Annotated in this window: 50 protein-coding genes, 2 tRNA genes and 1 riboswitch (2 of these 53 running past the window's edge); of the genes, 23 read left to right on the top strand and 29 right to left on the bottom strand. The window is 60.4% G+C overall.

The window, feature by feature from the left end:
- Both LKE90_RS03265 and LKE90_RS03260 read right to left on the bottom strand, forming a co-directional pair.
- Positions 1–312, bottom strand: the 5' end (the start) of a protein-coding gene (locus LKE90_RS03265; RefSeq protein ID WP_291490846.1) for a hypothetical protein. It extends 477 nt beyond the left edge of the window; the window shows 312 of its 789 coding nt (coding positions 1–312); its start codon is at positions 310–312; the stop codon falls past the left edge of the window.
- A 187-nt stretch (positions 313–499) separates the two neighbouring features.
- Complete coding sequence (locus LKE90_RS03260) at positions 500–709, bottom strand: entericidin A/B family lipoprotein (protein ID WP_291490845.1); 210 nt, start codon at positions 707–709, stop codon at positions 500–502.
- A 266-nt stretch (positions 710–975) separates the two neighbouring features.
- On the opposite strand from LKE90_RS03260, the gene LKE90_RS03255 reads away from it, so the two are divergent.
- From LKE90_RS03255 to LKE90_RS03235, 5 genes are all read left to right on the top strand, one after another.
- Positions 976–1,278: a hypothetical protein gene (locus LKE90_RS03255; protein WP_291490843.1), complete on the top strand. Its 303-nt coding sequence runs from the start codon at positions 976–978 to the stop codon at positions 1,276–1,278.
- The gene (gene dcd, locus LKE90_RS03250; RefSeq protein WP_291490842.1) at positions 1,278–1,832 is read left to right on the top strand and encodes a dCTP deaminase; all 555 of its coding nucleotides are present in this window, start codon (positions 1,278–1,280) and stop codon (positions 1,830–1,832) included. The genes LKE90_RS03255 and dcd overlap by 1 nt, the downstream gene beginning before the upstream one ends.
- A gap of 3 nt (positions 1,833–1,835) precedes the next feature.
- Positions 1,836–3,098 carry a UDP-N-acetylglucosamine 1-carboxyvinyltransferase gene (gene murA / locus LKE90_RS03245; protein ID WP_291490841.1) on the top strand — a complete coding sequence of 421 codons (1,263 nt, stop codon included), beginning with the start codon at positions 1,836–1,838 and terminating at the stop codon, positions 3,096–3,098.
- 31 nt (positions 3,099–3,129) lie between these two features.
- Positions 3,130–4,098 (top strand): alpha/beta hydrolase, encoded by a 969-nt coding sequence (locus LKE90_RS03240; protein ID WP_291490840.1) that lies wholly within the window; start codon positions 3,130–3,132, stop codon positions 4,096–4,098.
- Between the two features lie 82 nt (positions 4,099–4,180).
- Positions 4,181–5,605 carry an aspartyl protease family protein gene (locus LKE90_RS03235; RefSeq protein WP_291490839.1) on the top strand — a complete coding sequence of 475 codons (1,425 nt, stop codon included), beginning with the start codon at positions 4,181–4,183 and terminating at the stop codon, positions 5,603–5,605.
- Positions 5,606–5,688: 83 nt separating this feature from the next.
- On the opposite strand, the gene LKE90_RS03230 is transcribed toward LKE90_RS03235, so the two are convergent.
- Positions 5,689–6,411 carry a hypothetical protein gene (locus LKE90_RS03230; protein ID WP_291490838.1) on the bottom strand — a complete coding sequence of 241 codons (723 nt, stop codon included), beginning with the start codon at positions 6,409–6,411 and terminating at the stop codon, positions 5,689–5,691.
- Between the two features lie 53 nt (positions 6,412–6,464).
- On the opposite strand from LKE90_RS03230, the gene LKE90_RS03225 reads away from it, so the two are divergent.
- Positions 6,465–6,713: a DUF1653 domain-containing protein gene (locus LKE90_RS03225; RefSeq protein WP_291490836.1), complete on the top strand. Its 249-nt coding sequence runs from the start codon at positions 6,465–6,467 to the stop codon at positions 6,711–6,713.
- 168 nt (positions 6,714–6,881) lie between these two features.
- On the opposite strand, the gene LKE90_RS03220 is transcribed toward LKE90_RS03225, so the two are convergent.
- The 5 genes from LKE90_RS03220 to LKE90_RS03200 form a co-directional block, all read right to left on the bottom strand.
- Positions 6,882–7,295: an alcohol dehydrogenase gene (locus LKE90_RS03220; protein WP_291490835.1), complete on the bottom strand. Its 414-nt coding sequence runs from the start codon at positions 7,293–7,295 to the stop codon at positions 6,882–6,884.
- A 145-nt stretch (positions 7,296–7,440) separates the two neighbouring features.
- Positions 7,441–7,514, bottom strand: a tRNA-Gly gene (locus LKE90_RS03215).
- Between the two features lie 67 nt (positions 7,515–7,581).
- Positions 7,582–9,084, bottom strand: coding sequence for an efflux transporter outer membrane subunit (locus LKE90_RS03210; protein ID WP_291490987.1), 1,503 nt, complete (start codon positions 9,082–9,084; stop codon positions 7,582–7,584).
- Complete coding sequence (locus LKE90_RS03205) at positions 9,084–12,236, bottom strand: efflux RND transporter permease subunit (RefSeq protein ID WP_291490834.1); 3,153 nt, start codon at positions 12,234–12,236, stop codon at positions 9,084–9,086. The genes LKE90_RS03210 and LKE90_RS03205 overlap by 1 nt, the downstream gene beginning before the upstream one ends.
- A gap of 5 nt (positions 12,237–12,241) precedes the next feature.
- Complete coding sequence (locus tag LKE90_RS03200; RefSeq protein ID WP_291490833.1) at positions 12,242–13,432, bottom strand: efflux RND transporter periplasmic adaptor subunit; 1,191 nt, start codon at positions 13,430–13,432, stop codon at positions 12,242–12,244.
- A 256-nt stretch (positions 13,433–13,688) separates the two neighbouring features.
- On the opposite strand from LKE90_RS03200, the gene LKE90_RS03195 reads away from it, so the two are divergent.
- From LKE90_RS03195 to LKE90_RS03170, 6 genes are all read left to right on the top strand, one after another.
- Entirely contained in the window at positions 13,689–14,300 is a 612-nt protein-coding gene (locus LKE90_RS03195; RefSeq protein WP_291500989.1) for a TetR/AcrR family transcriptional regulator, read from the top strand.
- Positions 14,301–14,394: 94 nt separating this feature from the next.
- The gene (locus LKE90_RS03190; RefSeq protein WP_291490831.1) at positions 14,395–16,281 is read left to right on the top strand and encodes an AsmA family protein; all 1,887 of its coding nucleotides are present in this window, start codon (positions 14,395–14,397) and stop codon (positions 16,279–16,281) included.
- 66 nt (positions 16,282–16,347) lie between these two features.
- A riboswitch (SAM riboswitch) is annotated at positions 16,348–16,427 on the top strand.
- A 97-nt stretch (positions 16,428–16,524) separates the two neighbouring features.
- Entirely contained in the window at positions 16,525–17,760 is a 1,236-nt protein-coding gene (gene metZ / locus LKE90_RS03185) for an O-succinylhomoserine sulfhydrylase (protein ID WP_291490830.1), read from the top strand.
- Between the two features lie 18 nt (positions 17,761–17,778).
- Entirely contained in the window at positions 17,779–18,255 is a 477-nt protein-coding gene (apaG, locus tag LKE90_RS03180; RefSeq protein ID WP_291490829.1) for a Co2+/Mg2+ efflux protein ApaG, read from the top strand.
- 82 nt (positions 18,256–18,337) lie between these two features.
- Positions 18,338–18,949, top strand: a complete 612-nt coding sequence (folE, locus tag LKE90_RS03175; RefSeq protein ID WP_291490828.1) for a GTP cyclohydrolase I FolE — start codon at positions 18,338–18,340, stop codon at positions 18,947–18,949.
- A gap of 71 nt (positions 18,950–19,020) precedes the next feature.
- Complete coding sequence (locus LKE90_RS03170) at positions 19,021–20,466, top strand: tetratricopeptide repeat-containing glycosyltransferase family protein (RefSeq protein ID WP_291490827.1); 1,446 nt, start codon at positions 19,021–19,023, stop codon at positions 20,464–20,466.
- A 48-nt stretch (positions 20,467–20,514) separates the two neighbouring features.
- Here the strand turns inward: LKE90_RS03170 and parE are convergent, their stop codons facing one another.
- Together parE and LKE90_RS03160 are read right to left on the bottom strand one after the other, a co-directional pair.
- The gene (parE, locus tag LKE90_RS03165) at positions 20,515–22,539 is read right to left on the bottom strand and encodes a DNA topoisomerase IV subunit B (protein ID WP_291490826.1); all 2,025 of its coding nucleotides are present in this window, start codon (positions 22,537–22,539) and stop codon (positions 20,515–20,517) included.
- A gap of 53 nt (positions 22,540–22,592) precedes the next feature.
- Positions 22,593–23,126, bottom strand: a complete 534-nt coding sequence (locus LKE90_RS03160) for a hypothetical protein (protein ID WP_291490825.1) — start codon at positions 23,124–23,126, stop codon at positions 22,593–22,595.
- 347 nt (positions 23,127–23,473) lie between these two features.
- On the opposite strand from LKE90_RS03160, the gene LKE90_RS03155 reads away from it, so the two are divergent.
- Positions 23,474–24,019: a hypothetical protein gene (locus LKE90_RS03155; protein WP_291490824.1), complete on the top strand. Its 546-nt coding sequence runs from the start codon at positions 23,474–23,476 to the stop codon at positions 24,017–24,019.
- Positions 24,020–24,076: 57 nt separating this feature from the next.
- Here LKE90_RS03155 and LKE90_RS03150 read toward each other — a convergent pair whose 3' ends face one another.
- Positions 24,077–24,526 (bottom strand): Rrf2 family transcriptional regulator, encoded by a 450-nt coding sequence (locus tag LKE90_RS03150; protein ID WP_291490823.1) that lies wholly within the window; start codon positions 24,524–24,526, stop codon positions 24,077–24,079.
- A gap of 255 nt (positions 24,527–24,781) precedes the next feature.
- Here LKE90_RS03150 and cysK point away from each other — a divergent pair, with 255 nt between their 5' ends.
- On the top strand, positions 24,782–25,771 hold the full coding sequence (cysK, locus tag LKE90_RS03145; protein WP_291490986.1) for a cysteine synthase A: 990 nt from the start codon (positions 24,782–24,784) through the stop codon (positions 25,769–25,771).
- 85 nt (positions 25,772–25,856) lie between these two features.
- Here the strand turns inward: cysK and LKE90_RS03140 are convergent, their stop codons facing one another.
- The 14 genes from LKE90_RS03140 to LKE90_RS03075 all read right to left on the bottom strand — a co-directional run bounded on the left by LKE90_RS03140 (position 25,857) and on the right by LKE90_RS03075 (position 44,446).
- On the bottom strand, positions 25,857–26,996 hold the full coding sequence (locus tag LKE90_RS03140) for an OmpA family protein (RefSeq protein WP_291490985.1): 1,140 nt from the start codon (positions 26,994–26,996) through the stop codon (positions 25,857–25,859).
- A 270-nt stretch (positions 26,997–27,266) separates the two neighbouring features.
- Positions 27,267–27,608, bottom strand: a complete 342-nt coding sequence (locus LKE90_RS03135) for a DUF1491 family protein (protein ID WP_291490822.1) — start codon at positions 27,606–27,608, stop codon at positions 27,267–27,269.
- Positions 27,605–29,398, bottom strand: coding sequence for a S41 family peptidase (locus tag LKE90_RS03130; RefSeq protein ID WP_291490821.1), 1,794 nt, complete (start codon positions 29,396–29,398; stop codon positions 27,605–27,607). The genes LKE90_RS03135 and LKE90_RS03130 overlap by 4 nt, the downstream gene beginning before the upstream one ends.
- Positions 29,395–31,440, bottom strand: coding sequence for an RNB domain-containing ribonuclease (locus LKE90_RS03125; RefSeq protein ID WP_291490820.1), 2,046 nt, complete (start codon positions 31,438–31,440; stop codon positions 29,395–29,397). Before LKE90_RS03125 ends, LKE90_RS03130 begins: the two co-directional genes overlap by 4 nt.
- Positions 31,437–34,145, bottom strand: coding sequence for a type I DNA topoisomerase (topA, locus tag LKE90_RS03120; protein ID WP_291490819.1), 2,709 nt, complete (start codon positions 34,143–34,145; stop codon positions 31,437–31,439). The genes LKE90_RS03125 and topA overlap by 4 nt, the downstream gene beginning before the upstream one ends.
- Before the next feature lie 34 nt (positions 34,146–34,179).
- Complete coding sequence (dprA, locus tag LKE90_RS03115) at positions 34,180–35,346, bottom strand: DNA-processing protein DprA (RefSeq protein WP_291490818.1); 1,167 nt, start codon at positions 35,344–35,346, stop codon at positions 34,180–34,182.
- The gene (plsY, locus tag LKE90_RS03110; protein WP_291490817.1) at positions 35,343–35,996 is read right to left on the bottom strand and encodes a glycerol-3-phosphate 1-O-acyltransferase PlsY; all 654 of its coding nucleotides are present in this window, start codon (positions 35,994–35,996) and stop codon (positions 35,343–35,345) included. Before plsY ends, dprA begins: the two co-directional genes overlap by 4 nt.
- Positions 35,993–37,315 carry a dihydroorotase gene (locus tag LKE90_RS03105; protein WP_291490815.1) on the bottom strand — a complete coding sequence of 441 codons (1,323 nt, stop codon included), beginning with the start codon at positions 37,313–37,315 and terminating at the stop codon, positions 35,993–35,995. The genes plsY and LKE90_RS03105 overlap by 4 nt, the downstream gene beginning before the upstream one ends.
- On the bottom strand, positions 37,312–38,271 hold the full coding sequence (locus LKE90_RS03100) for an aspartate carbamoyltransferase catalytic subunit (RefSeq protein ID WP_291490814.1): 960 nt from the start codon (positions 38,269–38,271) through the stop codon (positions 37,312–37,314). The genes LKE90_RS03105 and LKE90_RS03100 overlap by 4 nt, the downstream gene beginning before the upstream one ends.
- Complete coding sequence (gltX, locus tag LKE90_RS03095; RefSeq protein ID WP_291490813.1) at positions 38,264–39,667, bottom strand: glutamate--tRNA ligase; 1,404 nt, start codon at positions 39,665–39,667, stop codon at positions 38,264–38,266. The genes LKE90_RS03100 and gltX overlap by 8 nt, the downstream gene beginning before the upstream one ends.
- Before the next feature lie 33 nt (positions 39,668–39,700).
- Positions 39,701–41,539: an FUSC family protein gene (locus LKE90_RS03090; protein ID WP_291490812.1), complete on the bottom strand. Its 1,839-nt coding sequence runs from the start codon at positions 41,537–41,539 to the stop codon at positions 39,701–39,703.
- A gap of 115 nt (positions 41,540–41,654) precedes the next feature.
- Positions 41,655–42,560 carry a LysR family transcriptional regulator gene (locus LKE90_RS03085; RefSeq protein ID WP_291490811.1) on the bottom strand — a complete coding sequence of 302 codons (906 nt, stop codon included), beginning with the start codon at positions 42,558–42,560 and terminating at the stop codon, positions 41,655–41,657.
- A gap of 201 nt (positions 42,561–42,761) precedes the next feature.
- Positions 42,762–44,270 (bottom strand): sodium:solute symporter family protein, encoded by a 1,509-nt coding sequence (locus LKE90_RS03080; protein WP_291490810.1) that lies wholly within the window; start codon positions 44,268–44,270, stop codon positions 42,762–42,764.
- Positions 44,267–44,446 (bottom strand): DUF3311 domain-containing protein, encoded by a 180-nt coding sequence (locus tag LKE90_RS03075; protein ID WP_291490809.1) that lies wholly within the window; start codon positions 44,444–44,446, stop codon positions 44,267–44,269. Before LKE90_RS03075 ends, LKE90_RS03080 begins: the two co-directional genes overlap by 4 nt.
- A gap of 104 nt (positions 44,447–44,550) precedes the next feature.
- On the opposite strand from LKE90_RS03075, the gene LKE90_RS03070 reads away from it, so the two are divergent.
- From LKE90_RS03070 to LKE90_RS03060, 3 genes are all read left to right on the top strand, one after another.
- A complete protein-coding gene (locus LKE90_RS03070) occupies positions 44,551–45,978 on the top strand; it encodes a protein adenylyltransferase SelO family protein (protein WP_291490808.1) in 1,428 nt (475 codons plus the stop codon).
- 117 nt (positions 45,979–46,095) lie between these two features.
- The gene (locus LKE90_RS03065; protein ID WP_407066025.1) at positions 46,096–49,011 is read left to right on the top strand and encodes an FtsK/SpoIIIE family DNA translocase; all 2,916 of its coding nucleotides are present in this window, start codon (positions 46,096–46,098) and stop codon (positions 49,009–49,011) included.
- 135 nt (positions 49,012–49,146) lie between these two features.
- On the top strand, positions 49,147–49,830 hold the full coding sequence (locus tag LKE90_RS03060) for an RluA family pseudouridine synthase (protein WP_291490805.1): 684 nt from the start codon (positions 49,147–49,149) through the stop codon (positions 49,828–49,830).
- 21 nt (positions 49,831–49,851) lie between these two features.
- Here LKE90_RS03060 and LKE90_RS03055 read toward each other — a convergent pair whose 3' ends face one another.
- Positions 49,852–50,991, bottom strand: a complete 1,140-nt coding sequence (locus tag LKE90_RS03055) for a hypothetical protein (RefSeq protein ID WP_291490804.1) — start codon at positions 50,989–50,991, stop codon at positions 49,852–49,854.
- Between the two features lie 254 nt (positions 50,992–51,245).
- Here LKE90_RS03055 and thiO point away from each other — a divergent pair, with 254 nt between their 5' ends.
- The 5 genes from thiO to LKE90_RS03030 all read left to right on the top strand — a co-directional run bounded on the left by thiO (position 51,246) and on the right by LKE90_RS03030 (position 54,540).
- The gene (gene thiO / locus LKE90_RS03050) at positions 51,246–52,217 is read left to right on the top strand and encodes a glycine oxidase ThiO (protein ID WP_291490803.1); all 972 of its coding nucleotides are present in this window, start codon (positions 51,246–51,248) and stop codon (positions 52,215–52,217) included.
- A gap of 97 nt (positions 52,218–52,314) precedes the next feature.
- The gene (gene thiS, locus LKE90_RS03045) at positions 52,315–52,512 is read left to right on the top strand and encodes a sulfur carrier protein ThiS (protein WP_291490802.1); all 198 of its coding nucleotides are present in this window, start codon (positions 52,315–52,317) and stop codon (positions 52,510–52,512) included.
- Positions 52,513–52,516: 4 nt separating this feature from the next.
- The gene (locus LKE90_RS03040) at positions 52,517–53,287 is read left to right on the top strand and encodes a thiazole synthase (protein WP_291490801.1); all 771 of its coding nucleotides are present in this window, start codon (positions 52,517–52,519) and stop codon (positions 53,285–53,287) included.
- Complete coding sequence (locus tag LKE90_RS03035; RefSeq protein WP_291490799.1) at positions 53,284–53,907, top strand: thiamine phosphate synthase; 624 nt, start codon at positions 53,284–53,286, stop codon at positions 53,905–53,907. The genes LKE90_RS03040 and LKE90_RS03035 overlap by 4 nt, the downstream gene beginning before the upstream one ends.
- A gap of 162 nt (positions 53,908–54,069) precedes the next feature.
- The gene (locus LKE90_RS03030) at positions 54,070–54,540 is read left to right on the top strand and encodes a hypothetical protein (RefSeq protein ID WP_291490798.1); all 471 of its coding nucleotides are present in this window, start codon (positions 54,070–54,072) and stop codon (positions 54,538–54,540) included.
- On the opposite strand, the gene LKE90_RS03025 is transcribed toward LKE90_RS03030, so the two are convergent.
- Entirely contained in the window at positions 54,541–55,452 is a 912-nt protein-coding gene (locus LKE90_RS03025; protein ID WP_291490797.1) for an N-formylglutamate amidohydrolase, read from the bottom strand.
- Positions 55,453–55,564: 112 nt separating this feature from the next.
- Between LKE90_RS03025 and LKE90_RS03020 the strand changes: the two genes are divergently transcribed.
- A tRNA-Val gene (locus LKE90_RS03020) sits at positions 55,565–55,639 on the top strand.
- A 569-nt stretch (positions 55,640–56,208) separates the two neighbouring features.
- On the opposite strand, the gene LKE90_RS03015 is transcribed toward LKE90_RS03020, so the two are convergent.
- Positions 56,209–56,850 carry a LolA family protein gene (locus LKE90_RS03015; protein WP_291500988.1) on the bottom strand — a complete coding sequence of 214 codons (642 nt, stop codon included), beginning with the start codon at positions 56,848–56,850 and terminating at the stop codon, positions 56,209–56,211.
- 33 nt (positions 56,851–56,883) lie between these two features.
- Positions 56,884–57,671: the 3' portion of an NAD(P)H-dependent flavin oxidoreductase gene (locus tag LKE90_RS03010; protein ID WP_291490795.1), read on the bottom strand. 631 nt of this gene lie beyond the right edge of the window; 788 of the gene's 1,419 nt are visible here — the last part of the coding sequence; its start codon lies off the right edge, out of view; the stop codon is at positions 56,884–56,886.

Raw genomic sequence — 57,671 nt, 5'->3', positions numbered from 1 at the left:
AATTTCAGCATCACCCGCAGCGTCACTTTCAACCGCGCCATTCTGTCCCAGCTTCACCGGCTGGGCCTGAGGCACAGGCTGCCCCGGGTAGTAGACAGGCCCCCGATAGGAGGAAGCAAGCTGGGCGTCGTTCAACCGATCAACCGCGGCATCGTCAGCCTCGCTTTTCATTGCGGAAGCGCTGGCCTTTACATGAGAAACTTTCGACGATGGATGCTGAGGCGACTGCTGCGCCTTTACGGACCCTGACAGCACAGACCCGACCGAGGCACATCCCAAGAACAGCAGGGCCAGTCCCGTATTTTTCCGCATAGTTTCCGCTCTCTCTTCCCGTATCGTCCGAACACCGGTCATGCCGCATACAATCGTTTACGGCACGCTTCATGGACCGATCGTTCTTTCCACCACGGGAAGCAACCGGCCTGAAAACCTGAAAACAGGCCAGACCGAAAACTTCGGCTGGCCTGCCTCCACATCATTACACCTTAACCGGTTCCGGTTAGTGCGTAGACGCGCCCGTCGCGTTGCTGATGCCCTGCTGGGCGGCGCTGGCGCCACGGGACACGTCATGCCCCACCGCACTCACATCCTTGCCCGCGCCGTGAACGGTGTTACACGCCGCAAGGCTCAGCATGAAAGCCGCCGCTCCCGCAAAACGGGCGATGCGACCACCTGTTGTTTTGACCTTGATCATTGTGACACTTGGCATTCTGTTTCAGCTCCCAGATAGAGTGATCTCCTGAGAACGCCTGTTGTTACGGAAGGTTGCGCGACTCTACTCTTCATAAGTGAACAAACAATGAGACGCTGCCAGCGCCACGCCGCCAGCACTGTGCGTCACGGCACGGTCGGTCATGGCCGGTTACCGTGATGCAGGCATGGAGATGCAACATCCGATAACGAGTGGATTGCAGAAAAATTCATGATCTGGCTTCTTTATGGTGTCGCCCACAGAGAACAGGCAGAAAATCCAGAATGTCAGCGTCAGGTGATGACAGCACCAATACTGTCGGTCCATCTTCGTTCAGGCCGGAACCTTCCCCAGCCGGAAACGCTGGGAAGACCTCCTCTCCGCAGACGGCCCATCTTACACCGGCGGCGGAAGCAGCGCGTCAGAAACGCCTTGCGGATGAGGCCGAGGCCTTGCGCGCCAACCTCAGGCGGCGTAAGGCGCAGGCACGTGCGCGGACCGCGATGGAAACATCACCAGACCGCCAGGATTTACCAGAAAGCGGCGATGCCTCGTGCGCTTCCCCCACCCTTCCGGAGACACCCTGATGCCGATCATGCCTGACACCTGGATCCGAGACCGGGCGCTCAATGCCGGCATGATCGAGCCTTTCGTGGAAAACCAGAAGCGTGAGGGCGTTATCTCCTACGGCCTGTCTTCCTATGGTTATGACGCCCGCGTCGCGGACGACTTCAAGATTTTCACCGATGTAAACAACGCCATCGTCGATCCGAAATCCTTCAGCGAGGAAAGCTTCGTCTCGCGCAAGGCCGATGTCTGCATCATCCCGCCGAACAGCTTCGTTCTGGCGCATACAATCGAGTATTTCCGCATTCCGCGCGATACACTGGTGGTCTGCCTTGGCAAATCCACTTACGCCCGCTGCGGCATCATCGTGAACGTCACACCGCTGGAGCCTGAATGGGAGGGACAGGTGACGATCGAAATCAGCAACACCACTCCGCTGCCCGCCCGGATCTATGCGAACGAAGGCATCTGCCAGTTCCTGTTCTTTCAGGGCGCGTCTCCCTGCGAGACCAGCTATGCCGACCGTGCGGGAAAATACATGCACCAGCGCGGCGTCGCGACACCGAGGCTCTGAGATATGGATCGTTTCATCATCCGGGGCGGAAGACCCCTTCGTGGCGAGATCACCATCGGTGGCGCAAAGAACGCCGGCCTGAAACTCATGGTCGCCGGTCTTCTGACGGCCGAGCGTCTGGTTCTGACCAATGTGCCGCGCATTGCCGACATCGCCACCATGCGTGACCTGCTGGTCCAGCATGGCGTCGCCGTTGAAGACGTCAGGGGCGATGGCTCGTCCTATTCCATCGGCGGCGAGATCACGAACACGGAAGCACCCTACGACATCGTGTCGAAGATGCGCGCCTCCATACTCGTGCTCGGCCCATTGCTTGCCCGCTGTGGCAAGGCCCGTGTCTCGCTCCCCGGCGGTTGCGCCATCGGCACCCGTCCGGTGGACATGCATCTCAAGGGTCTGGAGACGCTTGGCGCGGAAACCCGGCTTGAGGGCGGTTATATCAACGCCACGGCTCCGAACGGCCTTGTCGGCGACCGGGTCATCCTGCCGTTCGCCTCGGTCGGCGCGACTGAAAACCTGCTGATGGCCGCGACGCTGGCCAAGGGACGCACTGAAATCGTCAATGCGGCCCGTGAGCCGGAAATCGGCGATCTGGTCGCCTGCCTCAACGCAATGGGCGCGAAGATTACCGGTTCGGGCAGCGGCACGCTCATTATTGAAGGTGTGGACGCCCTGCATGGCGCGGAACACAGCATCATGCCGGACCGTATCGAATGCGGCACCTACGCCTGCGCCGCCGCCATCACCGGCGGTGACCTGAAACTGCTCGGCGGACGCGTGGACGATCTCGGCGCGGTTGTCCGGGCGCTGGAAGAAACCGGCGTCGAGGTGACGCAGGAAAGCTACGGCATGCGGGTGCGGCGCACCGGTGCGCTGCGTGGCATCGACATCATGACCGAGCCCTATCCCGGTTTCCCGACGGACATGCAGGCCCAGTTCATGGCGATGCTGGCGGTCGCCGAAGGTGCGTCGATGATCACCGAGACGATCTTCGAGAACCGCTTCATGCATGTGCCGGAGCTCAACCGGATGGGCGCGCGCATCAACGTGCACGGTTCGTCCGCAATCATCCGCGGCGTGCATGCGCTCTCCGGTGCGCCGGTCATGGCGACGGACCTGCGGGCCTCGTTCTCGCTGATCCTCGCCGGTCTCGCGGCGCATGGCGAGACGACGCTGAGCCGGGTCTATCATCTGGATCGCGGCTATGAAGCGGTTGAGAAGAAGCTGGCGGCCTGTGGCGCGAACATCGAACGCGTGAAAGGCTGATAAGCGCTGAGGCAGGCGGAAGGAGACGCTGATGACTGAAGCCGATTTTCGTCGGTTCGTTGATCCGGAGTTGCGTCCCCTTCTTGACCGCCTTGGTCCACCATCACTGGATCTCGCATCCCTGCCTGAAGCCCGGGCAAAGCGGCAGCCTCCTCCGGGCATGAAGGATACTCTTCCAGTCCTGACAGCCGCGCGACTGATCCCCGGAATGCCGGATGATCCGGATGTGCGCGTGCTGGTGGTTGAACCCGCAGCGGCTTCCGATACGCCCCGTCCCGCCATGCTGCATATTCACGGCGGCGGTTTCGTCATGGGCACGCCTGACGCCATGAGCCCGATGCTCCGCCGCTGGGCGCTGGAACTGGACTGCGTCATCGTCTCGGTGGAGTACCGTCTTGCCCCCGAGCACCCTTTTCCCGCGCCGCTGGAAGACTGTTACGCAGCCCTGATCTGGATGGCTGAAAATGCCGCTTTTCTTCGTATTGACCCGACCCGGATTGGCGTAGCCGGCGAGAGCGCCGGGGGCGGACTGGCCGCAGGTCTCGCCCTGCTCTGCCGACAGCGTGGCGGCCCGGCGCTCGCGTTCCAGAATCTGCAATATCCCATGCTGGATGATCGCACCGTCCTCGCGAAACCCACTATTCCCGGGGGTGGCGCTTTTCTCTGGACACCTGAGATGAATGTGGTCGGCTGGGAATGCTATCTCGGGATCAGGCCCGGCGGCGAAGGCATTTCTCCGTTCGCCGCGCCTGCCCGTGCTGCATCGCTTGAGAGTCTGCCTCCCGCCTATATCGGCGTCGGTTCGATCGACCTCTTCCTGCGTGAAGACCTCGACTATGCGACACGCCTCATGCAGGCGGGTGTTTCTGTCGAACTGGAAGTCTTTCCCGGTGCTTTCCACGCATTCGAACTGGAACCACGTGCGGGTGTCTCGATCCGCTCATCCACAAGGCGACTGGACGCCATGCGGCGGGCGATGCGGCTGCATCGCCCGGACTGACGATCAACGCTCCCGGCAAGACTTGACCTTCCCGCTGATGCGTAACAGGCTGTTACAATTACTGTCTGGCACGGAACGTCTCATGCGCTCGTCTTTTCTTCGTCGTGGCATTCACTTCACTCTGGCTGCTTTCCTGCTGGCTGCGACATCGGCAATTCCTCAGGCGCGGGCACAATCCGGAAGAGTTTTCGGTTTTGACAAAGACCTGATCCATCAGGACCCCGATGGCTCTTTCTATCTCTCCGATGTCGATCGCCTCAGAGTCCTTGAGATAATGGAAGAGGCAGATGTTCTCAGTCTGGGGAAAATTCTTCAGCAGTTGAAGCAGAGCACAACCGATACTCCGCTCACGAAAGTGTTTGAAGCGCGGCTTGCCCGGGCTGCTCTCATGCGCATCTCGGGAGATTTCAAGGGTTCAAACGAAGAGCTGGACAAGCTGACAGCCGCTCTCGGCATGATAAAGGGCGCGCAGGGCCTGATCACGCCGCTTGGTCTGATCGTCGCGATCATGCGCACGGGCAATCTCTATCTCGACGGCGATATCCACGCATGGGCTGTCGCGCTGGATGACATGCACAGGCAGTATTTCGAACCGGTCCGGGCTTCTTACCATATGCCGGACCTTGCATTCCGGAACATGTCCCAGCTTGAACTCGCGGTCGCACCGGATTCCATACCGGAGCAGAGCGTGGAACTGTCTGCCGAGGAGACCATCCCCTTCTGGCAAAGCACGAGGATGCTTAACGGCCGTCAGCAGATTGACACAAAAGGGCGCGTCACGGCTGATGGAGAGAAGACGGACGCCGTGTTCGATACGGCAGCTATCGAAATGGCCGTTTCCGTCAGCTTTGCCAGAAGGCACAATCTGCGCACCATCGCGAAAACCGAACAGCTCCGCGACAGTGAAAACCGGTCTCCATTCGCAACGACGGACTATGTGATGGTTCCGTCACTGCACATTGGAGACACAGTCTTCCACAACCAGATCGCGTCCATCAGCCGGTCCAACACGCCTGTCATCATCGGTCTTCAGCAACTGCTGAAGCTTCCCAACGTGACGTTCAGCAAAACCGGCATGACGTTCGGGTTCGCAAGGTCCCTCAATTGCCATGGTCCCATGGTGATTGCCGCCCTGAGAAGCGGGCAGCAGGCGTGGCTTCTGGGAATTGTTACGCTGAATGGCAGTCAGGATTTCGCCATCATGAACACTGGCAACAATGCGACCGAAATCATGACCATCAATACGCCGTCCCTGACGCCATCGCTCCGGAAGCACGCCTACAGTGAGGACTCCGAGACGATCGCCGGTCCGGGACAGCAGTTTGTCGCCGTCGAGAACACCTCTATTGCGTTTGGTTCACAGCAGATCATGGCGCCGGTTGGCTACAGACAGACCAGATCGAAACGCCGTTCCGAGCTGACGACGGCGCTCCTGAATTACGGCAATATCGAGTTCGACAGAAACCATAAGACTTTCTGCATCGACCTTCAGACGACGGCCCCCTGAAACATTCCTTTTCCGGAGGGAAATTCAGGACAAGGAAACACTGACAGGCCGGAAAAGCCTATCAGCGCCGGACACCGTCAGCCTCAGTCCGTCGTATTTTTATGCTTCTTCTGAAACCGCTCGATTTCGCCGCGCAGATTTCCGATCGGCGCGGCGTTGATCGTGTCCTGGTAGGTGTTGCCGTCCCACACCCAGCGATCCGAACCATCCACGAGCAGATCATACATGCCAAGATGACTGGTCGGCAGCACGGAAATCTGTCCGCTTACGGAGTCCAGAATCTTCACCCAATCCTGGTCTTTGTGCAGATAGACATCGGTCGAACATCCCGCCGACCCGCATAAAGCGGCAGACTGAAGCTCGATAAACAGCGCAACATCACCCTTTTTGGTCGAGAGCGGCGCCGAACCGATCAGCACAAGCGGCTCTTCCTTGTGGCGACGCGATGTCGCGATATCCTCGGCTGCCAGTTTACGCGCCTGCTTGTCGAGTTCCGTTCCCGGCTGCTGGGACAGGATGACCGGGTTGCCTTTGGAAGAAGAACTCGTCGTTTTCGGGGCCGCCCGGTGCCGCGTATGCGACGAGGCATGATGGGTCTGTGTGCTGGTGGCCTGCGCATGAGCCGATGAAAGCGCCAGAGACAGACAGGCCCCCAGCATAGCGGCTGACCGTTGGCCACGAAGACGCTGCTGGACAGATGCAGCCGTCCCGGTGAAGCGCTTTACCGATGGCGACAGGGAAAATACATGCAAGACTGAAAAACTCCCTCTGACGATCATGCCCCAGCGGCCATGACGAAGACACATCAACCGATTATTCCTGCCACCATACCGTAATTCCCTGAAGGAGCGAGACGATCTTGCAGGACATTCCCTTCCCCATTCAGCCGGGCCTTTACCGACATTACAAGGGCGGACTTTATACAGTCCTTCACACGGCACGTCACAGTGAAACGGAAGAGTGGCTGGTCATCTACCGAAGTGAGGCTCACGGCTCGCTCTGGGCGCGCCCGCTCTCCATGTGGACGGAACTTGTCGATGGACGGCCCCGCTTCACCTTTCTGGAACCCGATGAAAGCAGTGGATCAGGAAACAGTTTTTCAGGTTGAAACAGCCGCCTGCCTGATCCCCGCCCCGAAGGGACCGGGCGCGGCTCTTTCCGGATACAGGGACAGAACCCTGCCTGAGCGCCTATCTGCAAAACGCATGAGCGCCATAAAAAAAATCCTCTCCAACCTGTGCTGGAGAGGATCTGTTCTGCCCGAACTGTCCGAAGATCAGATCAGTGACTTGGCGCGGGCCAGTACTGCCGAGCAGACATTGCCCTGAGCAGGCGTCTCCAGAGAGGTGATCGTGGAACGGTTGCCGTTGATCAGGAATTCGCCTGACGAACCGATCGCGTAGTCCATGTTGCCATTCTGGTCCATGGGAACGGCGTTCGTCTTGGCATTGATGGCAGCCTGAAGCGAGTCACCGTCATCATGGGAGACCTGATTGGTTTCCACACAGTAATTCAGCAGGCCTGCGACATTGGCAGGAGAGACGGAAGCGACATCTGCCACAGACGCAACCGCCGTAGGCGCCTTGCCATAAACAGCAGGCAGTTCAGCGGCGTGGGCTGACAGCGCAAAGGACGCGGCGCCCGCGACAAAGGACGTCGCGGCAAGGGCGCGAAGGTAAAAACGGGTCATCGAAAGCTCCTGTTGCTTTCCCGTATGTTGCTTCAATGCAATCTTCCGCGCAACACATGCAAGCGGCATAGGCCCATGTCTCAGGGGGGGGACAGGCGTTCACAATGTCGGGAGGTTTGTGAAACCCTCTTCAGAAAGAGAGTTCTGGAGCGGGTGAAGGGAATCGAACCCTCGTATGCAGCTTGGGAAGCTGCCGTTCTACCATTGAACTACACCCGCATTCCGCTTGGTCTATAATCCGCTCCATCGGGGATGGCAATCACCGCCATCCCCGATGGACAGATTATCAGAGCTTTGACGGAACTCTCGGTGAACGCAGCGTCTCCTTGCTCCATCCTCCGCCGAGCGCCCGGTAGAATGTCACAACATTCTCGTATCGTGCGACCTGCACCGACACCCGAGACTGTTCCGCCTGAAGCAGGTTGCGCTGCATGACCAACTGGTTGAGATAGGAATCCGTACCCACGGAATACCGCATCTTCGACAGACGGTAAGCGTCCTTCATCTCACGGACATAGTCATCCATCCGGCGGCTTTCATCCAGATAGGTGGAACGCGCAACAAGCGTGTCCGACACCTCGCGGAAGGCCGTCTGGATGGTTTTCTCGTAAGTCGCCAGCTTGATGTCCCGGCCCGCCTTGGCGGATTCAAGATTTCCCTTGTTCTGCCCCCAGGTGAAGATCGGGATACTGACATTGGGTTGCAGGCCCCATGTCGTCGCTGGCGCGGTGAACAGGCGGTGGAACAGCAGACTGCTGACACCATCCGTCGCCGTCAGCGTGAACTTCGGGAAGAACGCGGCGCGTGCGGCACCGATAGTCGCGTTTGCGGACAGCAAATCATGCTCGGCGGCAATGATGTCCGGTCGCCGGAACAGAAGCTCCGACGGCAATCCGGCAGGAATATCCGCCATCAGCATCTGCTCGCCCAAAGGACGGGCCGGAGGCAGATTGGCCGGGATCGGCGCGCCGATCAGCAGGGTGAGGTTGTTTTCATCCTGCGCCACAAGCCGGGTCTGCTGGGCCTGAAGCTGACGCGCCTGATCGACCTGCGTCTCCGCCTGCCTCACCGTCAGCAGGTTTTCCTCGCCATGATCATAACGCAGACGGATGAGTTTGAGATTCTCGCCCAGATTGGCAACCGCTTTATCGGCGATATCGAGAATTTCCTTATCGCCAAGCCATGCGAGATAGGCGTTGGCGACCTGAGAGACGATGCTGATCCGAACGGAACGCTCGGACGCGACCTGTCTCAAAGCCGCTTCAGCCGACGATTTCGACAGGCTGCGGATACGGCCAAAAACATCGATCTCGTAAGAAGAGAAACCGATACCGGCGCTGTAATAGCGGAAGGAGGAAATGCTCTGGCCGACGCCCGGAGCAAAACTCAGACCCGCGGTCTGGGAAGGCGCCATATACATCGCCTGCCCCGTCGCCCCGATGGGAGGGAAAAGAGAGGCGTGCTGCACGTCATACTGGGCCGCTGACTGGGCAATGTTGGCGGCAGCAACGCGCAGATCGCGGTTTTCATTCATGGCGATGGCGATCAGCGCCTTGAGGCGCGGATCGACAAAGAAATCTTCCCAGCCGATATCGGAAGCCGGTGTCTGCAGAACGTCCCCCGCCTTCTTCGGCTTCGCCATCGGTTCGGCTGGATAGGCACCCGCCACCGGCGCTTTAGGGCGGTGGTAGGTCGGCTCCATGGTACAGCCGGCCAGCAACATGGCCGCCAGCCCTATGCTGCCCGAACGGGAAACCACCCCGCTACGGACGCGAGAAAGAACGCTCATCATGTCGCCTCCGGCGTGGCGGTAGGAGGAAGTCTGTCATCGTCATGACGCTCCGACAGGCGACGCACCCTGAACAGGCGCAGCACCAGAACAAAGAACAGTGGCACGAAGAAGATGGCGAGGAAGGTCGCCGTCAGCATACCGCCGACAACGCTGATACCAATGGCCTGACGCGCCGCGGAACCCGCGCCCGAGGCGATGGCCAGCGGAAGCACGCCCAGCACGAAGGCGATCGACGTCATCAGGATCGGACGCAGCCGTTCACGTCCGGCGTTCAGCACAGCTTCTTCCAGCGTCTGGCCAGCCTCGAAGTTCGCCTTGGCGAACTCGACAATCAGAATGGCGTTCTTGACCGCCAGACCGACGGTCGTGAGCAGACCCACCTGAAAATAGACGTCGTTATCCCTGCCACACCACAATGTCGCGGCAATGGCGCCCAGCACGCCCAGCGGAATCACCAGAATGACGGAAACCGGGATCGCCCAGCTTTCATACAGAGCGGCAAGGCAGAGCAGAATGACGGTAGCCGCCAGAGCATAGAGCGGACCTGTGGAGGAACCCGCCGCCATCTGCTCATATGACAGTCCGGTCCATTCATACCCGATGCCGGACGGAAGATCGTTCAGGATCTCCATCATGGCAGCGATGGCATCACCCGAGCTGTAACCGACAGCAGGCTGACCGAGAATTTCAAAGGCGTTCAGGCCATTATAGTTCTCGACTTTCTGCGGCCCGACAATCCAGCTTCCATTCACCACGGCGTTGAACGGAACCATCGTGCCGCTCGTGTTACGCAGATACCAGGCATCCAGATCGACAGGCGCCATGCGGGAAGTGGCCATGCCCTGAATATAGACCTGTTTCACACGGTCATCCCGCATGAACTGGTTCACATAGATCGAGCCCAGCGCGCCGTTGATCAGCGTGTTGATGTCCGCGACCGACACGCCGAGCGCGTTGGCCTTCTCACGATCAATATCGAGATGATATTGCGGCGCGTCTTCCATGCCGTTCGGACGGACAGCCATCAGACGCTTGTCCTTGGCAGCCCGACCGAGGACCATGTTACGGGCGGCAAGCAGCTTGTCGTGACCCAGATGCCCACGGTCTTCAAGCTCGATATCAAAGCCCGAGGCATTGCCCAGTTCCAGCACGGCAGGCGGATTGACGGCGAATATCTGCGCTTCCGGGTCACCCCAGAAATGCATCATGATGCGGTTGGCAATGGCATCCACACCCTGACTGGCGCTGGTACGCTCGTCCCACGGCTTGAGCTTGATGAAGAAGGCGCCAGCGCTCTGCCCCTGCCCCGCAAAGTTGAAGCCATTCATCACATAAACGGATTCAACATTCGCGGCTTCGGTCTTGAGAACGTAATCCGAGACCTTCTTGGTGACTTTCGCAGTCTGTTCCTGCGTGGACCCCGGAGGCATCGTGACCTGTCCGAAGATCAGACCCTGATCCTCGTTAGGCAGAAACCCTCCCGGCAGACGCATGAACAGGAAGACCGCACAGGCGGTGATCCCCGCGAACGCGATCAGTGACAGAAAGCGATGACCGACAATCAGACCGACCCCACGCAGATAGCCATGGGTCAGCTGGTTGAAGAAACGGTTGAACAACCCGGCCAGTCCCTTGGTCTTCTCATGTTCACCCGGCTTGAGCATCGTCGCGCAAAGGGCCGGCGTCATGACCATGGCCACCAGAACCGACAGCCACATCGCGGCGCAGATGGTGATGGAGAACTGGCGATAGATCACACCTGTCGAGCCGGAGAATGCAGCCATCGGCAGGAACACGGCCGTCAGCACCAGCACGATACCAACCAGCGCGCCGGAGATTTCATCCATGGACACGCGGGCGGCCTCTCTCGGCGAGAGCTTCTTCTCGTGCATCACACGCTCGACGTTTTCGACGACGACAATGGCGTCATCGACCAGCAGGCCGACGGCCAGAACCATGGCAAGCATGGTGAGCGTGTTGATCGAGAAACCCAGAGCCGACAGGAACCCGAATGTTCCGAGAAGAACGACAGGAACCGCGATGGTCGGGATGAGGGTCGCACGGAAGTTCTGGAGGAAGATCAGCATCACGAGGAAAACGAGGCCGATCGCTTCCATCAGGGTGATGACCACTTCCTGAATGGAGAGAACGATGAAGGGCTCCGTGTCGAGCGGATAAACCGTCTTCAGTCCGGCCGGGTAGAATTTCTCCAGACGCTTCACTTCCTCACGCACGGCAGCTTCAGTTGTAAGCTGGTTTGCGCCCGGCGTGAGCTTGAGCGCCATACCGGTAGAGGGGTTGCCGTTATAGAGAGAGTTGAAGTTGTAGCTCTGTGCGCCGAACTCCACCTTGGCCACATCACCGATGCGGACCTGCGAGCCACTGGACGTCACCTTGAGCAGTATCTTCCGGAATTCTTCCGGAGAGGTCAGCCGTGCCGGGCCAATGATGGTCGCATCCAGACGGGTGCCCGGAGTGGCAGGCAATCCGCCCAGCTCACCGGAAGACACCTGAATGTTCTGGGTCTGGATGGCCGTCTGCACGTCTCCGACCGTCAGCCCGTAACTATAGAGCTTGCTGGGATCGAGCCAGATACGCATCGCGTATTCCGAGCCGAACAGGGTGTGATCGCCGACGCCCGTGACACGCGACAGCGGATCGGACACGTTGGATGCGACATAGTCGGCGATATCTTCCGCGTTCATCGAACCGTCGGTAGAGATAAAGCCGACGACCAGCATGAAGTTCTTCACGGCCTTGGCAACCGTAAGACCCTGCGCCGTCACTTCTGTCGGCAGTTTCGGCTGGGCAAGCTGAAGCTTGTTCTGCACCTGCACCTGCGCGATGTCAGGATTAGTTCCCTGCTCGAAGGTCAGGTCGATTTCCATCTGACCGGACGCATAGGACTGCGACGAGATATATTCGAGATGATCGAGCCCGAACATCTGCTGGAGGATGGGACGCACCACCGTATTGTTGACGGTTTCCGCCGAAGCGCCCGGATAGGTCACGGTGATGGAGACCTGCGGTGGTGCGATGGAAGGATATTGCGCGATCGGCATGCGGAAGATGGCGACGCCACCCACCAGCATGATGATGAGGCCGATGACCCACGCGAAGACCGGCCGGTCAATGAAAAAGCGTGACATGCTGCTTAATGTTTCCCGGCGTCAGAGGGCTGGGCGTCAGACGACGCTGTATCGTTGAACGGCGTGACCGTGACCTTGTCGCCCGGATGCACCTTCTGAAGTCCGATCACCACCACGCGCTCTCCCGCTTTCAGGCCGGAGCTGACAACCCAGTCGCTGCCGTGCATGGCGCTTGTCGTGACCCCACGCAGGGCGACCTTGTCATCGTCTCCGACGACCAGAACCTGCGGATCACCGTGACTGTTCCGCGTCACGGCCTGCTGCGGCACGAGCAGCGCCTGCGGATTGGTTCCCTCATCGAGCGTGGCGTGCACATACATGCCCGGCAGGAGATATTTCTGCGGATTGGGGAAGACAGCCCGAACAACGATTGTCGCCGTGGATTCATCCACGTTGACTTCGCTGAACTGCATCTTTCCTGCCTGATCGTATGTTGAGCCGTCTTCCAGTTCCAGCGAGACAGGCACCGAATTGTCGGGGTTGGTGTGAATCTGCCCGCTGGCGATTTCCCGACGCAGGCGGAGCAGGGAAATCGCAGGCAGGTTCACATCGACATAGATCGGATCGAGACGTGTGATGACAGCCAGATTGCTCGACTGACCCGCCTGCACAAGAGCGCCGACCGTCAGGATCGTACGACCGATACGACCGGAAATCGGCGCGTTGACGCGGGTGTAACCCAGATTGGTGGCGGCGTTTTCCACCTGCCCCTTGGCGATCAGAATCTGGGCGTCGGCGGAACGGGACGCGGCCAGAGCGTCGTCATATTCCTGCTTGCTGACAGCGTGGGCCGCCTTCAGCGGACCATAGCGCTCCAGCTTGGCTTTGGCCGTGATGGCATTGGCCTGAGCCTGCACGAGCTGACCGTTGGCGCTGTCATAGGCGGCCTGATAGATGCTCGGGTCAATCTGATAGAGCTGCTGTCCTGCCTGCACGTCGGTTCCCTGCACGAACAGACGCTTCTGGATGACGCCATTCACCTGCGGGCGGACCATTGCGATTTCATACGCCTCGATCCGGCCAGGAAGCGCTGTATGAATCTGGACCGGTTGAGCCTTCACGGTCAGCGCCTGCACCTGCTGCGGCGGAGGCGCACCCTGCTGTGGAGCTTTCTTGTTACAGGCAGTCAGAACCAGCAGACTGGCAACCGATGCGCACAGGGCCGGGGCTGAAAAACTACGGACGGGGCTTTTCACGGATACATCCTGCTGATTGTGTGTAAAATGGAAGCGGCGGCAGCACGATCTGCCCTGCTTCCTTCAAGGAAGGAAACAGGCGGACAAATCTCGCTACCCCATTCGAATAAAAACTATTCAGTTTCCTAACCCCCGTCAAGCCTGCCCAGTCACCTCCCTAATGGACATATCCTTCACGAAGGCGCACATGGGAATGGCTATGAATGTCAAGGAACCTCAGTTCTCTTCATGCCGCGGTCCGGGCCGACCGCCGGAGATGGACGAATGCGAACGGCGTGAACGGATTCTCTCTGCGGCGGATGAAGCTTTGCGGAGATATGGTTATCAGGCCGTCTCCATGGACAAGGTCGCCCTGTGCTCCGGCATGTCCAAACGCACACTGTATCAGCAGTTTCCTTCCAAACAGGATTTGTTCCAGTCGCTGATCGAAAAGCGGCTGTTCTGCTTCTCACTGCCCGTCCGCGAACATGCCCGCACGTCCGAAGACGAACTCATCGGGCTGCTTGACGATCTGACGGCCCATCTCACCCGTCCGGAAACCATCGAACTGATCCGCGCCATCATCGCCAGCGCGTCGGAAACCGAAGACCTCCGCGACATCATGAACAGCCTCAAGCAGTGTGGAAAATCGAACATCCTGCAAGCGTGGCTGTCCGCCTACTGCATACAGCACGGCCATCCCGAGACACGGATAGAACGCAAGACCCAGCAGCTCTTCAGCATGACCGCAGGCGAAAGGATGCTGCACGCCCTGTTCCACAAGGAAACCGACGCGGAGGAGTCCCGCGCCATCATTGCAGACGGCGCACGTCTCTTTCTCATCGGGCTCCATGCGGAATGGAGCCAGTCTCCCGTCGAGAACGCGTAACGGCTTTTCCGATAAGCTGTTTTTCTTTCCGGCCTTTATTTCCCCATGACCTGAGGAGCAAGAGAGACCGGTTTCAATAGCCGGAGGTCCGTCTGTGCGTCGTTTTGCTCTCGTTGTCCTCGGTGTGGCTGGCCTGAGCGCCGCAGTCTGCGGTGGTGGCTTTCTGATCCTGCCTCACCTTGATCTTGCCGCACTCGCAACCGGACAACTCGCCAAGGTTACCGGACGCACAGTGCATATCGGCAGCGCGCATGTCTCTCCGGGCCGCTGGCTGACGCTCGATGTCGATGACCTCAGCATCGCCAACATCCCGAACGGCAGCAGGCCGGAAATGATCACCTTCGGCCACCTGCATACGCAGGTTCGTCTGATGTCGCTTCTGCATGGCCCTGCCGAAACCCGTGATCTCGCGCTCGATCGCTTTTCCGGCCTGTTCGAACGCACGGCCGACCGCACTCCGAACTGGCGCTTCGGCGCGTCGTCACAATCAGACCGATCGGGCAGGAAACCGGAAGAAAAGGAAGCCGCAGCGCCGGACTGGAGCTGGTTTCCCGGCATCCGACAGGCGACCATCAAGAGCAGCGAGATCATCTACCGTTCGGCAAACGGCCACGCCTATCGCACCAGTCTCGACGCCGTGTCTCTTTCCTCATCAAGCGACAGCAACCCTTTCGAAATGACCGTTGCTGGCGGCTATAACGGCACGCCCATCACCCTTGCGGCCCATCTTGGTCCGTTGACCCTCCTGCGCGAAGCCGGGAAACCCTACCCGACCAGCCTTCATGCCGCATCAGGGGATCTGACGCTCGATCTCGACGGTGCCATGACCGATCTGTTCGATTTCGACGGCATCGACGGAAAACTCACCCTCCGGACGCCGACCTCCGCGCCATTGATGGCCATTGCCAGCGCAAGCCCTGACAGCCTCCATATGACGATCAATCTGGAAGGACATTTCACACACAGGGGCGATGTCTGGACGATGACGCGGACCACCGGACTGCTGCGCGATAATCCCATAGAAAGCGCCGACATCACCTTCACCGAAGGCAAAGCTGGCGCGCCTGACCAGATCGCCGGAAGCATGGCGTTTGCAAAGCTCGACCTGAACGGCCTGCAATCTGCCGGTCAGAGCAGCCAGACATCCGGCCAGCACGTCACCGACATTCCGCTTGTGGCCCCTGCCCATCCCGACCCGCTGTTCACCATCAAGCTCTCGGCGCGCTCAGTGCGGTACAACAATCTTGTGTTTTCCGACGCCAGCCTTGCGGCAAGCCAGCAGCCCGGCAGGATCAACGTCTCCTCCCTGCAACTCGGCTGGATGAAGGCGTCACTGCACGCCTCGGGTGAGATCGCCGCCCGTCCACGCGGCTCATCCCTTCATGCCACAGTGGATGTCGACAAGGCCGATATCGACATCTTCCGCAGGCAGGCGGGCCTTGCCCCCGTGCCGGTGAGCGGCTCCCTCTCCTTTCGCGTGAAAGCGAGCGCCGAGGGAGGAGCAAACACCCTGAACGAAGCGTCCCGGAATGCGGATATTCAGGCAGTCGTCGGCATGAACAGCGGCCTTATCAGCAAGAAAGTCATCGGCATCGCCTCGACCAACATCGGCACCTTGTTCGGCGGCATGAAAGGCACGACACCCGTGACATGTCTGCTGGGCGCGCTGAAAATGAGCCGAGGCGAAGGGTCTGTCGTTCCTCTGCGTATCTATACGCCAGCCGGGTCCATTGTCGGCTCGGCCCTGTTCGATCTCAATCGACGCTGGTTCGAACTGGCTTTTCAGAGCCGGAACTCCGGTGCTCTGGCGCTCGATATTCCCATTCGCGTGAGTGGCCCGTTCAACAGCCCCTCCATCGGTCTTGCAGGATGGTCCGCGCGGGGACGCGCCCTGCTGAAAGACGCCCAGGGCATCAACACCCTGCCCTCCGAAATGGCATCATTCACACCGGGACGGGCATGTCTGGGTGTCATGAAGTGAAGCGGAGCCATGCCAGAGACCCTGTTGACGGCACGCGGTTTTTTCCGCGATAAGCTTTGCCTCCCCCGTCCGGGGCCTCGTGATTTGTATGGCCGGCTTGCGGCGAGGTAAAAAAAACGCGCTAAAGAGGCTCTGGCGGGTTCCATGCCGCCAGGTTTCCACGGTCGAAGCCCCGTGCGGGGGTGACCGGGTCCTCAGTGATCCGGCGTTCCTGCTGCGGACAGAACGGAACCGAGACCGAGCATGACTGACACGTCCATCAAAACAACGTCTCCCGAAGTCGCCGCCACGTGGCGCGCCGCCACTCGCCTGATTCACGGCGAGGTCGAGCGCACGTCCTATGGCGAGACGAGCGAAGCTCTTTTCCTGACCTCCGGCTTTGCCTACGACAATGCCGAGCAGGCCGCCGCCACCTTCACGGGTGAAGCGGTTCATTACCAGTACAGCCGCTTCGGCAACCCGACGGTCGATGCCCTTCAGCGGCGCCTCGCCGATCTTGAAGGCGCGGAAGCCTGTGTCTGCACGGCCACCGGCATGGGCGCCGTTTCCTCAGCACTTCTGGCGCATGTCAAGGCGGGCGACCGGGTTGTCGCTTCCCGCGCCCTGTTCGGCTCCTGTCACTGGATCGTCGCCAATCTGCTGCCGCAATATGGCGTGGAGACGGTTTTTGTTGACGGCGACGACCTCGGCGCATGGGATGAAGCCTTCAGCAAGCCCGCGGCCGCCGTGCTGCTCGAAAGCCCGTCAAACCCGATGCTGGACGTGCTGGATATCGCGGCCATCGCCGAGCGGGCGCACAAGGCCGGAGCGATTGTCATCGTCGATAACGTGTTCGCCTCGCCCGTCTATCAGAAGCCGCTGGAACTGGGCGCTGACGTGGTGGTGTATTCCTGCACCAAACATATCGACGGTCAGGGCCGCGTGCTCGGCGGGGCCATTCTCGGCCGCAAGGACTGGATCAATGACACGGTCCTGCCCTTCACCCGCAACACCGGCAACGCGCTTTCGCCGTTCAACGCATGGGTCATGCTGAAGGGTCTTGAGACGCTCGCCCTGCGTGTCGATGCGATGACCCGCAACGCCGCCGCGGTCGCCGACTGGCTCGCCAGTGCGCCGGGGATTGTCAGCGTGCGTTATCCGGGCCGCAAGGACCACCCGCAGCACGAACTGGCCGCCCGTCAGATGAGCGGCTTCGGTTCGCTGATCGCCTTTGAGGTCGCCGGTGGGCAGGCAGGCGCGTTCGCGTTCCTGAATGCCCTGCGCGTCGTCCTGATCTCCAACAATCTGGGCGACGCCCGCTCTCTGGCGACCCACCCTGCGACGACGACCCACATGAAGATCGGTCCGGAGGAGCGGGCGCGTCTCGGCATTGCTGACGGCGCCATCCGTCTTTCTGTTGGCCTGGAGGATTCCGCCGACCTCATCGACGATCTCGCACGTGGCGTTGCGGCCCTGAAAAGCCGCGGCTTCGCAAACTGAACAAGGGAGTTGCCGCTCATGTCCTCCAGGCCGCCCATGCCGCCAAAGCTGTTCGAAGACCCGGAAACGGCCTTGAACGAAGCCATTGCCGCATTGCCGTCCTACGAGGCCACGACTGACAATATCCGCATTGTCGTCAGGGCCTTCTGGCTCGATGACCAGTCCCAGCCGGACGAGCATTCCTACTGCTGGGGCTACCGTATCCGCATCGAGAATCATGGACCGAATACGGTCCAGCTTCTTGAGCGGTCATGGGAGATCATCGACGCCAACGGGCATGTCGATCGCGTTCGCGGTGACGGCGTGGTGGGCGAGCAGCCCATTCTCGGGCCGGGCGGTGGTTTTGAATACACGTCAGGCGCCTCTCTCGACACGCCGAGCGGCATCATGCGCGGGTTCTTCCACATGGTGGAAGAACCGGGCAGACGACTGTTCGACGTGCGTATCCCGGCTTTCAGCCTCGACAGCCCTTATCAGCCGAGCATGCTGCACTGATTTCTTCACATATTGTTCGCTGTGACCGGATCACCGCACGATCCGGCTTCACACGCCCACCTTTCCAGTAGAGATCCGACTGATGTCCAATCCTCCCACTCCAGTCCGCCCTTCCCGCGAGGAAGCCGAGGAGGCCGTTCGGGTCCTGCTGCGCTGGGCCGGTGAAGACCCGTCCCGTGAAGGTCTGCTCGACACGCCGTCCCGCGTCGCCCGTTCCTATGACGAGTTTTTCGAAGGTTATGCGGTCAATCCGGAAGAGCTGCTTCAGCGCACCTTCTCGGAAGTTGATGATTATGACGAGATCGTCCTGCTGCGCGACATCCGCCTTGAGAGCCACTGCGAGCATCACATGGTGCCGATCATCGGTCGCGCCCATGTCGCCTATCTCCCCCGCAAGCGGGTTGTCGGCATTTCCAAGCTTGCCCGCGTCGTGGAAGCCTACTCCCGGCGTTTCCAGATTCAGGAACGCCTGACGTCACAGATCGCCAATACGATCGACAGCGTGCTCGAACCCTACGGCACGGCGGTCATCATTGAAGCAGGGCACCAGTGCATGACCACGCGCGGCGTGCATCGTCCCGGCGTGTCCATGGTGACCAGCCGGATGCTGGGCGTTTTCCGTGACAACTCTGATACCCGCCGCGAACTCATGGCGATGCTGAACCGTCCCGGTATGAACGAATTTTCCGCCTGAAAGACTGATCTGAACATGTGATGTGTGTTCAGGTCATATTTTCTTAAGCCAGCCGGGCGAACCTAGCGTCCATGACGCCATCGCCCGCCCCCCACTCCGACAATACAGCCTTTTTCTCCGATGCCGGAACGCAGTTGCAGCGTGAGGGACGAATTCTGGAGGCAGAAGCCGTCTACCGGAAACGGATCGGGGAAGAGCCACGGGACGCGCTCACTCTCAGCAATTACGGCGGCCTTCTGGTCGGAATCTGCCGCTTCGAGCCAGCGCTTGAAGTGCTGAAACGCGCCGTTGCCCTGGCTCCGAACCTCGCCGACGCCTGGTCCAACCTCGGCAATGCCCTGCAATCACTGCAACGTTATGACGAGGCGATTGCAGCCTATTCGAAATGTCTGAGCATCAGTCTGGATCACCCCCTCGCCGCAAGCAATCTGGGGGTGGCGCTGGACAGTCATCGGGGCCAGCACGAGACCGCGCAGAAGTTTCACCGTGTTGCCGTGGAACTGGCGCCCGATAATCCCGAAACCCATACGAACTACGCCCTCTCCCTGCTAGCGCAAGGCAACTATCCGCAAGGTTTTGCCGAGTATGAATGGCGCTGGAAAATCAGGACGACACGGCAGCATGGTTTTGACGCACCGCTCTGGCAGGGAGAACGGTTCGACGGCAGAACACTTCTGATCCACACGGAAGGTGGCTTCGGCGATGTCCTGCAATTTTCCCGCTTCATCCCGCTCGTTGCAGAGCGTGGCGGCACAACCATAGTCCGCATCCGTCCCGAACTGCTGTCCCTGCTGTCACGATCCTTTCCGCAGGCCCGTTTTGTCAGTGAAAAAGATCCCGCACCCATTCATGACATCCAGTGTCCGGTTCTCAGTCTACCCCTCGCGCTGGACATGACACTCGACACCCTGCCTTCGCCGGAAGGCTTTCTGAAGCCGGACCCGGAAAAGGTTCAGACATGGGCAGAGCGTATCCGGCGGGATACCTCTTCCAGCCGTCTCCCCAGAATCGGCCTCGTCTGGGCGGGTGCGCCACATAGCGAAATCCGGGAGGCCGAGGTTGCAGACAGACGCCGCTCAACCACGCTTTCCACACTGGCTCCTCTCGCCGCGCACGCATCTGACGCCATCTTCTTCAGCCTACAGGTCGGCGAGCAATCCTGTCAGGCCCGCACGCCTCCAGCGGGAATGAAGCTCATTGACTACACAGACGCGCTAAATGACTTCGGGGAAACGGCTGCGCTGATCGCCAATCTTGATCTGGTTATCGCGGTCGATACATCCACCGCTCATGTCGCGGCCGGTATCGGCAAGCCTGTCTGGCTGCTGTCACGTTACGATCAGTGCTGGCGCTGGCTCTCCAACCGCACGGATTCTCCATGGTATACGAGCGTCCGGATTTACCAGCAGGACACGCCCCTCGACTGGTCCGGCCCTGTGGCGCGTATTGCGATGGACCTGAAAACTTTCGAGCGGCAGCATCAGTCCGGAAAAACACCCGAGCCAACCAGCGCCTGACTGGATCGTCGTCCCGGCCCAAGACAGCCGGGACAATCCTTTTCCGGATCAGATATCCAGCATTTCCACTGACTGGGCGTGTTCCTGAATGAACGCGAAACGCAGTTCAGGCTTTCGCCCCATGAGACTTTCGACGCGTTCCCGTGTCTCCAGCCTGTCGTCGGGGTGGATCACCACGCGGAGCAGGGTGCGCCGCTTCGGGTCCATGGTCGTCTCCTTGAGGTCTTTCGGCGGCATTTCACCAAGTCCCTTAAAGCGGGAGACTTCCACTTTTGCGTTCGCCTTGAACTCGGTCCTGATCTTCCGGTCCTTGTCGGCATCATCCATCGCGTAAACCGTCCTTGCGCCATGCGTCAGACGGTAAAGCGGTGGCTGGGCCAGATAGAGATGACCGGAACGGACAAGCTCCGGCAGTTCACGGTAGAAGAACGTCATCAGCAGGGAGGCGATGTGCGCGCCGTCCACGTCGGCGTCGGTCATGATGATGACACGCCCGTAGCGGAGCCGCGTGAGATCGAAACGATCCCCTGTCCCACAGCCCAGCGCTTCTACCAGATCACTCAGTTCCTGATTGCCACGCAGTTTTTCGCTTGTCGCACTGGCGACGTTGAGGATTTTACCACGCAGCGGCAGCACGGCCTGCGTCTCACGGTTACGCGCCTGCTTGGCTGACCCCCCAGCCGAGTCACCTTCGACAAGGAAGATTTCGGTTTCCTCGGCTTTCTCCCGCGTGCAGTCCGTCAGCTTGCCGGGCAACCGCAGGCGTCGGGTCGCGCTCTTGCGGGGCGTATCCTTCTGCTCACGGCGACGGAGACGGTCCTCCGCCCGTTCGACCACGAAGGCCAGCAGGGAATCGGCCTGTGTCGGATTGCCGGACAGCCAGTGATCGAACCGGTCACGAAGAGCGGTCTCAACCAGTCTCGACGCCTCGGCGCTGGTCAGTTTTTCCTTGGTCTGCCCCTGAAACTGCGGATCACGGATGAACGCGGACAACTGGACTGCCGTGCAGCCAAGAATGTCCTCCGCCGTGACAATGTTCGCACGCTTGTTCGACCGCTGATCGCCCCATGCGCGGAAACCCTTGACCAGAGCCGCACGGCAACCGGCCTCATGCGTGCCGCCCAGTGGTGTCGGAATGGTATTGCAGAACGACACGAAGCTGGCGGTGCCGGATTCGAGGAAAGCAATGGCCCACTCGACCTTGCCGCCTGACACACCGTTGGTTTCAGGCAGTTCGGCGTCACCGGACCAGATCGGAGCCAGAAGCGGCGCGCCTTTGCCGAGTTCATCAGCCAGACTGTCCGCAAGGCCGCCGGGAAAATGCAGAACGGCTTCAGCAGGCGTCTCGTCACCCGCACGGATCAGTGACGGATCGCAGTTCCAGCGGATTGTCACCCCACGGAACAGGAAGGCTTTCGAGCGGCACAGCCTGTAGAGACGCGCCGGTTGGAACGCATGTGTGCCGAAAATCTCGGGGTCGGGCTGGAAACGAATCTGCGTGCCGCGCCGGTTGGGGGCCGCACCTACTTTTTCGATTGCTGTCTGAGGAATGCCGCGCGCATAGACCTGCCGCCACAGCGTCCTGTCACGCGCGACCTCCACCTCCATAAGGGTTGAGAGCGCATTGACCACCGATGAGCCGACGCCGTGCAGACCGCCCGATGTCGCATAGGATTTGCCTGAAAACTTTCCGCCCGCATGAAGCGTCGTGAGAATGACCTCAAGCGCCGAGCGATCAGGGAAACGGGGATGAGGATCGACGGGAATACCGCGTCCGTTGTCCCTTACCGTCAGCCAGTTACCGGTCTCAAGAGTGACATCAATCGTCGTGGCGTGGCCTGCGACAGCCTCGTCCATCGAGTTATCAAGAATCTCGGCAGCGAGATGATGCAGTGCTCCTTCATCGGTGCCGCCGATATACATGCCGGGGCGACGGCGGACAGGCTCAAGTCCTTCCAGCACCTCAATGGAGCTGGCGTCATAGTCCTGACCCGACGCTGGCGCAGCCTGCTGCGCTTTTTGCGGTGCCGGCTGGGCGGGAGGAGATCCGGTGCCTGAGAAAAGATCGCTCATGCCCGGTTCTGTCTCCCTCTACAGGTGATTCGTCAAGAAGCCAGTCCGGGCTGTTACGCCTTACGGACGGTGCGACGGCGCGCACGGCTACGCGTCTGGGTGGTTTTCTCCACGGCAGGCGCTGCACAGGTCTCAAATGTCGCAGGCTGCGTGATGTCTTTCGCCTGAGCATATTTTGAAAGATCATGCTCATCGTCCAGAGCGACGACCTCGTCAAACATGGCCATGCGCTGGTCACAGAAGATGGTGCCGGACTGAAGGCCTTTTTCCGACTGCACGTTCGCGAGCTGCGTGATGTAGTCATCATGCTCGACCTGCGCCCGCTTGCCGTATGTCGTGCGGAAATAGGTGTTCAGGCGCTGCTCCTCAGCCAGAAGCTTCGTGCGGAACTTCTCGACAAACGCATTGTAGCGATCCTGCGCCTTGCAGGAGAGGGCTGTCACCATCAGTTCGCTCTTGAGGCCCTGCACATCGAAAGCTTCTGCGGCCGGAGAACCGCTGCAACTGGCGGCAAAGGCTCCTGAACCAGCAGTGAGACCAAGGGAAACCACACCGGCGATCGCGAGACGGAACAGACCTGTGGACATGAAAAGCCTCTTCGAAAGAGATGAAATATAACGTGCTCAGACGTATGCACTGCCCGCATCCTGATGGCGAGAGGGTTTTGAAACCTATTTCTCAACCTGTTGCCTCAAGGCACGGTTTTGTCGACATATTATCGTGAAAAATTTTCAGTCATATCTGTCATGCAGCCATAATACCGCCGTGATTGTGGCGTTTCGACGGCATACGCCCTGTGCATCCGCACAATCGTCCAGCGCGATGCCTTTCAACAGGCAGTCGGATGCTCTAGAGCGGGATGGATTTCATTGCGGTCGGTGGATTCGCCGCCAGTCCGCCCCAGTTAGTAAACAGTGATAAGCGGAGCCTTTACGTGCGTCTTAAAGTCCTAGCCGTGCCTGTGCTGGCCACCAGCTTTCTGGCCGGATGTAATCATGGTCCGCTTCAGAGCGGTCGTTACGGATCGCCTGATCCGTTCGGCTATATGAAGGCATCCGCCGTCTGCCAGACCACCAAACCGACGACCGACGCTCAGGGCGACCGCGTTGTCGCCATGACCGTCCGCAGCGATAACGGACGCTGCGTTTTCGCTCTCGCCCCGGCTAACGGCGGAAGCTATGCGTCCTTCGGCGTTTCTCCCGCGCCTGAGCATGGCAAGGCCTTCCTCTACACGCTTGATGGCCAGACACAGATCACCTACACGCCGACCATGGCCTATGCGGGCGCCGACAAATTCTCGGTCGTGCTGATTCGTGGTCCCGGCCAGAAGCGTGACAACCTGACCGTGAATGTCACAGTTGACGCAACCGGCGTGGTCATTCCGAAGCCGGCTGTCAGCGCCCCGACGCCTGAAAGCAAGGAAACTCGCAAGGCGACGACCACCAAACGCCGTACGGTCACCAAAGCGCGCAAACGGTAAGTCCGCGCGCCCGGTCCTGCATTGTTTCTGATGCACTGATCAGCAGTGCATCAGGCGTTATATCGAAAAGGTGATGGGCTCCGTCAGCGGACGACGCAGCCCCGCAGTTTCGGCCTTTCTGACAAGATCATCCAGCGTGATTTCACGCAGTCTGGCCGTGATTGCCTCATCTTCCTCACGCCAGAAAGGGTCGATAACTTTCTGGTAGAGATCACCTGATGAACCGTCATCGGTCTCCGGGTCCGTGTTGACGACCGTGGAGACGATTTCCGAGATGGAAATGTCCCGTCGCGGACGCCCCAGCCTGTAACCTCCCCTTGGTCCCCTGACGCTTTCCAGCAGCGACGAGCGGGACAGCATCTGAAGCAGGGGTTCGATCCCCCTTCGGACCAGCCCTGCTCTCAGGGCAATGTCGGCTGCGTTCACGGTACCGGTCCGCCCCGCATAAAATGCAACATCCAGCATGATGATAACGCCGGTCATTGCACGATCGCGTCGCAAAAACATTGAGCCTTCCCCAAAGCCATTCATTCCGCCGACAATTAGCCGACAATCCGCATGATGGCGACATATCCATGCCATGAAAGTGAAAAGCAATGAAAGCAACACTTATCCACATTGCCCTGTCGTGCTATTTCACCAGCATGTCCCGATTTGCGGGAAACGATGTCTGTTCAGGACTTCAGCCAGATCGACTCTCCATGGCGGCACGGTGCAACTCCCCGATCCGTCTGTAGAGAGCGCCAGAGAAGAGGTGACGCCATGGTCTCCGAGACGCCAGCCGACCGTATTGATTTCAAGCTTGCTCCTCCCCGTGGACGGATTTTCGATTCCGTTGTGGATGTGGTCGGCGGCACTCCTCTGGTTGGCCTGCCGCGCATGATGGAAGAAGACAGGCTTCAGGCTCGCGTGCTTCTCAAGCTGGAATTCTTTAACCCTCTCGGGTCGGTCAAGGACCGCATCGGCGCGGCCATGGTGCTGGCGGCGGAAGAGCAGGGTCTCATCACACCTGGAAAAAGCGTTCTGGTCGAGCCCACCTCTGGCAATACCGGCATCTCTCTGGCGTTTGTCGCCGCCTCACGGGGGTATCGTCTGATTGTGACGATGCCTGAAGGCGCATCCATCGAACGCCGGAAGATGCTGCGACTGATGGACGCGCAGGTTGAACTCACCCCCTCCCGTCTCGGCATGGCGGGCGCCATCGCCAGGGCGCAGGAAATCCTCAAAACCACGCCTGACGCCTGGATGCCCGGCCAGTTTGAAAACCCTGCCAATCCGCTCGTGCATGAACAGACAACGGCTGAGGAAATCTGGGTCGATACCGCAGGCACGGTCGATGTCGTCGTCGCCGGTGTCGGGACGGGCGGCACAGCGTCAGGCATTGCTCACGCCCTGAAAAAGAAAAAATCCGGACTTGAGGTTTTTGGCGTCGAACCGGCGGAAAGCGCGATCCTGAATGGTGACGAGCCGGGACCACACGGCATTCAGGGCATTGGTCCCGGTTTCTGCCCCCGCACGCTCGATGTCGGAGCGCTTGATGGTGTTCTGACGGTCTCGGAACGAGAAGCCATCGCCGCCGCCCGCCGCTGTGCGCGTCTGGACGGTATCCCCATCGGCATCTCATCGGGCGCGGCCCTGCATGCCGCGGTTACGCTGGCGCACCGGCCGGAGAACAAGGGCAAGACCATTGTGGCGATCGCACCTTCCTTTGCCGAGCGATACCTCTCCACGTCGCTTTTCAACGGACTGTAAAAACAGGAACGGGGCCTTTCGGCCCCGTCATCGTCGAGAATAACGCTGCTGTCTGCTCCTGTGGAGCAGGTGGCAGAGCGGGCGTTCAGCGCAGAACGATTTCCACCCGTCGGTTCTGCGGCTCCCTGACACCCGGTCCGGTCGGAACCAGAGGATGTGTCTGGCCATAGCCCTGCACATCAATGATGGAGCCTGCCACGCCGTCACGGATCAGTTCCGCCTTGACCGTTTCGGCCCGCTTGATGGAAAGCGCCATATTGTAACGCTCCCCACGCGCCCCCTGATGGGCTGCTGACGTGTCCGTATACCCAGACACCTGAATACGCGTCAGAGCCGTATGTCCGGATGCCTGCGCAGCGACAGCGACGATGGATCGCGCACGATCGGTGAGCCCGGCTTTATCCCAGTCAAAGAACACAAGGTAGGTTCTGGCGGCTGCTGGCATCGGCGCCGGAGCCACTTCCGCTGGCGGCGGAGGCGGGGGTGCGGGATTGAATTCGTAACGCAGGCCCAGCATCAGGGAATGGTTGAAATCCGTGGCCGTGCTGCGGTTGTTTTCCGCCAGACCATATTCCTTGACCGTATTGCGTCCGCCCACCGTGCCGAGCGCGGTCGCATGGTAGCCCTGCGGACCCAGCATGCTCCAGAAACGATATTCAGCCGTGGCGGACAGCCCTACGACCCACGGCACCGGAAAGGCGAGGCCGAAGATACCCTGATAGGTGAAACCGCCATGCGTGCCACGCACCTGCTCGGAGAGCGAGCGGTCAAGACCCGTGATGGTCGTATGGACGTTGGTCCAGCCATAGCCGACGCCCGCGCCAAAATACGGGAACAGCCAGCTCTTGCCGATATCCAGATCGAACAGGGCATTAGCCATCAGACCGGAAGTCTGGCGACGTCCATCGCCCTTCGTGGAAACGGTGGCAGAGGAAAGTCGGTGATAATCCATGTTCCGGTAATTGCCTTCGAGTTCCACCCGGAAACCGTTACCAAGTCCGTAACCAATGGAGCCGATGCCAACAGCGCCTGTTTTCCAGGTATCGCGTCCGCTCGGCATGTTGTGAGTCAGACGAACCTGCTGCGCCTGATTGAAGGTCGCACCACCCTCACCTGCAATATACAGGCCCTGCACAGGCTGGGCAGACGCTGCGGCGGACAAAGCAAGGACGACAAGCGGCGCCGACAGGATCGATCCCGTAAGAAACCCGTTACGCAGCTTCATCATGTTCTCCTCACATCCGCACCGCTATCGACCGGATATTTCGACCCGGTGCAATGTCACTGCAATATCATATGGCCCTGTTTTGCCGAAACCGGACCTTCGCGCAACTCGCAACACCGTCTCAAGGCCTTTAACTCTGAAAAGTTCTGGTCAGTCGCCAGTCCCTGCCGCCGCTTTTTTCAACATGTCTGCAAATCCGCAGGGCACCGGAGGTTGCATGCCCTGCACGGCTTACGGTTCGTCTGTGGCACTCATGCAACGCCTGAAAGGTTAAAGCAATACAGCCTCGAAGGGCGGCGTCAGGTCTTCGGTTTCAAACTCAAGGACCCACAGGTCAGGATCACGACCGACCTGTCTGTCCACATAAGCCTCCGCAGTCGCTTCATCGACAGGCTCAGCACCGCTTCCCCGTATCCATGCCGGAGAACCGTCCGGAGCACGAGTCTGTGCGAGCACGACGGCTTTTCTGTCACGGGACGTCAGGACCGCCAGCACACCGCCAGCAGCATCATCCCCCCGACGACGGCGGAAAGCCGGACACCCTGAGGCATTGGCCTGCCGCAGCACGGCACTGACCCATAAGCCGGTCATGAGACGGGGTTCGGCACTCATTCTGCGTCCATTCCTGCTGTATCCGCCTCATCGGGAATCATGAAAAGAGCAGCCCTGTAGGCGGCTGGTGTTTCAAGAAGATCCCGTCCCACATCCAGATCAAGATCACCACCGAGCGCCGCCGGACAGGTTTTCCGGATTTCGAGAATACGAGAGACAGGAACCGGATAGCGCACGCTGCGCGACTGGCCCACGGCTGCGTTCTCCGGCGTCTTGCCGACCCGCAGGGCCACCATCTGCTTCTCGGTGTCGGCAGCGCCCCGGCTCGTGCAGACCTGCGGCATCACACCCAGACCCTGAAGCGGCCAGCCGAGCGGCGCGATCACCCGGCTCCAGGTCACGAACAATTCGCCACGATCGGGCAACTGGGCGACGGTCTGCACCAGCCCCTTCCCCATGGTCGAGCTTCCCACGACCACGGCCCGATGATGGTCGGCCAGAGCCGCCGCCAGAATTTCCGCAGCGCTCGCCGTGCGGCCGTCCACCAGAACGACAACAGGGAGATGGTTGGTCATGTCGCCCCCCTGCACGGCCCAGACATGATTGGCCTGCGGGTCCCGTCCCTTGGTGACGACGGCGACACCGTTATCAAGCAGCAGCGCCGCTGCCGTGACAGCCTGTTGCAGCACACCGCCCCTGTTGCCCCGCAGGTCGATGAGGATACCGCGCAGATGACGGTCCTGTGTCGCCTGATCGAGATACTGGCTCATTTCCTCCGCCGTCTCGGAAGAAAAGGAGGTGATGCGGATGATCACCAGCGGCCCGGCACTGAAGGCGAAGACCGTTTCCGGCGGGATTCTCTCCCGGCGCAATTGCAGCGTGCGTGTCCGCTTCAGCGTCGGGGAATAAAACCGCACCGACACAGTGCTCCCGGGCGCACCGGAAACGAGCGCGTTCACCTGCTCGACCGACCGACCGACCACGCTATGTCCGTCAACAGCCACGATTCTCTCGCCAACATCCACACCGGCTGGCCAGGCGGGTCCATTGGTGTTGACCGCGCTGACAACCAGATGCCGTGCCGCCGTTCTGTTCCGACCTGAGGGAGGAACGGTCTGTTCATCAACCGTGATGCCGATTCCCGCATTGCCGCCGCTTCGCACCGTGCGGTCGGTGTCAGCAGGCGCAGGGCCGACATAGCGGGAATACGGATCAAGATGATTGAAAAGCTCGTCAAAGAAGCTCTGCGTCAGCCCGTCTCCCTGCACACTCTGCAGAACGGATGAATGTTCCGTGGCGGACAGGAGCAGGTCAGTCGTAAGCGCGGCCCAGTCCCGCGAGCTGTTCGCAGCGGGCGCAGGACGCTTCAGGACGACTGACTGCCCCTGCATGAGCTGAATTCCGTCCGGGACTTCGACAACGCGGAGGGCCGGATCAAGCGCGCTGATCCCTCCCAGCCCCCAAAGACACAACTGACGCGCATCGTAGGGATGCAGGGTCCGGGGCTGGAGAAAGTCCAGAGCCGTCTGGATGACCGATCTTATGAGGCCAACATTCAGGCGTGGTGGCGCGTCCTTCGCCGTCGCATCCTGCTGCGGGGTCGCCTGCTCTCCGACTGCGGCCTCGTTCGGTGGTACGGTCGTCTCTTTGACTGGCTCTTTCTGACTGGCAACAGGTGCCGCCGGAGCATGCGCCCCGTCTTTTTCCTCTTCCGGCGTTGTAGCGGCATAGGCACAGACTGCCGTGGTCAGAAGCCATACGGCGACCGCCAGAGGCAGGATGACCGGACGAAATTTACGCAATCCCAGATGAACCGGAGAAAGAACGACAGGCAGGCGTCGCCTTCTCATGCGGAAAACCCTACGCACCGAAAGACGCACTGAAAGCCGTCGTGTGACAGACCGACGACTGTAACACGCACGACGGCCCCCTTTCGCAGGGAAAAGAGTGCCCATGCATCCGCAGAGGACGCTGCTGCGCCAGAACACGCTTCACTTCCCCCGCTCGAATCCGAATGCATTTTTCGGTCTGCATTTCCCCAGACAGGCAGGAGACCGATTGTCTGCGTTTCCGTCAATGTGACCAGAACGCCATCCGGGGTCGCACCAGTCACATGGCCGCACCAGACCCGCTCCCGGTCCTGACAGAGCCAGAGCGCCAGCAGACGACGGCGCGTCATCATGGCTGCCTCGGCCGCCCGGGCCTCGGTCATGGTCAGATGGGCCGCCAGAGCGGGGAAATTCCCACCATCCGTGGAGTGTGGCCACGAAGACGAGCTCTTCTGAACCATTGCCTCCAGAAGCATGCGGTGGTTGGTCAGGTCGGCGTAACGGCGTATCGGGCTTGTGAGATGCGCGTAGACATCCAGTCGCAGACCCGCGTGACGCGCTGGTTCAGTGACGTAAACAGCAGGCAGACGTGGCACATCAGCCACAGTGTCCGCGTCGGCATGGGACCGGAAAAGCGCAGCGCTTCCCCTGTCACGCAAGACCGCCGCACCGGCATGGCAGGCTGCAATCATGAAGGACTCGACAAGGTGCCTGCTTTCAGGTGGTCGGCTGTCCGAAACATCTAAACGTCCGCTGGACCTGTCCAGTTCCACACGAAGCATATCCCTGTCCGCAATCTCCACACAGCCGCGCCGATGACGAGCCTCCCGCAATGCTTCATGCGCCGCATACAGGGTGTCGATCCAGACGCGTCCCAGATCGTCATGGAGAAAAGCCTGTGCGCCTTCACGCATTGCCTCAAGCTGTTCGTAAGTCAGACGCGCACGGCTTCGCATGACGCCACGGTCGATGCGCGTGTCTGTCGGCACCCCCTCCGCACTGAAGCGCAGATCGAAGACGACACAGAAACGGTCTTCATCAGGTCGGAGCGAACAGAGATTCTCCGACAGACGCGGCGGCAGCATCGGTACGACGCTGTCCGGAAAATAGACGGAATGTCCGCGTCGCCGCGCTTCCGCATCGAGAGCCGAATGGGGTGTGACATAGTGCGAGACATCCGCAATGGCTACGAGCAGCCGAAACCCTTCACCGTCACGTTCCGCCCATATCGCGTCATCGAAGTCGCGAGCGTCTGAGCCATCGACCGTCACGAACGGAACCGAGCGGAAATCCTTGCGACCCGATGACGGTTGCTCCGCCTCAGGAGCAAGCAGACTCATGGTTTCAGACAGCACGTCCGCCGGAAATGCTTCGGGCAGACCATATTCGGCGTGTCCCATAGTCGTGACCGCCAGAGGATCATCCAGCCTGCCAAAGCATTGCAGGATGTGGCCGTCATCATCAGCCAGAACAAGGTCACCCTCTTTCAGGCCGGAGCGCTCTTCTCCCGGAACCGTGCGACGACAGGCGCTCTGCGGATCGCAGGCCCGCACCTCCTCTCCGCGAAAAAGACCGACGAAGCAGGCAGGTTCCTGCCGCTTCAGTATCCGGGCTTCATAACGGTTCGCACCGACCGAGCGCAGACGGGCCAGCAGACGCCCTCCGGCCACAAGCGGCGGTTCATCCGCCGGAGGTTGATGCACGAACACGATTGGCTGGCCACCCTTGGCCACAGCCCTTGCGCCGAGCGCTTCCTCCGCCGCGATTCTGCCGAACGGCGCGCCATGCCGGTCATGACCGGTGATGACGATCTCGGCCAGCAGAGGCAGGTCCGGCTCGCCGCGCAGCTTGCCGAGCAGGGCCTCCTCCCGAAACGCGCCCTCAAGCGCCATCGCATGCAGCACGCCCCGCACCTGCTTCTTGCGATCGAGCGGCAGACCCAGCCGACGAAGCAGTTGTCCGGCCGTCAGCGGCGTAGGGGAATCCCGCAGGATTTGCGCCAGAACACCCCTGTCCGGCGGGCTTATGCCCGAGGACAGGGGTGTTCCTGTATCAGCGTTCATTCAGGAGACGTCTGATCTTTCGCGGTCGCTGCTTTCTTGCGGGTGGCTGGCTTCTTTTTCGCAGCCGTGGCCGTCTTCGCTTTCGTCACCTTTTTCACAGGCGTCCCGGCGTCGCCTTCCGCCTTGGCCTTGCTCTTCGCTGTAGTCTTCGCAGCTGTTTTGGTCGTCTTCTTCGCGCCCGCCTTGCCTTTCGGCTTCAGTGGCTTGCCTTTCTCGACCAGCAGTTCCAGCGCACCCTCCAGCGTGACATCGTCCATGCTCTCGCCACGCGCCAGATTGGCCACGACCTGACCATGCTGGACATAGGGACCGAACCGCCCCTTACGCACCATGACCGGCTCGCCGTCCTTCGGATGCGACCCGAGATTGCGGATCGAGGCGATCTTTTTCGCCAGCGCGTCCACAGCCCGGTTCAGCCCGACTGTCAGAACGTCATCGTCCTTGTCGAGAGAGCCATAGATCGCGCCCATCTTCACATACGGTCCAAAACGACCCAGACCGGCTTCGATCGGCTCGTTGAATTCCGGATGTATTCCCACAACCCGGGGCAGGCTCAGGAGCCCGACCGCCTGATCCAGCGTCAGGTTCTCCAGACTCAGACCTTTCGGCAACGAGGCGCGTTTCGGCTTGGCCTTCTTGTCCTCGGGATTGGGTTCGCCCTGCTGCACGTAAAGGCCCCACGGACCACGCTTGACTGTGATATCCTCGCCTGTGACCGGATGCTGGCCAAGCAGCTTCATCCCGTCTTTCAGCTCTTCGCTGCCGTCGCCCTCGCCGCCTTCGACGGCCAGTTTCCGGGTGTACTGACAGTCCGGATAGTTGGAGCAGCCGATAAAAGCGCCATAGCGCCCGAGTTTCAGACCCAGACGGCCCGTGCCACAGGACGTGCAGACCCGCGGATCGGTTCCTTCCTCGTTCGGCGGGAAAAAATGCGAGCCGAGATCCTGATCCAGCGCGTCGATAACCTCGGTGATGGTCAGGTCTTTTGTCTGTGAGACCGCTTCCGAAAAAGCCTGCCAGAAGGCGCTCATTACCTGACGCCAGTCGGCGCGACCGCCGGAAATATCGTCAAGCTGCTCTTCGAGACCCGCCGTGAACTGCGGATCGACATAGCGTTCGAAGAAGGAAACGAGGAACGCCGTGACCAGCCGTCCGCGATCTTCCGGCATGAAGCGACGGGCTTCCAGACGGACGTAGTTACGATCTCTCAGGACCGTCAGAATCGAGGCGTAGGTGGAAGGACGACCGATACCGATCTCTTCCATCTTCTTGACCAGAGACGCTTCCGAATAACGCGGCGGCGGCTGGGTAAAGTGCTGTTCAGCCTCCACATCGCCACGTTTGAGCGGATCACGCTCGTTCATCGGCGGCAGCATGCGGCTTTCGTCGTCAGACGCCTTGTCGCTCTCGTCCCGGCCTTCCGTATAAAGTTTCAGGAAGCCATCGAACGCGATGATCGACCCCGTCGCGCGCAGCACGGTCCTGCCGGGCTGGTCCGCCACATCAACCGCGACCTGATCCAGCTCCGCCGACTGCATCTGACTGGCGACGGCGCGCTTCCACACCAGCTCATACAGACGACGCTGCTCGTCACTGAGGTAACGCGCCACGGAAGCCGGTGTGCGGCTGACATCGGTCGGACGCACGGCCTCATGCGCTTCCTGCGCGTTCTTGGCCTTGGTCGCATAGACACGCGGCTGGGCCGGGACGTAGTTCGCGCCGAAATCCTTGCCGATGTGGCGACGGATGTCGGCAATCGCCTCTCCGGCCATCGTGACGCCATCGGTTCGCATATAGGTGATCAGACCGACCGTCTCGCCACCAAGCTCGATACCTTCATAAAGCTGCTGCGCCGTCCGCATGGTGTTCTGCGCGCCCATGCCCAGCTTGCGGGAAGCTTCCTGCTGGAGCGTGGATGTGGTGAACGGTGGCGGCGGGTTGCGCTTGACCTTCTTGCGTTCAACGGATTTGACCGCGAACGTGCCAGCCAGCACCGCATCGCGGGCAGCGAAGGCAAGTTCTTCGTTGGAAAGATCGAACTGGTCGAGCTTCCTGCCATCGAGATGCGTCAGGCGGGTCGTGAAAGGTGCGCCAGCGGGCGTGAAGAATGTCGCGCCGACCGTCCAGTATTCCCGGGGCTTGAAGACCTCGATCTCGGCTTCACGCTCGCAGATCAGACGCAGGGCGACCGACTGCACGCGACCGGCGCTCTTCGAGCCCGGCAGCTTGCGCCACAGGACGGGCGAGAGGGTGAAGCCGACAAGATAATCAAGAGCGCGACGGGCGAGATAAGCCTCGATCAGCGGCATGTCGAGATCACGCGGATGCGCCATCGCTTCCTTGATGGCGCCCTTGGTGATCTCGTTGAACGTCACACGCTGGACGTTCACGCCCTTGAGCGCATTCTTTTCCGCCAGCATCGCCTTGACGTGCCATGAGATGGCTTCGCCCTCGCGATCCGGGTCAGTGGCGAGATAAAGCGTATGCGCGCCCTTGAGCGCCTTGGCGATGGCCGCGACCTGCTTCTGGCCGCGCTCATCGGACTGCCATTTCATGGCGAAGTCTTCGTCCGGCATGACGGACCCGTCTTTCGGCGGCAGGTCACGGACATGTCCGAAAGAGGCGAGAACGGTGTAACCGTCGCCCAGATATTTATTGATCGTCTTCGCCTTGGCAGGCGACTCAACCACGACGACGTCAGTCATGCTCTCTCCGCGCCAGACCGGCATGGAGAAAAAATCACCCCGTTCCGTCTGGCATCAACTGGACAACAGCTCCTCCGGGCAGCATCTCCACCCGGCCGGCAAGCTCAAGTTCGGTGAGCACCGTCAGAACCGCCGAAACCGAGAACTGACAGCGCCGCACCAGATCGTCAACCGGGACCGGTGTGAATGAGATAAGTGAAGGAATCATTCTTCTCACACGATCAAGGTCCAGATCGCCCGTTAAGGAAGGGGTGCCCCACTCCTCCTGAGCCTCCGCGAACCCGGACGACATCTGCCCCGCTGCCGTATGAGAATGGCGAAGATAAGGCAGGATATCCTCGATCGTTTCCACCAGATGCGCATTCCGCATACGCAAAAGATTGTTACTCCCCCGGCAGCGCGGGTCCAGCGGCGAGCCGGGAACAGCGAAAAGCGCACGACTGTAACGATCCGCAAGCTCCGCCGTAATCAGGCTTCCAGAGTTCATGGCGGCCTCGACAACGACCGTGCCGAGAGACAGACCCGCAATAAGTCTGTTCCGTCTCGGGAAATGCCGCGCCTGAGGCTGGGTGCCCAGAGGGGCTTCCGTCACAACCGCGCCTTTTTCCGCGAGCAGTTCCTGCAAGGCGGCATTTTCCGTCGGATAGACCACATCCAGTCCGCCCGCGATGGCGGCCACCGAGCTTCCCCACTCCGGGAAGCCGCCATGCAGCGCACCCCGATGGGCTGCCGCGTCAATTCCGCGTGCGAGCCCCGAGACCACAGTGATTCCGGCATGAGACAGTTCGGTGGCCAGACTTTCGGCGAATCTCATTCCCGCTGCCGAAGCGTTGCGCGCGCCCACGATTCCCACACTGCGTGGCGCTGAAAGACAGGCCGGATTTCCCAGCATGGAAAGAACAGGAGGCGAGTCAGGCAGTTCAGCCAGAAACGGTGGATAATCTTGATCGAACAGCGTGATGATCCGCCCGCCAAGAGCCAGAACCTCTTCGATTTCCCGTTCGATTTCGGCAAGAGCGGGAATCCGCAGCGGAACCTTGCGTCCTCCCCGTCGCGCCTTCTCGGGAAGGATGGCGAGAGCTTCCTCTCCCGAGGAACAGTCCTGCATGAGACGCCGCCATGTGACCGGCCCGACATTTTCCGTACGAAACAGCCGCAGCAGAGCAGGTAGATCGGGATTCAGGCTCCCGATCCCGCTCACTTCGATGACTGGCCGATTGATGACTGGCCGATTTTCGGCTCCGTGCCGTTCAGAAGACGGACGATATTGGCGCGATGCCGCACGAAAATGATGACCGCGACCAGCAGACCAGCCAGCGGCTTTTCCGATCCTGCAAAGGAGTGTCCGTTCAGAAAGAACAGAATCGCAGGCATGCAGGCGAAGGCAAGAAGGGCTCCGGCTGACGATATCCGCGTCACTTTCGCGCCGACCAGCCAGATGAGGCAGCAGGCCAGCCCTGTCAGCGGCGAGAGGGCCAGCACGACGCCCAGCCCCGTGGCCACGCCTTTTCCTCCCCTGAAACCGAGCCACAGAGGAAAGCAGTGACCCAGCACGGCGAAGATTGCCGCCAGAGAAGCGGCGCGGTCACCCAGTTCCGGCGGCGTCATCACCCAGGCGATGAGAACCGCGAGCGTCCCTTTGAAACCATCCAGAAACAGCGTGGCAGCGGCCAGCTTTTTGTTCCCGGTCCGCAGTACGTTGGTCGCGCCGATATTGCCCGAGCCGATCTGACGGATATCCCCCTGTCCGGACGCCGCCGTAAGCAGAAGGCCGAAGGGAATGCTGCCCAGCATGTAGGACAGCAGAACCACGCCCGTCAGCAGCGTGCCGGGTGACTCGAAAAAATTCACGCCCCCCCTCCGAAGACCCGTCGTCCGTTCTTCCAGGTGCCCATGACCTTCCCCTCCAGCGCCCTGCCGTCGAACGGTGTGTTCTGGGCATGGCCGGGAAGCTCGCCCGCGATGACCTGCCACGCCCTGTCCGGGTCGAAGAGACACAGGTCCGCGGGCGTTCCGGCAGCCAGCGTTCCCACAGGACGCGCACCGCCACGAACGGCGACACCGCTTACACCCAGCAGGACGGAGGGCCTAAATGTCAGAAGCGCCAGCGCGTCGATGAGCGAGAGCGTGCCGTCGTGGTAGCGCGTCAGTGTGACGCCGAGCAGCGTGGCCAGCCCGGTTCCACCAGCCGAGGCCTGCGCGAACGGCAGGCGTTTGTCGTCCGGGTCACGCGGCGCATGGTCGGAAGCGATGGCGTCGATCGTCCCGTCAGCCAGAGCAGCACAGATGGCCAGCCGGTCATCCTCGCGGCGTAGTGGCGGCGAGAATTTGGCGTAGGTCCGGAAGTCACCGATCGCCGTCTCATTGAGGTCGAAATACTGCGGCGCCGTGTCACAGGTCACGCGCAGACCGCGCGCCTTGGCCTGCCGGATCAGGTCCACACCCTCGCCGGTCGAGACGTGACCGAAATGCAGACGACCGCCGGTCATCTCCGCAAGCCGGATATCACGGGCGATCATGATCGCTTCCGCTGCCGTGGGGATTCCGGGCAGGCCGAGACGCAGGGCCAGTTCGCCCTCGGTCGCACACCCCGATCCGGCGAGGGTCGGTTCTTCCGGGTGCTGCACCACCAGCGCGTCGAACGCCTGCGCATAACTCAGCGCCAGCTTCATCTGACGCGCCGAGGCAATGGCGCGGCTACCATCCGTAAAGGCGACCGCACCGGCTTCGGACAACAGGCCGATCTCGGCCAGTTCCTCGCCACGGCAGCCCTTGGTGAGCGCACCGTATGGCAGGATCGAAACATAATCCGGCTCTTCACCACGGGAACGCAGCATCCGCACCATGGCGGGATCATCGATGGGAGGCGAGCCGGTCGGCAGCACGGCGACTGTTGTCACACCACCCGCAAAGGCGGCTCGCGAAGCCGATTTGACCGTCTCACGGTACTCATGACCGGGCTCGCCGATCTCGACACGCATATCGACAAGGCCGGGACAGAGAACAGCGCCCTGTCCGTCCACGATATCCGCCCCCTCCGGTCTGCCTTCAGCGCCGGGAAGATCATGACCCACGATCACGCCGTCACGCACCAGAAGCCGTCCCTGCCGGTCCAGTCCGGACGCAGGATCAATCAGGCGCACATTCTCGAAAACAGTGCAGATGCTCATGACCGGCCTCCACGGGACAGACGGTCAAGCACGGCCATACGCACCGCCACACCCATTTCCACCTGCTCACGGATCACGCTCTGATCCGAATCAGCGATGTGGCTGGCGATCTCCACACCTCGGTTCATCGGACCGGGATGCATGACCAGCGCACCCGGCTTCGCCAGATCGAGCCTGCGCTGATCGAGACCGTAATAACGGAAATACTCGCGGGCGCTGGGGATCAGACCGCCGGACATCCGCTCTTTCTGGAGACGCAGCATCATCACCACGTCGGCGTCACGCAGACCGGTTTCCATGGAGTGATGCACCTCGACACCGAGGCTCGCCATCGAACGTGGCACCAGAGTCGGCGGACCGACCAGACGGACCCTGTTTGCCATGGAGGTCAGCAGATGCACATTCGACCGCGCCACGCGGGAATGGACGATGTCGCCACAGATAGCGACCGTCAGCCCTTCCAGCCGCCCCAGATGACGACGAATGGTCAGCGCATCGAGCAGCGCCTGCGTAGGGTGTTCATGCGTGCCGTCGCCCGCATTAATGACAGCAGCATCGACCTTCTGCGCCAGCAGCGCGGGCGCACCGGACTGGGAGTGACGCACCACCAGCAGGTCGGTCCGCATGGCGTTCAATGTCGCCGCCGTGTCCAGCAGGGTCTCGCCCTTGTTCACGGAAGACTGGGCGACCGACATGTTCACCACGTCAGCCCCGAGACGCTTGCCCGCCAGTTCAAAGGAGGTACGCGTGCGCGTGCTGTCCTCAAAGAACAGGTTGATGAGCGTGCGTCCGCGCAAAAGATCCCGAGGCGTTTTCCGCGATCGGTTCATCAGCGCGTAGCTCTCGGCCAGATCGAGAATCGGTTCTATCCGGGAGGGGTGCATCCCCTGAATCCCGAGAAGATGACGGTCCGAGGGACCGAAAAAACGGGAGCCCCCGGACGACGCCTCAGCCATTCTGAACGGCCCCTATCCGTGCCAGCACTTCATCACGCCCCAGCGCCGCCGCTGTGGCGTCGATGCCCGGAGACGTTGTCGTGCCGCACAGCGCGGCGCGCAGCGGCTGGGCAACCTTGCCCAGTTTCAGGTCGCGTTTTTCGGCGAACAGCCTGAGCGCCTCATGAATGGGCTCAGCCGTGAAAGGTTCCACCACAGCCAGATCGCGCGCCAGCTCAGAGAGCATGTCACACCCCTCGGGCGTAAGCTGCTTCTCGGCCTTGGCGTCGAAAGACAGCGGCACCTGACGACCGAGGAACGCGGCGCTGTCAGCAAGTTCGACCAGCGTGCGGGCGCGTTCTTTGAGGCCGGGCATCAGTTCCAGCACGCGCCTGCGGGTTTCCGCGCCGGTTTCGACGCCTTCACGACCAGCCAGACGCTCCATCACGTCATTGGTCAGGCGTTCGTCATCGGCTTCACGCAGATAGACGGCGTTGACGTGTTCCAGCTTGGTGTAGTCCATCCGCGAGGCCGAGCGGCCCACGCCATCAAGGTCGAACAGACGAATCTGCTCGTCACGGGACAGGATTTCCGCATCGCCATGGCCCCAGCCGAGACGCAGCAGATAGTTGCAGAGCGCTTCCGGCAGGTAACCCATCTCGCGGAATTCTACGACCGACTGCGCGCCGTGACGCTTGGACAGCTTCGCGCCATCCGGACCGTGGATCAGTGGCAGATGGGCGAAGCGCGGCGCTTCCCAGCCCATCGCGCGATAGATCATCAACTGACGGAAAGTGTTGGTCAGGTGATCGTCGCCACGGATGACATGGGTGATCTCCATGTCGTGGTCGTCCACCACGACAGCGTGCTGATACGTCGGCGTGCCATCGGAACGGAGGATGATCATGTCGTCCAGCTCGGCGTTGGCCACGCGGACCTCGCCCTGCACGAGATCATTGATCACGTTCTCGCCCTCACGCGGGGCCTTGATGCGGATGGCGTACGGCGCACCGGCAGGCGCTTCGGACGGATCGCGGTCGCGCCACATGCCGTTGTAGCGGGGCGGCCTGCCCTCCGCCACGGCGGTCTCGCGCATTTCCTTCAGCTCTTCCGGCGTGCAGAAGCACCTGTAGGCCTTGCCTTCCGCCAGAAGCTGGAGAGCGACCTCCTTGTGACGCTCCTCCCGCGCGGACTGGAACACGGGCTCATCGTCCCATGTCAGCCCCATCCATTTGAGGCCTTCGAAGATCACGTCCACGGCTTTCTGCGTGGAACGTTCCTTGTCGGTATCCTCGATGCGGAGCACGAACTGGCCACCGCAATGACGGGCATAGAGGAAATTGAAAAGGGCGGCGCGGGCGTTGCCGATATGCAGCAACCCGGTCGGGGATGGGGCAAAGCGCGTACGAACGGTCATGATCGGGTGCATATCACGGAGCCGGAGGGACGGCTATGGAGATTTCGGAAACATCCTTGGGAAGAAAACGTGACCGGCCTGTCTGCTGAGGATGCGATCCTGTCCGATACTGACCTGCAACCGCACCATTTCCCCAAGAGCGAAACGCAGCTCCGTCCGGTCGCCCGGCTCCCGGTCGATAAACCGCAGCAGAACGGGCACGATCGCCGCCGCGCGTGCCTGATCCTCCCGCCACAGACGCAGAAACACCCGCAGCCGACGCGCCAATGGGAGAGAGCAGGTTTTATCCTGCATCAGTTCACGCACCTCGATGACATACATACCGACCGTCATGATCGCCATATGCTGTGAGAAGCGTGCAAAAACCACGTCGTCCGGCACATTTCGGGCCGTTCGTATCGTCCGGACCATGCTGTCCGCGTTCATGATCAGCCATGACCGTTCCGACACGCGACTGTCTGGATAACTCAGACCACGCAGGCGCCGCTGCGCCCACAGGATGGTGCGTCGGAGATGACCATCGGGACGGAATATCAGCACGAAGCGGAACATGACGGCTGAGAAAAATACGGCCGCAAGGAACGCGGAAGTGCCGTTCAGAAACGAAACCTCGTCGTAGCGTCCGCTGTTCGCAGGACCGATCAGGACCGGCAGGAACATGTTGAAGGAAAAGGCGTGATTGACCAGACGGGGCGTGCGGGCCGCCAGACCGCCCACCACCATCGGCACCATCAGGGCTCCAGCCAGCAACTCGGGTGAAGTCATGCCCGGCATCACCATCACGACGAAAACTCCCGCCACCAGCGCGCACCACAACGCGCCACGGACGAAACCACCCGAGGCAAGGGTCGGCGTTTCCCGTGTTGCGAGCAGCCCGTAAACCAGAGCGACATACGACACGAAGATGATGCCGGATGGCCAGCCGGTGGCTTCCCACAGCAACCATGCGCCCAGTATCCCGGCAGCGGCGCGGATGCCGTTACGGAGCCCCTCCACACCCTGTCGCACGGAACGCGACCTGAACCGGAAACGATCGCCGTGCCGCGGGGAGACGATCATCCCGACATGCCCTTCCGCATTGGCGAGACTGCGCTGAATGGTGGACCAGTCAGCCTCCGCCCGTCTCCGTGCAAACGCCGCCAGCAGCGACGCCAGCGCGGCGCGTGCATGATCCGCCGCCCTGCCAGCCGCAGGGCCCATTTCCAGCACGTCATATTCAATACGCGTGGCGGCCGCCATGATGTCGGCGAGAAGCGCGTGCTGCACGGAGCGTGAGAAATCCGCCGACCGCAGCACGGTGCTGGTCCGGGCGGTCACGGTTTTCAGGCGTCCCACAAGGCTGCGACGCGCGTTTCCTTCCATATCGGGGAGGCACATCATCGTCGCCACCCCTTCACAGACGATACCGAGGATAATGTATGTCCCGCGCGCCATCGCCACCGAGAAGGCGGCGTCCGGGTCAGGAATAACATCGACCGCGACAATGGCTGTGGTGAAACCGGCCACCAGAAAGCCGTAGCTCCTAAAACCGTCAAAGAAGGTAGCGCAGCCACAGCACAGACCGATCCAGACGGCCAGCCCCACAAAAAAGAGAGCCGCCTGCTGGGGGAAGGACGCAATCAGCGCCACGCCGACGGAACAACCCACTATCGTTCCGACCAGTCGCCACCGGGCCTTGGAAATCGACTCGCCGCGAGAAGCCGTTGCAACCACCCAGACCGTCAACGGCGCCCATTGCGGGCTCCCCAGTTCCATCCACATGGCGACGAGCAGCGAGAAGACCGCCGCGCAGGACGTGCGTACCGCGAAGCCGAGATTCGCAGGAGACGGCGCGAACAGCCAGCTCCAGTTCCGCTCTGCCGCCGCTGTCACGTCCGCCCCGTCCCCTGCCCGTCAATTGATCGTGGCGTTGCAAGCAGACGATAACGGACGAAAAGTCCAAGTCTTTGTTATGATGATGTTATAAGCAGCACCTATAATCGAGCGCTCAAAGCTTGAGAGCGCTCGTGAGATCCAGTCCGGTCAATGTTTTCCACACACAGTCCATCAGGGCGCTCACCAGAGGGCGACGGAGCCTGACCAACCCCACCGGCACTTCCGGCGAGGGCTCCAGACGACGGATATTCAGCCCTCCCTCCCTGCTGGCGGAGGGCAGCGCCGCGATCGGCAGAATGGATGCCAGTCGTCCCGCCTTCAGTTCGGCATGAAGCAGTTCGAGCGCATTGGTCTCGAACTGGATGTCGGGTTTTTTCACGCCTGCCTTCTCAAAAGCGCTGTCCACGATCTGACGGCTTTTCATCGACCGGTCGAGCAGACAGAGCGGCAGTTCAGCCGCGTCAGACCAGCTACAGCGCGTTCGTCCGGGCAGGCTGACACCTGTCGCCGCGACCAGAACATGCTGCTCCCTGTACAGCGTATGCTCCTCAATATTGGGAACGGCTGTCTGCTGGTCGAGATAGATCAGACCCAGATTGAAACGCTCTTCCGCCAGCCCGTGCATGACTTCGGCGGAGGACACGACCGTCACCTCCAGATGCAGCGCCGGGATCGCGGCGCGAAGACTTTCCGCCAGCAGAGGCGCAATCTGTATGGCGGGCGGCATGACACCTATGGACAGCGAGCCACCCGCCACGTCGTGCGCGAACCCCGCTTCCTGCTTCAGCCCATCCAGCGCCGCCAGACTCTGACGCGCCCAGGCCACGACCCGCTCTCCTTCGGGTGTAAGACCCAGAACGCGATGATGACGACGGACGATGGACACTCCCAGTTCATGTTCCAGTTGCCGGATGGCCGTGGAAAGGGCGGGCTGGGACACGCCGCAATGAGCCGCAGCCCGAGAGAAATGACGGAAGTGATCGAGCGCGACCAGATAGCTCAACTGACGGAGAAACATCCGATTTTCCCTTCATCACATCCGCTCCGGTCATCCCGGAATGGGAACGTCATAGCCGTAAAGCCTTCCGGGAACAGTCGGCTTTCAGACACAGGAGGAAGAACCCGGCAATTTCTCCAGTTCCAATGGGATATAAAGTAAAGGCCTGCCTCTGCTTTAGCGGAGACAGGCCTTGCAACGTTTCTGGACAGACAATGCCGCTTATTCAGCAGCAACCGCCACGCTTCGGTTCGGGACAACAACCGACACCACGCCCGCGACGATGACATTGACCACCAGAGCGATCAGTCCTGTCGAGACCAGTTCGGACCAGCCGCCGATCGACAGCATGTGCACCGGCTTCAGACCATCTGCCCAGCAGATGCCAAGACCAACCACCGTGCCGACAACCCAGCCCGCCAGCATGCCGGTCGAGGAGAACCGGAATCTGGTCAGACCAAGGATCAGCGCGGGGAATGTCTGAAGAATGATCACACCGCCCAGCAACTGAAGGTCGATGGCGAACTTCGCGTTCAGGAACAGCACGCAGAGCAGAGCGCCAAGCTTCACACCGAAAGCCGCGATCCGCGAAGTCGTCACACCGGCATAGCTCTTCGGCAGGATGTTGTTCGTGAGCAGGTTCGCCGCACCGATCGCCATGACCGCAGCAGGAACCAGCGCGCCCACGGCAATGGCCGCAAAAGCGAAGCCCGCGAACCAGTCCGGAAACAGCTTCAGGAACAGGTAAGGCACCACCATGGAAGAGACCGTCGTGTCGATGCCTGCGACGTGCGCCATCATGCCCAGCAGGGCGATCAGCCCGAGGACGATCGTGTAGATCGGCAGGTAGACTGCGTTCTGCTTGACCGTGTCCGCCGATTTGGCGGCCAGAATGCCGGTCAGCGTATGCGGATACAGGAAGGCGGCCAGCGCGGAGGAAAGCGCCAGCGTCGCATACGGCATCAACTGCCCGGCCTTCATGACATGATCGGCGTCCGGCATCGCCACGACACTGTTCATGACGTCGAACATATGACCGTAGCCACCAAGCTTGATCGGGATCAACGTCACGGCGGCGATCACCGCGATGTAGATCATGATGTCCTTGATGAACGCCGTCAGCGCAGGCGCATGGAGACCGCCGAGCCATGTGTAGGCAGCCAGCGAGACAAAGGCGATGACCAGAGGAATCTCGCCCGAAAAGCCGAGAGCCTGTACGACCGTGCGGATACCGATCAACTGGAGCGCGATATAGGGCATAACCGCGATCAGCCCGGAAAACGCCACGGCCAGTTCAAGGGCGCGACTGCCGAAACGCGCGCGGATCATGTCCGCCGCGGTCGCATGACCGCCGTCATGAGCGATCTTCCACAGCTTCGGCATGACGATGAAGATGAATGGATAGACGATGATGGTGTAGGGCAGCGCAAAGAATCCGTAAGCGCCGACCGCATAGACCAGAGCCGGAACCGCGATAACGGTATAGGCCGTGTAGAAATCGCCGCCGACCAGAAACCATGTGACCCAGGCGCCGAACTGCCGTCCGCCAAGACCCCATTCTTCCGTGCCGTGCCCACCATGTCCCTCGACAGGAGCAGAAGGCGCCGCCTTCTTTCCACCGGAGAACCACTCCTTCCAGTGAGACACCGTGCTGCCCGCGATGATCGTCACCCCGAAGAACAGGACGAAGACGACAAGCGCGATCGTATCAGCCGCCGGAATACCGTTCATGACTGCGCTCCCTTCTTCCAGGCAAGCCAGATCAGGACTGACGTCACCGGCACCCATGCGAACTGGTACCAGTAGAAAAACGGGAATCCGAACAGCATCGGAGTCTGCAGGTTATAGAAGGGCACCCACAGCAACCCGACAAAGGGCGCGAGGAGCAGGATATTGAAAATTTTCATTCAGCGACCACTTCTTATTATTCGTGTGTTTGTGTGTCGGATTTGTTGACACTGTAAAATGACCATCGGGAAGTCAATAGAACTTCCCGTGAAAGCCCGGTTTGATGCCATTTTCACAAGCTTTTCATCCAGCCCTCGATCACACCCGTCTTGGCGGTCTGTTTTACGATGTCGTGCAGCCCGCTCACTTCCCCACGCACAGGCTCCGTTATCGTAACAACCAGGCAGCGTCCACTGTGGGGCTCGATACGCTGACCGACAGCGAGTGGGTTCAGCATTTCGGACAGTTCCTCCCCCTGCCCGGCTCACTGCCACAACCTCTGGCGCTTCGCTATCACGGTCACCAGTTCCGCCAGTACAACCCCGACCTCGGAGACGGACGCGGCTTCCTGTTCGCCCAGTTGCGTGACGACACCGGGCGTCTGCTCGACCTCGGCACCAAGGGCAGCGGCCGTACGCCCTGGTCACGCGGAGGAGACGGCCGCCTGACTCTGAAAGGAGGCATCCGGGAGATTCTGGCCGCCTCCATGCTGGAAGCGCTCGGTGTCGAGACCTCCCGCGCCTTCAGCCTGATCGAGACGGGCGAAAATCTGGAGCGTCACGACGAACCGTCCCCCACACGCTCCGCTGTCCTTGTGCGGCTTGGCCATTCCCACATCCGCATCGGCACATTCCAGCGCCTTGCGACCAATGCCGAGACGGAGGCGCTGAAGCAGCTCGTCACCTACGTCCGGGAAACCTACTATCCCGGACTTTCCGTTCCGGAAGACGGCAATGAGGCGCTGGTCCTGTTTGAAGCTGTGTGCGGTCGCGTCGCCCGCGTGGGCGCGCAGTGGATGGCCGCCGGCTTTGTTCACGGCGTTCTGAACACGGACAACATCGCCATTACGGGCGAAAGTTTCGACTATGGCCCGTGGCGCTTCCTGCCCCGGTTCGATGCAGGCTTTACCGCCGCGTATTTCGACCAGAACGGACTTTACGCCTATGGACGCCAGCCTCAGGCACTTCTGTGGAATCTGGCCCGTCTGGCCGAGTGCCTGCTGGAATTTGCTCCCCATGCCGGACTGACGGACGTTCTTTCCCGCTTTCCGGCGCTTTATGAACGCGAACTGGATCTCGCATGGTGCCGCCGTCTCGGTGTCCGTCCGGACACACCCGAGACCGACCGCGCTCTCCGCCATGCGGTGACCCTGTTTATGGAAACCTCAGGAATCCCGTTCCATTGCCTGCCCTTCGACTGGTATGGCGGTAGCGGTGGCGCAGAGAGGGCGCTGAACGGCGAGCGTGGAGATCTCTATCGTGATAGCGCCTTTGCTGAAGCGCGCGGACTGCTCGAAAACCGGGCTCCGGTTGCCTCTTATTCCGCCGATCATCCGTATTTTTCAGGCGGTCGTCCCTGTGACATGCTCATCACAACGGTCGAGGCGCTCTGGACGAGACTGAGCGAGCAGGATGACTGGTCCGCGCTTGAGGAAAAGCTGGCTGAAATCGCTCTGATGGCCGACGCGCTGGGACAGAGTCGCGCCCCTTGAGCATGAAGACAGGGAAACCTTCTTCATGAACTCAAAAAATCTTCGCTTTTTGGACATATCCGGGCTTTAAGAACCGATCCTCACCTTTAGGATGCACACCGCACGCGATATGTTCGCATGTCATGCGAGCGTATGAGGCGAACGCATCCAGCTTTTGAACACTGCAACCTTGGGACCGGTTTCTTGGCGCGTATCAGCCGCATCCTTCCAGCCAGCCTTTCATCCGCCACGACGAAAACGTCGCTGAAACGCAGAGGCGATGAACTCGGCGGCGTTCTGCTGTGGGTTCTGGCGCTTGTTCTGACCGTGTGTTTCTGGAGTTACGATCCTCTCGATCCCTCACCGGATGTATCGACCGACAGAGCGCCCACGAACCTGCTTGGACGACCGGGAGCCTTTCTGGCCGATATTCTCATTCAGGCGGTCGGTCTCTCCACAGTGCTGCTGATTGTCGCCCTCGTCGCATGGGGATGGAGAATTTTCCGACACCGTGGCCTCAGTGTCTTCGTGCTGAGAGCCTTTGCACTCTGCTTCCTCCTGCCTGTGGGGGCAGCCCTGCTGGCGGCCCTCCCCATTCTGATCACAGCGTTTCACGCGCCTTCATGGCCCTCCGACGCCGGTATCGGCGGAGGCATTGGCGCAAGCGTGGCGCGGGAAGCCGTCGCCGCCGGGATGTCGGCAATAGGGCCTGCGGGCGGCGTCATCATCTGGTTTCTCGGTCTGGTGCTGGCCGTCCTTCTCGCCGCGCTGGCGTTTGGCCTCGACAGGAACGAGTGGAACAGCATCGCCCGACTGACAGGCGCGACCATGCTGCTCATCGGTCGTCAGCCCGGTCGCCTCGCGAGAGTGATTATTGCGCGTCAGCGCCGGGTTGTTCCGGGGCAGGAGAGCGTATACGCCCGAACCGATTACGGAAACGGCTATGAAACGGTCGCTTCCGAAACCGGCTTTGCCGAACAGGACAACGGAAGCAGGCGATCGTGGATTCCCCGACGCGCCAAGGCATCCACCGCATCCGCCGGGCAATATCTTGCCGCGAAGGCTGCGCAGGAAACCCGCTTCGCACCACCACCGCCACGTTCCGAGACGGCAAGGCAGCCTGCCGCTGCCAGAAGCGTGGCGCCGACGGGAACCGATCTCGCCCTTCTGGCGCCTTCGCCGGAATCGCCCCCAGCCAACCGCCCGACCGGCCGCAGGCCCGCCAACACCGTCAACGAGGACGAGCCTGTCTACGCCCTGCCCGGCCCGGTGAATGATGCCCCTCCGCCAACCGAGCGTCTCTCTGCCTACAGGGACGAACCGGCCGACCTGTCTGACTTGCAGCCTCCAGTTCCCGCACAACCGGAAAATCAGCAGCCCGTCACCCGCCCTGAACCCGTCACGCAGTCTGCCGGTCATGGCGCTTCCGCTGAAGGCGAAGGCCGGAAATCCCTGCTCTCCAAGCTGTTCGGCGGGCGTTCGGAGAGTGATGGCAGTGCGTCGGCAGGCCGACGAGAAGCAGCAAAAGCATCGCAGGGCTGGGTTCTGCCGCCTGTCTCCCTGCTGAAACTGCCACCGGCCTCCCGCGCCGCCATGGCGCCGTCGCGGGAAATGCTGGAAGGTAACGCCCGGCTTCTCGAAACGGTTCTGGCGGATTTCGGCGTGCAGGGGCGGATTGTCGATCTGCACCCCGGTCCTGTCGTCACGCTGTACGAACTTGAACCAGCCCCCGGTATCCGTGCAGCCCGCGTCATCGGACTGGCGGACGATGTGGCCCGCTCCCTGTCCGTGCTCAGCGTCCGCATCGCCACGGTCCCCGGTCGTAATGTCATCGGTATCGAAGTCCCGAACGCGACCCGCGAAACCGTGTATCTTTCGGAACTGTTCAAATGTCCGGAATGGGTGAACACGACCTCCCGGCTGGAACTGGCTCTCGGCAAGGACATCGAAGGCGAACCCGTCTTCGGCGATCTCGCGAAGATGCCGCATCTGCTGGTCGCCGGAACGACCGGCTCGGGTAAGTCCGTCGGGATCAACGCCATGATCCTGTCGCTGCTTTTCCGGCATTCGCCGGATGAGTGCCGTCTGATCATGATCGACCCGAAGGTGCTGGAACTGTCGATCTATGACGGCATCCCTCACCTGCTCACGCCTGTTGTGACGGAGCCGAACAAGGCCGTCACCGCCCTGAAATGGGTCGTGCGGGAAATGGACCGTCGCTATCGCGCCATGGCGCATCTACAGGTCCGTAACATCGCCGGTTATAACGAGCGTGCCGCGCAGGTTCGTGAACGCGGAGAGGAAGTCACACGCCGCGTCCAGACCGGCTACGATCCGGAAACCGGCAACCCGATTTTCGAAGAACAGTCCCTCACGCTCGATCCCCTGCCCTTCATCGTGGTGGTCATCGACGAGATGGCCGACCTGATGATGACGGCGGGCAAGGAAATCGACGCCGCCGTCCAGCGTCTCGCGCAGAAAGCCCGTGCGGCGGGCATTCATGTCATCATGGCGACGCAGCGTCCATCCGTGGATGTGATCACCGGCACCATCAAGGCCAACTTCCCGACGCGCATTTCCTTTCAGGTGATCAGCAAGTTTGACAGTCGCACGATTCTTGGCGAACAGGGCGCTGAGCAGCTTCTGGGTCAGGGCGACATGCTCTTCATGCAGGGCGGTGGCCGCATCACCCGTGTACACGGCCCATTTGTGGCTGACAGTGAAGTCGAGGCGACTGTCGAATTCCTGCGTGAACAGGGCGAGCCGATTTACGACGAGGACGTCATCTCAGAACGCGAGGATGACAGCGCCGCCGGAACTTTCGATGCCGGAAGCAGCGGCGGAGATGGCGATTCATCCGGTCTGTATGACAAGGCGGTCGCCATCGTGATCCGTGAAGGCAAGGCGTCCACTTCCTTCGTGCAGCGTCATCTTTCGATTGGCTATAACCGCGCCGCCAAACTCATCGAACAGATGGAGAAGAACGGCATCGTGACGGCTGCGGATCATGTCGGCCGCCGGAAGGTGCTGATCGGACGTGGCGCAGAAGACTGACGCGTCTGCCATCCTCTTATGGCGCTGTTTCACTGGGCACGCACTCAGTGGAACAGCGCCTCCTTCTGTGCTCAGAGCGCGCTTCCTGAGCACAGGGCGTAAGCTTTCCCCGGTGCTGAAAATGAGTAAACGGTCATGACGGGTCTTTCCCCAACGCTCCCGTTTGAAATGCTCTATGAAAGCAATCAGGCGCTTATCATCAACAAGCCCGCCGGCTTGCCGGTGCATCCCGGACCACGCGGTGGCCCCAGCGTTGAAGACTGGTTTCCCCTGATGAGCAGGAGGAAAGACGGTCCGTGGCTTGCTCATCGGCTGGATGCCGACACTGCGGGCTGCCTTGCCATCGCCCTGCGCAAACAGACGTTGCTGGCGATGCAGTCCTGCTTTTCGGAAGGCCGGACCCGCAAGATCTACTGGGCCATCGTGCAGGGCGTTTCTCCGGAAACGGCTGAGATTGATGAGCCTCTGAAAAAGATCAGCACGAAGTCTGGTGGATGGAGAATGTGCGGCGCTCCAGACGGACAGAGCGCGCGGACGACATTGAGACGTCTGGGTACGGATGGCGTCTGTTCATGGGTCGAACTGACGCTGCACACAGGCCGGACCCATCAGGCACGCATTCACTGCGCCCTGCTGGGAACCCCGATCTTGGATGACCCGATCTATGCCGAAGAAAAGCGCTCCGGGTCCGGTCCGCTACAGTTGCTGAGTCGGGAGCTGACGTTGCAGCTTCCCACGCCGATCAGGGCTGTCGCGCCGCCGCCGCTCCATATGGAGGCCGCCTTGCGACGCTGTGGGTATCACCCGCCTGCCGGATAATACCCTTTCTGGATGAGCCGGTCAGTTGCTGACGGCGTGCCAGGACTTACCCTGAAATTTGTAGTCCACATGTAGTTCTTCGATGATCTCGGAGAAGACGTGGTTGTCATACACGATCATGGACGGGATCGGACGCACCCGCATGAAATCCGCATGGAACGTGCGGTTCAGGGCGCGCTCGAACACACCCGGGCCAGTCTTGTAGGGGATATACAGACCCGGATGGAGATAGCAGTTGCGATAGAGCGACAGCAGAACGTCTTCCAGAATCGGACTGTTCGCGACCGAACCGAAGAAGTCGTTATGCACCACGCTGTCATGCGTCAGCAGGAACACGTGCGAATGGTGATGTGACAGCCGCTCAAAGAACACCTCTTCCGAACGGATGCGGATGTCGGCGTCCAGCCACCAGCCACCCAGCTTCTGGATGACGTGGGCGCGAAGGAAGTCGGCCGCCTCGGCAGGGTGACGGGTGCTCAGAAACAGATTGCGGGCCTCGACGCCATAAACGTCATACAGCCACTGAGCCGCTTCTTCCTGATTGAAAGTCTTGACCTCAACGCCCTTGAGGTTGCGGTGATATTCGAAGTTCCGCTCAACCTCGTCCGGCGTTTCCTTGTCCCAGTACATGAAAATCTTGCGAGGAATGAGCGCGCCCGGCACCCGGCTGTCGGCCACACCGTTACGCGTCTGCTCGGTGTAGAGGCGATTCATGATCTCCAGATAAAGCCTGTCACACTCTTCGCCCGTGTGGAACTCGTCGTAACAGTTCCCCATGATGCGGGCGGCCTTGATCAGATCGCCTGTCGTCCATGCCGTCTGAATGCCCAGAATGTAATTATAGAGCGGGAGCGACAGGGAGCGGAGCGCATCCATATCCGCCGGATCGAGCGGCAGACCCGCTTTCAACTGACACAGAAGGCTGACATGCAGCAGGATATGCGCCCCGGGGTGCTGGTCCGGTGATTTGGAATGAAGTTCATACCCGATGTGATAAACGCGGGCCGCTTCCGCGACACACCGGTCGGTATGGAGAATATTGGCGAGATAAAACGCCTTCTCGACAGTGTCACAGCCATGCTCATTGTAATAAGCGACGGCTCTTTCATTATTCGCCAGATCGGAGGGAGCAAGATGCGGTGGTGTTACCGGTTCAGTCATTCCATGTTCTCCGACGGGCTTATCTGGGCAACTTAATAACAAATCCTCAGATCGTTACAACCTGAACGCATGATCAATGAGTCAGCAACTCCTCCCGATTATCGGTTTTTTTCGCTAAAAATTCAAAAAGATCGCCGCAGAACGGGCGAACTGAGGCAGGCGTCCTGCCGACAGGCGATGGTCCCCCTTAACAAACTGCCGGAAGGTCGTCATCGTGGCGCACATTTTCGGCTCTGTCAGCAAGGGAGGCCCTCATGACACGCCCTCAAAACATTCTGGTGCGCGGCGCAGGCGTCGCAGGTCTTGTCGCCGCCGTCAGGCTGGCAAGCAGAGGGGCGCGTGTCACTCTGGCCGAGGCCGGACCGAAAGTCGGCTCCGGCGCGTCCTGGATGGCGGGAGGCATGCTGGCTCCGTGGTGTGAAGCCGAGTCAGCACCGCCAGAAGTAACCGAACGCTCGATCGGTTCCCTCGCCTGGTGGCGCGCCAACGTGCCTGATGTGCAATCCAACGGTAGCCTTGTGGTCGCCCCTCCCCGCGATACGGCGGAGATTCCCCGATTTGGACGCCGCACCAGCCATTTCAGGGAAATCGGTCCACAGGAAATCGGGGAACTGGAGCCGGATCTGGCCGACCGTTTTCAGAAAGCGCTCTTCTTTCCGGAAGAAGGTCATCTCGATCCACGTCAGGCGCTCCCCGCGCTTGCTGGTCGTCTGGTAAACGAACTGGGCGGTCGCCTGTTGTTGAATACTCCGGAAATACCAACGGATGTCTCTTTCGACTGGACAGTCGATGCGACAGGCCTGCGCGCAAGGCAGGAACTTTCCTCGCTCAGAGGCGTGAGAGGAGAGATGCTTCTGCTGCGCTGCCCGGACGTGGCGCTGCACAGGCCCGTGCGGATGCTGCATCCCCGTATCCCCATCTATATAGTGCCTCGTGCCGACCACCTGTTCATGGTCGGCGCGACAATGATCGAAAGCGAGAATGACGGACCGGTCACACTCCGGTCGATGAGCGAACTGCTGAACGCGGCGTGGACGCTTCACCCCGGTTTCGCGGAAGCCGAGATCGTGGATATCGGAACAGGGCTGAGACCCTCCTATCCGGATAATGTGCCGCTTGTGACGCAGGAAAACCAGACCATTTTCGTCAACGGCATGTATCGGCACGGCTATCTTCTGTCGCCGTGGCTGGGCGAACAGGTCGAAAGATTCGTATTCGATTCTTGAAAGACCTGTGACTTGCGTGCTTTCCCCGAAAGTCCCAAGTGATGTCCAAGCGACTCATGAACCGTGCAGGTGACGACTTCTGCTCAGGGAGGCTGACATGAACATTCTGGTCAATGACGAAGCCCGCGAGGTGAGCGCTTCCACCCTCGCGGCTCTTGTCGATGAACTCGGCCTGAAGGGAGCACGGATCGCTACCGCCGTGAATGGCGACTTCGTGCCAGCGTCCCGTCGTGCTCACCTGACCATTGCAGAGGGGATGAAGATTGAAATCGTCGCCCCCATGCAGGGTGGATAAACCAATGAAATTTTACGGAACGACGCTTTCCTCTCCGCTGATGCTCGGGACGGCCCAGTACCCCTCCCCCGACATCCTCGCGTCTGCCGTGAAGGCGGCGCAGGCAGGCGTGATCACCGTCTCGCTCCGCCGTGAATCCGCTGGTCAGAAAGCGGGTCAGGCCTTCTGGTCCCTTATCCGCGAACTGGACGTTCCCGTGCTGCCCAACACGGCGGGATGTCACACGGTCAAGGAAGCCGTCACCACGGCCCACATGGCACGCGAAGTGTTCGAGACGGACTGGATCAAACTGGAAGTCATCGGCGAGTCCGATACGCTGCAACCGGATGTGTTCGGTCTCGTGGAAGCTGCCCGTATCCTGACGTCTGAAGGATTCAGGGTTTTTCCCTACACGACGGAAGATCTTGTTGTGGCGGAAAGGCTGCTTGCGGCAGGCTGCGAGGTGCTGATGCCGTGGGGCGCTCCGATCGGCTCGGGCAAAGGGCTGAACAATGTGTTCGGACTGCGCGCGCTCCGCGCCCATTTTCCGGATGTCCCGCTTGTCGTCGATGCCGGAATCGGTGTGCCATCGCATGCCGCGCAGGCCATGGAACTTGGTTATAACGCTGTGCTCATCAACACCGCCGTCGCCAAGGCAGGTGACCCGGTGGCCATGGCCCGCGCCTTCAGTCTGGCTGTCGAAGCCGGTGCTCTGGCCCGTGAGGCTGACCCTATGGCGGAACGCGACATGGCGGTTCCCTCCACTCCCCTGCTCGGAAAGCCTGTCCTCGCATGACCCATGCCCCTCTCCCCCAGCGCATCTATCCTGTCGTGGACCGGGCTTTCTGGGTTGATCGTCTCGGCGCGGCTGGCGCACGCTTCATCCAGCTCCGCATCAAGGACAAAACAGGTGCGGCGCTCATTGAGGAACTGAAAGAAGGGCTGCGTTTTGCCGAACGGCATGGCGTATCGCTGGTCGTCAACGATTTCTGGCAGGAAGCCATTCTGTGTGGCGCGCCCTGGCTGCATCTGGGTCAGGAAGATCTCGACACAGCGGACCTCGGCGCCATCCGGAAAGCAGGTATCCGGTTCGGCATCAGCACGCACTGCGTAGAGGAACTGGAGCGCGCTCTGACAGCAAAGCCAGACTATGTCGCTCTGGGACCGATCTGGCCGACACGGCTCAAGAAGATGGCATTTGGTCCCCAAGGCACTGAAAAACTGACCGAATGGCGGCGGAGAATTGGTGATCTTCCTCTGGTCGCGATCGGCGGCGTGACGCTCGACCGTGCGCCGGAGTGCATCGCGGCGGGCGCGGACTGTGTTTCCGCAGTTTCCGACTTCATTCTTGCGCCTGATCCTGAAGCACGGATTGCGGCATGGTTGTCGATAACAGAAAAAAACATTGCGAAATAACAATACTCCAGCGCACCGGCGACTGTTTAAATGTTCTTCAATAGCTCTGACTGATTATCCTGCCAGTTGGTCGGATCGAAAGTCGTGCAGTTGATACCCGTCTCAAGAAAGACTGCCAGATTTGCTGCCACATGGGGCCTGTGTTGTGGACTTTTCCTCGCCATGCCTACATGTGCGGAAGCTTTTGATTCCAAGGATGTCAGCATCCTTGGGGAGGCGCTGCATTTCGTTGTGCCACCCCCGAAAGGGGAGATCGCGGTAGCGGTTGTCTACAATCCCGCAGTATCCGGCTCTGAGCAGGAAGCCCAGCAGATCAGAAAGGCTTTTTCAGACACTTCGCAAAACATCGGTCTTACCATGCATGCGTTTGCGGTCCGCCTCGATGACCTCAACCACAACACTTTTGTCGCTGTCGTCTCCGCCAACGGGGCGGGCACACCTGTTCTGCGCAGTGCGCTGACTTCCCACCACGCAGTCTGCGTGACCGGCCATCTGGATCAGGTCGAGAGCGGAAGCTGTCAGATTTATCTGACCTCCCAACCAACAGTTGATATCCGCCTCAATCAGGACGCCACTGACGCAGCGGATGTACATTTCGCCACGGCTTTCAGAATCATGGTGCGCACGCTCTGATCAGCGCATCTCCATGCACTGTGCGACATAAGCCGCCATATCCGAGATAACCTGCTCGATTTTCCGGGAAAAACGGGGATTGAGGCCAGAGCCGCCATTGGTTCTCCGGCTCACATAGAGCGCGCGATTCATCTCAAGCTGTATGGCGCTGACCCCTTCAGCCGGCTGACCATAATGGCTGGTGATGAAACCACCAGCGAACGGATGATTGCGGGCTACTTTCATATTCTGGGCCAGCAGATTGCGGGCCAGCGCCTGCACGTAATGCACTTCGCTCGATGCGCCGAAACAGTCGCCAATCACACAGTCAGCCTTCGAGCCATCTACTCCCGCCGGCATGGAATGCATGTCGAGCAGGACACAGAAACCATGCTTCTCCTTCAGCTCGTCAATCAGCTTACGGAGTTCGGCATGGTATGGATGCCAGTAGCGTCTCAGACGGGCAGAGGTCTCGGCTATGGAGAGTTTTCCGGCATAGAGCTGCCTCCCCCCGGAAACAACGACGGGAACGCTACCCAGTCCAGCACGCCCACGGGCTGAAGGACTGAGCGCTTCCTCCTCGGCTCCGGCGATCATGGCAGGGTCGAGATCGAGCGAGGCCCTGTTCACATCGCAGAAGACTCTCGGGAACGTAGCGGACAGCAGGGTCGCTCCATGCGCAGGGGCGGACGCCACGAGCGTATCAACGTGAAAATCCTCACCACTTCGCAAGACCTCAAGCGGCAGTCTGACCTGAGCAAGGAAGCTGGAAGAGTAATCGCGTCCCGAGTGAGGAGATGAGATGATGAGCGGTATCGATTTGCCGGATGGGCGCACAACAGTCACAGGCGGATTCGCGTGGAAACCGGCAGACGCGTCTTCTTCTCTGGTGTTGAGGGAATCGCTGAAAACAGCGCCTGATTGGTCCAGCATAAGCACTCGGGACAAGGGATTATTGAGATCGTTCCGACAGGCTACACTATTTTTCCCGCATGGGCTTGCCTTCTTCGCGGAGCTCTTTTAAAAGCCCGCTTACCGAACAGATGGGCGCATAGCTCAGCGGTAGAGCACTACCTTGACATGGTAGGGGTCACAGGTTCAATCCCTGTTGCGCCCACCATCTGTTCGGTGAAAATCAAAACATTCTCAGATACTTACATACACACAGCCTTATTGCGCATTCTCTTCGGCGAGTTGTTTTGGTGCATATCGGTTTATGTAGGTCTAATCGACGCGGATAAATCCGTGCCAAATCCGTACCGCCGCTCATCCCCCCGCACCACCCCGGCACACACCCCATCCCTGCCCTCAAACGTTGCACTCGGCCCGAAATACGTCGTCCGCACGACGCGGCTGTTCCGGATCGCAATGGACACTCGGTAAGTCCCGTGACCATCAGCGGAGCGGTCCTTTGAGATCGAGCGGACCTTGAACGGGTGAATCTTGGCGGTAGGTCCACACATCAAACGACCCTACGCTGCCCCGCCTCATTCGCTATCGGTTAAGCGACACGAAAGCCCGACGCGTTCCATCAGCAGCTTCAAACGGGCCGTTAGTTTTGTTCACGCGATTACTTGAACCGACATTCGCAACAAACCCACCCGCACGTAGGATGCCGTGCCGTCACTGCCGGACAACAGCAATTTATAAAATTACATGTCAGAGCTTCGGCAAAACTCCGATAAGACGTCAGTTCTCGCGGGGAAGCGCGAAGAGAGTGTCCGAGACCCTCACTCCCTGCTTTACATCGGACAGAACCACCCTTGTCTGCCTGCCCTGCGCGTCAATCACGGTCCAGCCCTGCAAGCTCAGCGGCTGTTCGGACAGCAGCATGACCAGTGTTCCCTCTCCCGGAGCAGCCGTGCGGACGGCCGATATCTGGAGTGTGCCAGCCTGACGCCTGAAATCCGTCACTGTTACATCACCGGTCAGTGAAACATGCTCACTGAGCAGCAGGCCGAGAGGAGTGCGTTCCAACGGAATTTCTGTGGTCTGATCAAGTTGGGTATCGCGGAAAACCACCTTCCCATCATTGGCGACCAGAAGAAGCGGGCTTGGCTTGTCATACTCGAACCGCATCCTTCCCGGACGCGCCAGCCAGACTGTGCCAGTCGTGCGCTGACCATCCGGCGCAACCTGTTCAAAACGACCTTTCATCGTGGTGACTGCGTTCATCGTGTCCTGAACGCGGGCGACCCATCCCTGATCAACGGGTGAAAGCGCGGATTCCGCGCGAGCCGTATCGAGCAACGTCATGGACGAGGCCATGAGCATGCCGCCCGCCAGAAAAACAGTCCGCAGCAGAGTGGCGCTTTTCTGTTGAAACAGCATGGTCGATGGCCTCTTCATTTCATCAAATACCTGTCAGCGTCCGGACATGATCCGTTCGACAAGCTGTTTAACCGTCGGCACAAAGCCATTCGAATAGAACGGGTCCGTTGCAAAGCGCCAGGCGTTGGTGCCACCGAACATCAGATTGTTGTCAGCAATTTCAGCCTGATCCGGCCCCTCGGCGTGAGAGATCGTCTGGAGCGTTTTCTGAATGCAGAAGGAACGCGGATCGGCTCTGCGTCCATTACTGTATTCCGGCGGCCGCTGGCTCCAGTTGGAAAAGCGGCATTCGGACAGGCAGCCCATGCAGGCCACCTGATCGGCCAGAATTTCCTGTGCACGGTCCGGCGTCACGAAAATCAGGGTGGAATCAGGCGTACGCATAGCTTCCGTGAAACCTGCTGCTTCCCAGGCCTTGATATGCAGCAGGTCTGCTTCGGTCACAAAGACCTCGCGCTTGCGTGCGCCCACGCCATAGCGGGCCACCAGCTCACCCACCGGCTCCGAAGAGTAAGCGACCTGACGCTCGGAGCGCTCACGCAGTTCCTGCATGAAGCTGTTATTCACGGCAGAAGAATAAAACCCTGTCGGAGAAAAGCGATTGAGGTAGACATCCCCTTCCTTCAGGGTCAGCAGCCGCGCCTTCCATGCCTCTGGAATGGGGCTTTCCTGCGTAAGAAGCGGACGTGTGCCGAACTGGAAAACGATTGGTCCCAGCTCGGGATTGTCGATCCAGTCCTGCCATTCCTCAAGCCACCACACACCACCGGCCATGATGATCGGCGTATCGCCAAGCCCGAACGTCCTCATCAGTGTCCGCA

The organism is Acetobacter sp., from assembly GCF_022483985.1.
Taxonomy (GTDB): Bacteria; Pseudomonadota; Alphaproteobacteria; order Acetobacterales; family Acetobacteraceae; genus Acetobacter.
The sequence above is the reverse complement of the archived record's forward strand: the minus strand, read 5'-3'. Positions and strand labels throughout refer to the sequence as shown.

What these genes read in the sequence shown, in the direction of transcription:
- LKE90_RS03220 (WP_291490835.1), bottom strand. Translation starts at nt 7,295, where the DNA reads ATGACCCGTTTTTACCTTCGCGCCCTTGCCGCGACGTCCTTTGTCGCG.
- LKE90_RS03230 (WP_291490838.1), bottom strand. Translation starts at nt 6,411, where the DNA reads ATGTGTCTTCGTCATGGCCGCTGGGGCATGATCGTCAGAGGGAGTTTT.
- thiS (WP_291490802.1), top strand. Translation starts at nt 52,315, where the DNA reads ATGAACATTCTGGTCAATGACGAAGCCCGCGAGGTGAGCGCTTCCACC.
- LKE90_RS03075 (WP_291490809.1), bottom strand. Translation starts at nt 44,446, where the DNA reads ATGAAAATTTTCAATATCCTGCTCCTCGCGCCCTTTGTCGGGTTGCTG.
- parE (WP_291490826.1), bottom strand. Translation starts at nt 22,539, where the DNA reads ATGAGCGATCTTTTCTCAGGCACCGGATCTCCTCCCGCCCAGCCGGCA.
- LKE90_RS03170 (WP_291490827.1), top strand. Translation starts at nt 19,021, where the DNA reads ATGACGCCATCGCCCGCCCCCCACTCCGACAATACAGCCTTTTTCTCC.
- LKE90_RS03130 (WP_291490821.1), bottom strand. Translation starts at nt 29,398, where the DNA reads ATGAGAAGGCGACGCCTGCCTGTCGTTCTTTCTCCGGTTCATCTGGGA.
- LKE90_RS03160 (WP_291490825.1), bottom strand. Translation starts at nt 23,126, where the DNA reads ATGTCCACAGGTCTGTTCCGTCTCGCGATCGCCGGTGTGGTTTCCCTT.
- cysK (WP_291490986.1), top strand. Translation starts at nt 24,782, where the DNA reads ATGGTCTCCGAGACGCCAGCCGACCGTATTGATTTCAAGCTTGCTCCT.
- LKE90_RS03070 (WP_291490808.1), top strand. Translation starts at nt 44,551, where the DNA reads ATGCCATTTTCACAAGCTTTTCATCCAGCCCTCGATCACACCCGTCTT.
- folE (WP_291490828.1), top strand. Translation starts at nt 18,338, where the DNA reads ATGTCCAATCCTCCCACTCCAGTCCGCCCTTCCCGCGAGGAAGCCGAG.
- dcd (WP_291490842.1), top strand. Translation starts at nt 1,278, where the DNA reads ATGCCGATCATGCCTGACACCTGGATCCGAGACCGGGCGCTCAATGCC.
- LKE90_RS03080 (WP_291490810.1), bottom strand. Translation starts at nt 44,270, where the DNA reads ATGAACGGTATTCCGGCGGCTGATACGATCGCGCTTGTCGTCTTCGTC.
- LKE90_RS03205 (WP_291490834.1), bottom strand. Translation starts at nt 12,236, where the DNA reads ATGTCACGCTTTTTCATTGACCGGCCGGTCTTCGCGTGGGTCATCGGC.
- LKE90_RS03025 (WP_291490797.1), bottom strand. Translation starts at nt 55,452, where the DNA reads ATGCTGGACCAATCAGGCGCTGTTTTCAGCGATTCCCTCAACACCAGA.
- LKE90_RS03135 (WP_291490822.1), bottom strand. Translation starts at nt 27,608, where the DNA reads ATGAGTGCCGAACCCCGTCTCATGACCGGCTTATGGGTCAGTGCCGTG.
- LKE90_RS03210 (WP_291490987.1), bottom strand. Translation starts at nt 9,084, where the DNA reads ATGAGCGTTCTTTCTCGCGTCCGTAGCGGGGTGGTTTCCCGTTCGGGC.
- murA (WP_291490841.1), top strand. Translation starts at nt 1,836, where the DNA reads ATGGATCGTTTCATCATCCGGGGCGGAAGACCCCTTCGTGGCGAGATC.
- LKE90_RS03255 (WP_291490843.1), top strand. Translation starts at nt 976, where the DNA reads ATGTCAGCGTCAGGTGATGACAGCACCAATACTGTCGGTCCATCTTCG.
- LKE90_RS03240 (WP_291490840.1), top strand. Translation starts at nt 3,130, where the DNA reads ATGACTGAAGCCGATTTTCGTCGGTTCGTTGATCCGGAGTTGCGTCCC.
- thiO (WP_291490803.1), top strand. Translation starts at nt 51,246, where the DNA reads ATGACACGCCCTCAAAACATTCTGGTGCGCGGCGCAGGCGTCGCAGGT.
- LKE90_RS03065 (WP_407066025.1), top strand. Translation starts at nt 46,096, where the DNA reads ATGTCATGCGAGCGTATGAGGCGAACGCATCCAGCTTTTGAACACTGC.
- LKE90_RS03105 (WP_291490815.1), bottom strand. Translation starts at nt 37,315, where the DNA reads ATGAGCATCTGCACTGTTTTCGAGAATGTGCGCCTGATTGATCCTGCG.
- LKE90_RS03015 (WP_291500988.1), bottom strand. Translation starts at nt 56,850, where the DNA reads ATGCTGTTTCAACAGAAAAGCGCCACTCTGCTGCGGACTGTTTTTCTG.
- LKE90_RS03055 (WP_291490804.1), bottom strand. Translation starts at nt 50,991, where the DNA reads ATGACTGAACCGGTAACACCACCGCATCTTGCTCCCTCCGATCTGGCG.
- apaG (WP_291490829.1), top strand. Translation starts at nt 17,779, where the DNA reads ATGTCCTCCAGGCCGCCCATGCCGCCAAAGCTGTTCGAAGACCCGGAA.
- LKE90_RS03035 (WP_291490799.1), top strand. Translation starts at nt 53,284, where the DNA reads ATGACCCATGCCCCTCTCCCCCAGCGCATCTATCCTGTCGTGGACCGG.
- LKE90_RS03100 (WP_291490814.1), bottom strand. Translation starts at nt 38,271, where the DNA reads ATGGCTGAGGCGTCGTCCGGGGGCTCCCGTTTTTTCGGTCCCTCGGAC.
- LKE90_RS03060 (WP_291490805.1), top strand. Translation starts at nt 49,147, where the DNA reads ATGACGGGTCTTTCCCCAACGCTCCCGTTTGAAATGCTCTATGAAAGC.
- topA (WP_291490819.1), bottom strand. Translation starts at nt 34,145, where the DNA reads ATGACTGACGTCGTCGTGGTTGAGTCGCCTGCCAAGGCGAAGACGATC.
- LKE90_RS03140 (WP_291490985.1), bottom strand. Translation starts at nt 26,996, where the DNA reads ATGAAGCTGCGTAACGGGTTTCTTACGGGATCGATCCTGTCGGCGCCG.
- metZ (WP_291490830.1), top strand. Translation starts at nt 16,525, where the DNA reads ATGACTGACACGTCCATCAAAACAACGTCTCCCGAAGTCGCCGCCACG.
- LKE90_RS03085 (WP_291490811.1), bottom strand. Translation starts at nt 42,560, where the DNA reads ATGTTTCTCCGTCAGTTGAGCTATCTGGTCGCGCTCGATCACTTCCGT.
- LKE90_RS03260 (WP_291490845.1), bottom strand. Translation starts at nt 709, where the DNA reads ATGCCAAGTGTCACAATGATCAAGGTCAAAACAACAGGTGGTCGCATC.
- LKE90_RS03040 (WP_291490801.1), top strand. Translation starts at nt 52,517, where the DNA reads ATGAAATTTTACGGAACGACGCTTTCCTCTCCGCTGATGCTCGGGACG.
- LKE90_RS03150 (WP_291490823.1), bottom strand. Translation starts at nt 24,526, where the DNA reads ATGTTTTTGCGACGCGATCGTGCAATGACCGGCGTTATCATCATGCTG.
- LKE90_RS03125 (WP_291490820.1), bottom strand. Translation starts at nt 31,440, where the DNA reads ATGAACGCTGATACAGGAACACCCCTGTCCTCGGGCATAAGCCCGCCG.
- LKE90_RS03195 (WP_291500989.1), top strand. Translation starts at nt 13,689, where the DNA reads ATGGACGAATGCGAACGGCGTGAACGGATTCTCTCTGCGGCGGATGAA.
- LKE90_RS03235 (WP_291490839.1), top strand. Translation starts at nt 4,181, where the DNA reads ATGCGCTCGTCTTTTCTTCGTCGTGGCATTCACTTCACTCTGGCTGCT.
- LKE90_RS03030 (WP_291490798.1), top strand. Translation starts at nt 54,070, where the DNA reads ATGCCTACATGTGCGGAAGCTTTTGATTCCAAGGATGTCAGCATCCTT.
- gltX (WP_291490813.1), bottom strand. Translation starts at nt 39,667, where the DNA reads ATGACCGTTCGTACGCGCTTTGCCCCATCCCCGACCGGGTTGCTGCAT.